A 57,671-nucleotide genomic window follows, 5' to 3' on the forward strand; every position below is an offset into this window, starting at 1 on the left:
CCCGCCGTCGTACTCGTGTCCAGGGCCTCGGCGTCGCTGCCGCCGACCAGCGCCTGCGCGTCGGGGATGTCGGCGAGTCCGGCGCGCAGCGTGCGGACGAGTTCGGCCGAGCGGTCCGAGGCGGGCGGCGCGTCGAGCACCACCGACCAGCGGGTCAGGCCGGTCGGCGCGGTGCCGGTCGGGGTCGCCCGCACCACGCCGGGGGTCCCGGTCAGCACCTCGCCGACGGCCGCGTCGGCCTCGGAGCGGGCCACCACCACGGTGGGGTCCGACGCTCCCGCGGGGAAATGCCGGGCGAGGGTGTCGAATCCATCGACGGATTCCGCGCGCACCCGGAACTGCTCGGTCTGCGAGAGGCCGACGTCGACGGTGAACAGCCCCGCCGCGCAGACCGCGAGCAGCGCCGTGGTCGCCGCCAGCACCGGCAGCGGCCGGTCGGCGACGCGGGTGGCGAGGGTGTGCCAGGCGCCCCGTTCGGCGAGATCGGTGCCGTCGGGTCGCGGGACGAAGGGCCAGAACACCCGCCGCCCGCACAGGGCCAGCGCGGGCGGCAGCCCGACGAGGACGAAGGCCAGCGCCACCAGCAGTCCGGCCGCGGCCAGCGCGCCCAGGCTGCGGGTGCTGGGCGCGGCGGCCAACAGCAGGACGAGCAGGGCGGTGACGACGGTCAGATTGCTGGCCAGGATGGCGGGTCCGGCGCGGCCGACGGCCTGCCGCAGCGCCGCGCGGTGGTCGGGCTCGCGGCGCAGTTCGTCGCGGTAGCGGGAGACCAGCAGCAGTGCGTAGTTGGTGCCCGCGCCGAACACCAGCACGCTGGTGATGCCGGAGGTGGAGCCGTCGAAGGTGAGCCCGGTCCAGCGGGCCAGGCCGGTGGCGACGCTGATCGCGACCCGGTCGGCGAGTCCGATCACCAGCAGCGGAACCAGCCACAGCACGGGGGAGCGGTAGGTGAGGATGAGCAGCACGGCGACCACGCTCGCGGTCACCGCCAGCAGCGTGGTGTTCGCGCCCGCGAAGGAGTCGGAGATGTCGGCGGCGAAGGCGGGGCCGCCGGTGACCTCGAGGACCAGGTCGTCGGGTAGTCCGGCGCGGGCGTCCTCGCGCAGCCGATCGACGCGGTCGGAGAGCTCCGTGCCGCTCAGGTCGGCGGGCACCGGGATCGAGGCGAGAACGGCCGCGCCGTCGGGGGCGGGGACGAGCGCATCGGCCGGGGGCGCGCCGGAGGCGGTCGCGCGGGCCACCGCGTCGGCCGCGGCGGCCCGATCGGACTCGGTCAGCGCGCCGCCGTCGGCGCGGGTCACCACGGCGATGGCGGCGGCGGTGTCCGCATCCGGGAACTGCTCCAGTGTCCGGTCCGCGCGGGCGGATTCCGAGCTCGCGGGCAGTGACCGCGGGGCGCTGCCCGCCGTGTCGTTCTCGCCGATACCCGCCATGAGCGCTCCGCCGACGGCGATGAGCAGTATCGGCAGCAGCCATGACCGGCGTGCCGTGACCAGTGTCGCGTAGCGATCCCAGATACCCACTCGACCAAATATCTCAGATTCTTAATTGTTAAGCAATCGAGAGAATGGCGTCGCGGTTTAGGCTGACCCCGTGAGTGAGAGCGATTCGACCGCCACCCCGCGCGGATCGGCCGCCGCGGACGACCGCGCGGCACTGGAGACGGAGATCGGCGCGGACCTGCGCGCCCTGACCGCCGTGTCCGAGCAGCTGGGCCATGCGTTCGCGCGATCGGAGAACTTGCGCCCCAACGACTTCCGGGCGCTGTTGCACGTCGCCACCGCCGAATTCGCCGATCGCCCGCTCACCCCCGGCCAGCTCGGCAAGCTCATGGGCATGTCCTCACCCGCGGTCACCTACCTGGTGGAGCGGCTGAGTGAATCCGGCTATCTGCGCCGCGCCGACGACCCGAGTGACCGTCGCCGAGTGATCCTGCACCACGACGACTCCGGCCGCGCGGCCGCCGAGAACTTCTTCCTCCCACTCGGCCAGCGCACCCGCGCGGCCATGGCCGAGTTCTCCGACGCCGACCTGCACGCCACCCACCGCGTGCTCACCGCCGTAATCCACGCTCTGCGTGCGCATTTCGACGCCGTGACCGATCCGGCGACCCGGACCTGACGGTCGGGACGCCGCCACCCCCGCAGCGAATGGGCGCGAAGGGTGTCCAGGTGTGACGAAGGTGTGACGGACCGCCGCGCGGGGACGCTCCGGCCGCGCCGACGCGGTTGAATCGAGGCAGCGAACGGCGAAATCGGAGGTTATGACATGGTGTCGGTACGCAGGCTCACTCGATCCCCCATCACCTGGACGGTGGTGGCGGTCCTGGTGGTCGCGCTCGGTATCGGGCTGGTGCTGTTCCAGCCCTGGCGGCTGTTCACCAACACCACGGTCGAGGAGGCGGCGCCCACGGTGAACGCTCCGGTCACGCCCGGTGCGACGCCCGCGCGGCCGCGCACGCTCTACACCGGCGAGTTCATCTCGCACGAGCACGCCACCAGCGGCACGCTGCGGGTGCTCGACCTCGGCAACGGTCAGCGCGTGCTGCGGCTGGAGGACCTCGATACCTCGGACGGGCCCGCGCTGTTCGTGTGGCTCAGTGACGCCCCGGTGCTGCCCGGGCGTGACGGGTGGGGCGTCTTCGACGACGGCGCGTTCGTGAGTCTGGGAAATCTGAAGGGCAACAAGGGGAGTCAGAACTACGAGATTCCCGCCGACGTCGACCTGTCGACGCTGCGGAGCGTGTCGATCTGGTGCGACCGGTTCAATGTGTCCTTCGGTGCGGCGGAGTTGCGCACCGCCTAGGCCCGGTGCAGCGCCGTGCGGAAGCGGGCGCGGTAGGCCGAGGGGGTGACGCCCAGGTGGCGCAGGAAGGCGCGGCGCAGTGATTCCTCACTGCCCAGGCCGCAGCGGTGGGCGGTGCGGGCGATGGATTCGCCCGATTCCAGCAGGGTCTGCGCCGCCTCCAGCCGAACCGCTTCCACGAAGGCGGCCGGGGTGGTGTCGAGATGTTCGCGGAACAGGCGGGTCAAATGCCGGACGCTGAGGGCGGCGCGGTCGGCCATGGCGGGCAGGGAATGGTCGGCCGCGGGATCGGCGAGGACGTCGTCGAGCAGGGCGCGCAGCGGATCGTGACGGGGGCGGGGCAGTCGCGCGGCCACCGAGAACTGGGATTGCCCGCCCGGCCGCTGTAGGAAGACCACCAGGTCCCGCGCCACATCCCGGGCCAGCACCGCACCCTCGTCGGCCTCCACCAGTGCCAGCGCCAGATCGATACCGGCGCTGACACCGGCCGAAGTGTAGACCGTGTCGTCGCGCACGTAGATGGCGTCCGGCTCCACCGTCACCCGCGGGTGTGCGCGAGCGAGCGTGGCGGCGTGCCGCCAGTGTGTGGTGGCGCGGCGGCCGTCGAGCACACCCGCCTGCGCGAGGGCGAAGGCGCCGGTGCACACCGACGCGATCCGGCGCGCACCGGCGGCGAAATCCGGTATGGCGGAAACCAGTTCGGGCGGTGCGGGAGCCTGCGGCAACCGTGCGGAGCCCGGAATCAGCACCGTGTGCGCGCCCCGGACATCGGCGTAGGAGGTGTGCGCCGTGAGACTCGTCCCCGCCGAGGTGATGACCGGACCGCCGTCCGGCGAACACAGCACGAGCTCGTATCCGCCGCCCAATGCCAGTGCGGTGCTGAAGACTTCCATCGGTGCGGTGGCGTCCAGCAGGCGGACGCCGTCGTACACCGCCACCGCGATCGTGCGGCTCACCCCCGCGAGCTTAATGGCCGAATCCGAGGGGTTCGCGGCCGGATGGCCATGGTGGCGGTGTGGGCGGACAGGCGAAGCTCGATCCATGACCACGATCGCCGATATCGCCATCCCCGACAGCGCCCTGGCCCGCGAGGCCACCGAACTCGTCCGCGACGCCGCCGCGCCGCTGATCTACGATCACTCCCGGCGGGTATTCCTGTTCGGCGCGCTCCAGGGCCGCCGCCGCGGCCTCGACTTCGACGCCGAACTGCTCTACATCGGCGCACTGTTCCACGATCTCGGTCTCACCGACCGCTACCGCACCGCCGACCAGCGGTTCGAGATCGACGGCGCGGACGAGGCGCGCAAGTTCCTGCACGCCCACGGGATCGCCGACCAGCGCGCCGATCTGGTGTGGACCGCCATCGCACTGCACACCACCCCGGAGATCCCGACCCGCATGGCACCCGAGATCGCGCTGGTGACAGCGGGAGTCGAACTGGATGTGCTCGGCATCGGCTATCACGACATCAGCGCCGAGCAGCGGGCCGCGGTGGTGGCCGCGCATCCGCGGCCCGATTTCAAACGGCGCATCCTGACCGCCTTCACCGACGGTATCGCGCACCGTCCGGCCACCACCTTCGGCAATGTGAAAGCCGATGTGCTGGAACGGTTCTCGCCGGGCTTCACGCGGACGAACTTCGTCGCGGTGATCGAGGGCTCGGCCTGGCCGGAGTGATCAGGCGGTGCGCGGGGCGACCCAGAGCGCCTCGGCGACCGCGCACGGCTGCCCGTCCGGGGTCGACAGCGCCACGCCGACAGTGTGTTTGCGGCCGTCCCGGTGCAGGGCCCAGGCGTAGGCGATGTATTCGGCGCCGGCGAGGACGGGCTGCGTCTGGGTGGCGGTCAGGGCCGCGGTGACCGCACCCTGGCCCATGCCCTGGAACACCCAGGCCGCGATGCCGCCGGGGCAGTCCAGGGTGGACCAGACCACTTCGGGCGGGAGCTCCCCGTGCTCGTCGGCCAGGCCCGGATCGGGCGTCCAGGCGGCGGCCATGACCCGGCGGTCGGGGGTGGCCCACGGGAACAGCCGCAGTCCGTGGCCGGGTTCGCACAGCACGCCGCAGCCGTAGCAGTCGGTGACCTGGCGATCGGGAGAGGACAGCGCCGCTTCGGTGGCGCGCTTGGCCTCCGACCAGGACGGCGCGTCCGGGGGAGCGAGGGTGAGCGCCGCGGGCGCGGCCTCGGCCAGCAGCAGGCCGTCGGCGCCGGTCAGCGCGGTGCGGTCGGGGTCGGCGGCGATGGTGACGGGCGCGCCGACCGGTACCGCCCGGCGGAAGTCGACCCGGACCGTATCGGCCCCGGCGTGCCGGGCGAGCATGCCCGCGACATAGCCGCCGAACGCCACCCGCGGGTAGCCGTGGATATGTTCCGGAATGGTGAGGGTCTGCGGCTGGGCCATGCTCTCGATCAACCTCTCCCGGCCCCGGCGGGCCGTCGAACGCTATCGACGATACCGACGGGCCGGTGGGGCGCGGAGTCAGGGCAGCGGTTGTGCGCCGCGCTGGGCCAGCATGATGGTCATGATGCCCGCCTCCTGGTTCTGGGCGGTCATCATCGCCCGCGCCGCCTCTTTCACCGGGCCCGAGGTGAGCAGTTCGTCGGCGGCCTTCGCCATGGTGACGCCGCCCAGATGATGGCGCAGCATCAGTTGCAGGAACAGGGTTTCGGCGTCGGCCCCGCGGGCGGCGGCGAGGGCGTCGAGTTCGCCCCACGTGGCCATACCGGGCATGAGTCCGTCGGAATTCGTGGCCGTGGTGGTGGGAGCGGCCGAATGATGATGGGCGGCAGTGGTGTCGCCATCGTGCATCCAAGCCATCGGCTCGCGTCCGCCGGGGGAAACGTCGGCCAGCCGCAGCCAGCCCAGCATGGTGCCGATCTCCACCCGCTGCGTGTCGGAGATCTGCTGCGCCAGTTGCCGAATCACCGGATCGGCGGCCGGATCCAGGCGCTGCACCATGAGCAGCGCCTGTTCGTGATGGGTCAGCATATCCCGGGTGAACCCGATCTCGACCGGATCCAGGACCGGGGGTGCGGTCCGGTTGTCGGGAATCAGGGTGGGGCGCAGCGCCATACCGATCGCCACCAGCAGCAGCGCCGCCGCCACGTAGGCGACGGCACGCAGCCGGTTCACGAGCCGACCACGGACTGCTGATCGGCGGGCGGGGTGTACACGCGCTCGTCGAGTTGCAACACCATGAACCCGTTGTCGTTGCAGCTGGTCCACAGCTGGCTGCCGTGCCACTCCGGCGGGGCGAAGCACCAGTCGGTGGACAGGTCGCCGAAGGCCAGCATGCCCGAGCGCTGCGACAGCGCCTGCCCGAGATCGAACTGCCCCTCCAGGATGGCGCGCGCCGCCGACGGGAACTCCATGGCGGGCACGCCGATCAGCGAGGCCAGCGCGTGCGGGGAGTTCCACAGCTCCAGATTGCGGCCGGTGCGGGCGGGTGGGTTGAAGTAGGCGATCTCGCGAATGGCGAACGGATCGCGCACATCGAAGACGCGGATGCCGGAGGACTCCCAGCCGCAGGCCAGCGCGGTGGGATTCGCGGGCCGGTCGGCGGCGCAGTAGTGGGCGTCGTAGGAGAACACCGAACCGCCCATCGACGACGCGATGAGGGAATCCTGATGCTGCGGCAGGTTGATCTCCAGCTTGATCTTGGCGGCCACCGTCGGCGCGGTCTCGTCGGCGATATCGATGAGTTTCACACCGCCGGAACCGCCTTCGTCCACCGTGAACAGGTACGGGCGTCCGTCGTAGGTGACCGGCACGCTGTGCTGGGTCGCCCAGCCGTCGGTCCAGAACACCCGGCCCAGATGCGGCACCTGCGGATTCGGGTCGCGGCGCTGCACGGCGCTGATGTCGAGCACGGTGAAACCGCCGAGCGCGGACAGGTACATGCGATTGCCGTCGGGGCTGATGCCGAACCCGTGCGCCTCGATACCGGTCAGGCCCTGCCAGATGACATGCGGGTTCGCGGGGTCGGTCAGGTCGATGGCGCTCACGAAGCCGGGCGCGATACCGGAGGCCCAGTAGGTGCGCCCGTCGGGGGAGAACCCGCCCTCGTGCGTGGTGATCGGCAGCGGCATGAGCAGATTCGTGCCCGGTCCCGGATTCAGCAGGCGCGGATGCGCGCAGTCGGAGATGTCGTAGACCGACAGGTACCCCGCACCCTCGCCGATCGGAACCCCGGTGCCCACCAACAGCTTCCGCTCCGCATTGACCTTGAGCGACTCCCACGTCCCGGCCAGCATGGCCGGTTCGGTGAGGGTGGCGGTCACCACCGGGTTGGTCGGATCGGAGACGTCGAGCACCTGCACGCCCTGCGACGGCCCGAGAATATTGCCGGGGAAGAACGACCCGGTGTACGAGCAGTGCTCGAAGGTGGCCGAGGTGATCCCCGCCCCCCGCCCGACGTATCCGCCGACGAAGGTCATATTGCACCGGTACCCCTGCGCGCTGCGTCCGCTGCTGCGATCGGCGGCCGGGACATCGCCCTGCAATCCGGGTTCCGGCATGGCCCCCGGCCCGCAGTCGGCACGTGGCACGGCGGTGCGCCCCACATCGAGGAACTCCCGCACCGCATTCTGAATATCGGATTGCAGATCCGCCGACGCACCCCCGATCGGCAGCACGGCCGCCGCCAGCAGCGCCGCCACCACCACGACGACAGGCTTGGACCGACGCACATTCGTCCACCGCGACATTGCGGTCACCCCGACCTTCTCCCGGACATCAGTGTCAGTGATTCGGGGCACACGCGAGCGCGGACTGTGGCCCCGGATACGGTCATAAGTTAATGGACAATCTGACCGACCGGTAGGGTTCTCCCGCGAATTGGCGGCTCCGGTCAGTCCACCGTCGCTGCGCGAAATCGCATCCGTGGTGGACCCGGGACCGGCTTACCCGGCTGTGACTACGCCGAAGAGGCCGACAGCAGGGCGTGGCAGCGGTTGAGCAGCCGGGAGCGCAGCAGCGCGGCACGTTCGGCGATGTCGGCTTGTGCGCGGACGTATTCTGCGCGGCCGGACGGGGTTTCGATGGGGATCGGGGTGTAGCCGTAGGTGGTGAGGTCGTAGGGGCTGGCCCGCATGTCGAGTTCGCGGGCGGCGCAGGCCAGGGCGAAGCAGTCGAAGAGTAGGTCGGAGTCGATGAGCGGGGCGAGTTTGAAGCCCCACTTGTAGAGGTCCATGTTGGCGTGCAGGCAGCCGGGTTGTTCGCGGGCGATCTGGTCGGCGCGGGTGAGGTGCTCGGCGTTGCGGGGGGCGGCGTCCGGGGTGAAGAAGCGGTAGGCGTCGAAGTGGGTGCAGCGCAGTTGCATGGATTCGACCACAGCGTCGGTGCCCGCGGTGCCGAGGCGCAGCGGGATCTGCTGGTGGCGGATGTCGTCGGTGCGGTACACCATGGCCCATTCGTGCAGACCGAAGCAGGACAGTTGGGCGGGGCGGGCGGCGGTCGCAGCCAGCAGGTCGGCGACGAAGGTGATGGTGTCGCGGCGCTTGGCGAGAAAGTCGGGGGCCGCGGTCCACGCGGCGCCGTCACCGTCCGGTGCGGATAGTGGAATCCCTTGGTAGCCACGGTAATCCGCGTACTCGGCGGCATCGGCGAGCGCCACCCCGTAGCCTGGATGCCACCGCTTCAACTGCGCCGGCTTGTGCCCGTAATAGGTGAACAGGAAGTCGATCACCGGATGGGTGGAACCGGCCGCCCGCTGCCGCAGATACGGCCCGATCAGCGCGTCCACCCGGTCCCGGTGGGCGGCGGCGCGGTCGCGCCACTCGGGTCGCGGCAGGATCCGCGGCCCGAGCACCCGTAGTTCACCGTCCGACATGCTCATTCCGCGAGCCGGTGGGTGGCGTCGCGGACGGTGCCCACGAATTCCTCCACCAGATCCTCCAGGGCCACGATGCCGACCGTGGTGCCGCGCCCGTCCACCACCCGGCCGAGGTGGGAGTTGGTGCGCCGCAACCGGGCCAGCGCCTCGAACAGGGTGGCCCCGCTGCTCACGCTGGGCAGCGGCCGGATATCGGTGCGCGGGATCGGGGTGTCGGGTCCGGCCTTGTCGTCGGCGACCAGGTCGAGGACATCCTTGACGTGCAGGTAGCCGACCAGGGAGCCGTCGGTGGCGCGCACCGGGTAGCGGGAGTAGCCGGTCTCGGCCACCGCGGATTCGATATCGCCGAGGGTGGTGCCGTCGCCGCGCAGCGGGGCGGACCGCACCTTGGCCAGCGGCACCATCACATCGGCGACCAGGCGGTCGCTGGAGCCGAGCGCCTGGGTGAGGCGGCGATGCTCCTCCTCGTCCAGCAGCCCCTCGGAGTGGGATTCGCCGAACATCTCCGCCAACTCCACCGAGGAGACGGTGGCGTCGAGTTCGTCCTTGGGTTCGATGCGCAGCGCCCGCAGCGTGAGATTCGCCGCCAGGTTGTAGAGCGCGATGAGCGGACGCGCCAGCCGCAGCCACATCAGATGCACCGGAACCAGCAGCAGCGCCATCCGTTCCGGCCCGGCCAGGGCGATGTTCTTCGGGATCATCTCGCCGAGCAGGATGTGCAGCACCACCACCACGGTGAGCGCCACGGCGAAGGCGATGGGGTGCAGCAGCTGATCGGGGACGCCGATCAGGTGGAAGGGCCGCTCCAGCAGATGCGCCACCGCGGGTTCACCGACCCGGCCCAGCAGGATGGAGCAGATGGTGATGCCCAGTTGCGCCGCCGCCAGCATCATGGACAGATTCTGCGCCGCCTCGATCACCGTGGTGGCGCTGCGTTTCCCCTGTGCCGCAAGGGCTTCCAGCCGGTCGCGGCGGGCGGAGATGAGCGCGAACTCGGCGCCGACGAAGAAGGCGTTGCCGAGCAGCAGGAAGACGGTGAGCAGTACCGCGAACCAATCACCCATGTCGCTGCTCCCAGTTCGCGAGGCCCTCGGCGTCGACCGGGCGCAGCAGCACGCGGTCGATGCGATGGCCGTCCATCCGCTCCACCTTGGCGATCCAGCCGCCGCGGGTGTGCGGTTCGAAGGCATTGTCGGAGTGGGGGAGCAGCACCTCGTCCCCGGCCGCCGGTATCCGGCCCAGCTGGGTCAGCACCAGCCCGCCCAGGGTCTCGTACTCGCCCTCGGGCGCGTGGTATCCGGTGGTGGCCGAGACCTCGTCGATGCGCAGCAGGCCCGAGCAGTTCCAGCCCGCGGCGGTGCGGCGCACGTCGAGTTCCTCCTCGTCGTGCTCGTCGCGCACATCGCCGAGGATCTCCTCGATGAGGTCCTCCATGGTGACGATGCCCGCGGTGCCGCCGTATTCGTCGACCACCAGGGTCACCTGCATACCGTCGGCGCGCACCCGCTCCAGCACTTCGTCGCCATCGAGGGAGGCGGGCACGATCGGCACCGGCTGCGCGATGGTCTTCAACCGGATGCTGCGCCGGGCCCGCACCGGGTGCAGGAACGCCTGTTTGATGTGCACGATGCCGAGTGTGTTGTCCAGATCGCCGTCGATGACGGGGAACCGCGAATAGCCGGTGCGGCCCGCGGCGGCGATGAGGTCGGCGATGGTGTCGTCCTGGTCCAGGGTTTCGATCTTCACGCGCGGGGTCATGAGCTCCTCGGCGGAGCGTTCACCGAAACGCAGCGACCGGTCCACCACCTGCGCGGTGCGCTGGTCGATCGCGCCGTGCAGGGCCGAGGTGCGCACCAGCGACCCCAGTTCCTGCGGTGAGCGCGCCGACCGCAGCTCCTCGGCCGGTTCGATGCCCATCCGGCGCACCGCCCAGTTCGCGGTGCCGTTCAGGAAGTTGATCATCCACCGGAAGACGGCCGAGAACGCCACCATGGGCCCGGCGGTGAAGCGCGCGGTCTCCAACGGTGCGGCGATGGCGATGTTCTTGGGCACCAGCTCGCCGTAGATCATGGACAGCGAGGTGGCCAGAATCAGCGCCAGCGCCAGCGAAATGCCGTGCGCGATACCCGAACTCAGGCCGATGGCGGTGAACAGCGGTTCCAGCAGCCGCGCCAGCACCGGCTCGGCGATATAGCCGGTGATCAGCGTGGTGATGGTGATGCCCAGCTGTGCGCCGGAGAGCTGGAACGACAGGGTGCGATGCGCCTGGCGCACCTGCCGGGCCGGGCGGTCGCCCTCGCGGGCGTGCGCCTCCACGGTGGAGCGTTCCAGGGCGGTGAGCGAGAACTCGGCGGCCACGAACAAGGCCGTCCCGGCGGTCAACGCCAGGAAGCCGAGCAGAGCGAGCAGGGTGAACACGGTGGACACGGTCAGCACCACCGAGCAGTCGGTGCTGGGAGAGCGATGGCGCCGGGTTTGTCACCCGGCTCGGTAGACGAGCCCTCCTGAGCGGCGCCCTCGGACGCGGGTGACAACTGGTTCCTTTCGCAGATCGAATACGGGGTGCGGGGCCGGTGCGGATATGCGAGATCGCCGCCGCGGCGACCCCGGCTGCCCTCATGCTACCGGCAGCACAGGTCGGTGAGCGCGTCGGACGCGCGAAACCGGGCGGTCCCGGAGTTCGTCTCCGGAACCACCCGGCTCAGGTGCGTGGGCGCGCTGTCACCAGCCGGACGGCAGCGGGCGGCCCTCGGCGAAACCGGCCGCCGACTGCACGCCCAGAATGGCGCGCTCGTGGAATTCCGCCAGGTTGCTCGCGCCCGCGTAGGTGCAGGAGCTGCGCACACCGGAGGTGATGTGGTCGAGCAGATCCTCCACGCCGGGACGCTCGGGATCCAGCCGCATGCGCGAGGAGGAGATGCCCTCCTCGAACAGCGCCTTGCGGGCGCGGTCGAAGGCGGAGTCCGCGGCGGTGCGGGCGGCGACGGCGCGCTTGGACGCCATGCCGAAGCTCTCCTTGTAGCGGTTGCCGTCGCGGTCGATGCGCAGATCGCCGGGCGATTCGTAGGTGCCCGCGAACCAGGAGCCGACCATCACGTTGGCCGCGCCGACCGCGAGCGCCAGGGCCACGTCGCGCGGGTGGCGGACACCGCCGTCGGCCCACACGTGCTTGCCGAATTCCTTGGCGGCGGCGGCGCATTCGGCCACGGCCGACAGCTGCGGGCGGCCCACGCCGGTCATCATGCGGGTGGTGCACATGGCGCCGGGGCCGACACCGACCTTGATGATGTCCGCGCCCGCCTCGATGAGGTCGCGGGTGCCCGCCGCGGAGACCACGTTGCCCGCCACGATCGGCACGCCCAGATCCAGTCCGGAGACCGAGCGCAGCGCCTCCAGCATCTTGCCCTGGTGGCCGTGCGCGGTATCCATGACCAGCACGTCGGCGCCGGCGTCGACCAGGGCCTTGGCCTTGGCCGGGATATCGCCGTTGATGCCGACCGCGGCGGCGATGCGCAGCTTGCCGTGCGCGTCGACCGCGGGCTGGTAGATGCCGGTGCGGACGGCGCCGGTGCGGGTCATCACGCCCGCCAGGCTGCCGTCGCCGTTGACCAGCACGGCGATGGTCGAGTGTTTGTGCTCGAGCAGATCGAAGATGTCGCGCGGCGAGGTGGCGGCGTCGGCGGTGACGAAATCGGTGTCGGCGACGGTGCGCAGCCGCGCGAAGCGGTCCACGTCGGCGCAGGAGCTCTCGGTGACCACACCGACCGGCTTGCCGTCCTCGACCACCACGACCGCGCCGTGTGCGCGCTTGTGGATGAGGCCGAGCGCGTCGGACACCGAATGCTCCGGGCTCAGCACCACCGGCGTGTCGGCGGTGAGCGAGCGGCTCTTCACGAAACCGATGGTCTCGGCGGCGGCCGGGATCGGCAGATCCTGCGGCAGCACCACCAGTCCGCCGCGGCGCGCCACGGTCTCGGCCATACGCTTGCCCGCGACGGCCGTCATATTGGCGACGACGACGGGAATGGTGGTGCCGGTCCCGTCGCTGGTGGACAGGTCGACATCGAATCGCGACGTCACATCCGTCCGGCTGGGGACGAGGAAGACATCGTCGTAGGTCAAGTCGTAGGGCGGGTTATGCCCGGGGAGGAACTGCACGGTTCTGTTCGCCTCATAGGTTTGACGTCGGGATTTGCGGTCGTGGCCATGCTACGGAGGCAGGTTTGGGGCACAAATCACGCTGGCGGTGCTTCAACCTGATGTCACACATGCAGCGGTCCAGTGTACCGGGTGATGGTCGGGTTTCCGGCTGTGCCATGTGACACGTCGCGGATCGCATCGGCGACGCCCGGGCCGCCACCCCGGTCGGTGTCGGAGCTCGGTGCGTGACGATTCGTGCGACCGCCGCCGTCGCGACACCCTGAGCGACCACCCGGGCGGGGCGGTGGTGTGGGGTGCGGAGGGCCGGTCGAGCGGGGTGCTGCCGGGCGTGGCGACGACGCACCCGGAACGGCGCGTCCGTCACCGCGGGTATGGCGCTCGCGACCGTGCCGTCAGCGGCTTCGGCGAGCGGACCCGGGCTTGCGCTTCTTGGTGTGGACGCGACTGCCCGAGCGCGAGGTGGGGCGGGGGCGGCGCGGCTCGCTGGGTGAAACCTGTTGGGGTGCGGTGGTTTCGGGCGCGGTGGGGGAGGCCGGGTCCGGGACCGGGACGCCGGACGGGCGGCGCGCGCCGATGAGTTCGGCCAGGCGGCGGTCACCGGGGCGGGCGTCGATATCGGTGACGGAAACGCCCGCCGCGGACACGATCGCGGCCCACGGCTCCTGGTCGGTGGGGGTGACGATGGTGACCACGGTGCCGGTCGCGCCCGCGCGGGCGGTGCGGCCCGCACGGTGCACGTAGTCCTTCGGGTCGGCGGGCGGGTCCACGTGCACGACGAGATCGATGCCGTCCACGTGGATGCCGCGCGCCGCCACATCGGTGGCGACGAGCACGGGCGCGGTGCCGGCGGCGAAGGCGGCCAGGGTGCGCGTGCGCTGGTTCTGCGCCTTGCCGCCGTGCAGCGCGGCGGCGGCGACGCCCGCCTCGCGCAGGCGCCGGGCGAGTTTGTCGACGCCGTACTGGGTGCGCACGAACAGCAGGGTGCGACCCGCGCGGGCGGCGATCTCGGCGACGACCGCGTACTTGTCGCCGCGGCGCACCCGCACGGCGTAATGGCCGACCGCGCGGTCGTGTTCGGCGACCGCCTCGCCACCGGGACGGTCGGACGGAACCCGGCTGCCGTCCGTCGCTCGCGGTGGTGGTCGGTCACGGTCGGCGGAACCGTGGGCCGCGCGGGGACCGGCGGTCGGAGAATCGGCTTCGTCGCCCGGGTGATTCGGCGTGTCGGACACAGTCCCCGCGCGCTCCGCACGTCCGGTGCCCGGGCGGTGGTGCGGGGAAGGGGCGCCGTGTTCGGTTTCCCCGGGCCGCCCGGAGACCGTGTGCCGCACGGGATCTCGCAGGTAGCGCGCGACCAGTCCGTCCACGGCCTGGTCCAGGGTGGCGGAGAACAGCAGTTTCTGCGCGTCCTCGGGGATCCGGTTGAGTACGGCCGTGAGTTGCGGGAGGAAGCCGAGTTCGGCCATGTGATCGGCCTCGTCCACGGTGATCGCGCGCACCTCGGACAGGTCCACCGCGCGGCGGCCGATCAGGTCGGTGAGGCGGCCGGGGGTGGCGATGAGCAGGTCGACGCCGCGAGCGAGGCGCTCCTCCTGGCGTTTGATCGGCAGGCCACCGACAGCGGAGGCGAGGCGGATGCCCTGCGACAGGGCGGGTTCGTCCAGCGCGGCTTCGATCTGCTGCGCCAATTCCCTTGTGGGCGCGAGGATCACACCGCGTGGACGGCCGGGACGGGCGGGTGCCCCGGACAGCCGAACCAACATCGGCACACCGAAGGCGAGCGTTTTGCCCGAACCCGTGGCGGCCCGGCCCAGCACATCGCGTCCCGCCAGCACATCCGGGATCACCGCACCCTGGATGGGGAACGGCCGCTCGATCCCGTCGCGGCGCAGCGCGTGCACGAGCACCGGCGGCAGACCCAGATCGGCGAAGGTCAGCGGCCGGGAGACGACCGCGTAACGCACGGTTTCCTCGGCCCGCGCGAAGCCCGGATTCCGATCACGGGCGGCGGTATCACTGGGCTGGGATACCGTCGGATCGGCCGTCCGGCTGTCCGCGTACGGGGTATCGGAGGCAGCGGATTCGCGGGCGGCGGTGTCGTCGGGTGTGGCGGTGTCGGTGGATGCGGCGGTGTCGTTGGATACGGCCGTGTCGGTGGACGCTGCGGTGTCGGGCGGCGTGAGGGCATCGGATCCGGCGGCATCGGATGCGGTGCCCTGGTGCGCGGCGGCCCGGCGGGCGGCGGGGTCAGGCACTGATCAGCAGCCTGTGCAGCTCGGTGAGCCACGGGATGGCGACCGCGAGGGTGGGCACCACCAGGATGGCGGCGGCGGCCAGGTACGCGGCGGCGGCCTCGCGCACGCTGCCGAGCGGTCCGGCGAGGCGCTGGATGCGGATCAGCGTGGTGGGTCCGCCGACGGCCATCGCACCTTGCGGGGCAACCGAATTCGAGCAGGCCACCAGTGCGCGCGCCAGCGGAGTCGCCCCGGTGACCTTCACGGCGGAGTCGTCGGCCAGCAGTTCGATGAGCAGCTTCACCGAATCGAGCGCGGATTTGGAGCGCACCACCCGCGGGAACGCCTCGTGCGCGGCGGTGAACGCCTCCAGCACGAGGTCGTGGCGGGCGCGCAGGTGCGAGCGCTCATGGCTGACGATGGCGGTGAGCTCCGCATCGGAGAGATTGGTCACGGTGCCCTGCGAGAGCACCACGCGCTGGCGGATGCCCGGCAGACAGTAGGCGATCGGCTCGGCGGCGGCCAGCACCCGGATATCCGCGGCCTTGCGCTGCACACTGGGCTGATCGAGCAGGTCGACCAGCATGCGATGGCGGGCGCGGCGGCGGCGGGTGTGGATGCCGACGCGGATCACCGACCAGACGAGCCGACCGCCGATCATGAGGGTCAGCGCGAAGACGGTGACATAGGCCAGCCACAGCGGCAACCCCAGCACATCGATCTCGGCGTAGGGGGAGGTGGTGGGCCGCCCGTCCGGGCCCGGCACCAGTAGTCGGCTGGCGATGGCCAGCCCGGAGCCGAAGGCACTGAGCACGGCGGCCAGCGCGATGGCCTGCCAGAGCACCAGTGCCGCGCGGGGATTGCGATACGGCCAGGTGGCTCTGCTGAGCAGCGCCGGAGCCGGTCCCGCCAGAAACAACGCGAGACCGGCGAAAACCGGCGCGGTTACATCCATTCCTCAGCTCACTACGTTGTGGGGGCTAGGCGCCGAGGCAGGTGCGGCGATCAGACTCCCGTATCGTCGGTCGGCTTCCCGCGTGCTGCCTCGTTCGCTTCGAGCTTAGCGAGTGCGTCCCGCAATGCGGCAGCCTCATCCTTGCCGACCTGTTCGACGAAGTGTACGAGAGCCGCGCGGCGGCTACCTACTTCGTCGGCCTGCTGCAATGCGTCCACCATGAGCGAGGCCACGAGTTCGTCGCGAGTATGCACGGGGGCGTAGCGGTGTGCGCGGTCGTCGCGCTGCTGCACCACCAGGCTCTTCTTCGCCAATCGCTGGAGCACCGTCATCACCGTGGTGTACGCGAGTTCGCGGCGCTGCGCGAGGGCCTCGTGGACTTGCCGCACCGTTTGTGGTTCATCGGCCGACCACAGTTGGTCCATGACCGCTTTCTCGAGTTCACCAAGACCTGCCATTCCCCAATTCTACGGAGTCAACGACGCGCACGCGTACTACAGGTTGTCGTAACCGGGTGATAGCCGGTGTGGTATTGGTCATACCGGCTCGCCCTGTGCCCCATGCGCACGACGGCACCGAACTACTGGCATTGCGGCTTCGAGCATTGCATTCTCTAACTAGGTAAGCCTAACCTATCTTTTCGATTCGGCCTGTTTGTTCACGGAGGAGGAGGTTCGCGTGCCCGAACCCATGACCGTATGCCCGCTGCGTGATTCCCAGCTCGTCTTCGAGCGGACCTGCGCTCGGCTGCGCGCCCTGCAACCGGAACACCCGCGCGTCTACGCCGTGGCGGCCATGGCCGATCAGGGCAAGCGGCGCTGGTGGCGCCTGACCGACGGTGTTCGCGAGGGCCGCATCGAACTCATGTACCGCCGCCACGCCGCCGAGATGACGAACGCCGATATCGCCGCCGAGGTCGTCGCCACCGCCCTCATCCATGCCGTGGTCGGCCGGGTGGTGGCCCTGCTGGTGGCCGAGGGTCGCGCCTGGGATCCGGGTCTGGAGAACCTCTGGATCCACACCGACAACGACGGCGGCATCGACTGGGCGGGCTTGGCGGACACCACGATTCGCGTCGTCGCGGGCGACGGCCTGGACGGTGAGCGCGGCGTGGTCACGCTGCCCTGCGACCGGGCGCTGTACGTCTGGCTCGCGCACCGCCTCGAACCCGCCCTCGACCTCGTTCAGCAGGCCATGGCGCGCTGCGCCGCTCTCCCCGCCCGCCGGTTCTGGACCCTGGTCGGCGAATCCATCGTCGGTGCGGCCACCTACGTCCCGGCCCTCGCGGGCACCTCCTCGACCATGGGGGCCCGCCGCGGCCAGCATCTGCTGGCCGCCCTCGAGGAACGCGGGCTGCCGGTCCGTAAAACCTGCTTCATCAGGTGACGCGCCCGCCGCTACCGAACCGACGCCTCAATCGGGCGCGGATCCGCCCTCCTACCTGCGGTGTCCCAACTCTGCAATACTATGACCCGTGAGCGAGCGTATGGAGCGGTTCCTTCGGTGGCGAGACGATATCGCGGGTGGTGACAGCGAGCGCGCCATCGCGGCGCGGATGGGTATCGGCAACAACCGGGTCGGACGCCATCTGCGCGAGAGCGATCCGCCGGTCGCCGAAACCGTGATCGACTTCGCCCGCGCCTACGGTGCGAACCCGGTGGACGGGCTCGTCGCGGCCGGACTGCTCACCCGCGACGAGGCCCTGCGCGCGGCGGCCAGTGAACCGCTGCGCACCGCGTCGGCTCTGCAACTACTCGAGGAACTGGCCCGACGGGAGAGGGAGCGTGTGCACGCCGAGTGTGAGACCGGGGATTCGCCGCCGAAACGCCGCCGTTGGCGGCGCGACCTCGGGGAAGGACTGCTCACATGAGCGCCGGTGTGGTCGCGTACCTCCTCGCCTGCGTCGTCGCCCTGGCCACCATCGCGCTGCGGCTCACCGTATGGCGCACCCGGCACGGGTCGCGGCCGTTCACGATCGCGCTGAGTCTGCTCCTGCCCGGCATCGTGCTGCGACACCCGCTGCTGCTCGAGCGGGACTGGCTGCCGCAGGACTCCTTCGCGGGCACCTACCTGACGAACTTCACCGATCTGGTCGGTGATCTGCTGATCGTCGCGGCCGGTGCATACCTGTTCACGGTGGTGGCGCGGGCATGGGGGCGGGAGGATCTGCGGCCGTGGATCGTCCGCGTCTTCACTGCCGGCGGCATGGTGATGGTGGTGCTGTGGGCCGTGTCCGACGCGCCGCGTACCCAGACGAAATATGTCGGCTACCTGGCGGGGCGGCGCAGGTGTACTCGTATGTGGCGGCCGGTCTGGTGCTGGTGGCGAATCTGGCGGTACTGCTGTCGGTGGTGGCGGCGCGCCTACCGCGCGGTATGCGGCTGTCGCTGATCCCGCTCGGACTGGCCGCGCTGCTCGGGGTGTCGGAGAGTCTGCTGCGCATCGGCAGCCATATCGCGCCCGGTGTTCTCGCCGCGCCGCGCGACATCGTGGGCTGGCAGCTGTCGGTGGCCATGATCGTGCTCTACGCGCTGTCCGGTCTGATCGGGCACATCGCGTACGGGCGGGTGGTCGGCGAATCCGAGCGTGCGGCGCGCTGAATCAGCCAAGCGTTGCAATAATCACACAGTGTGTTGCAAAAACGGGTTGCGTCGGGCGGGGTGGTGCCGGAGCATGAGTGGTCGACAGGAAGGGTCTGATACACCATGCGACGAATGCGATTCCCGGAGCTCGGGCTGCCCGGGGGCATCGAATGCGTCATCGCCGACGAGGAAACCGGTGAGCCGCGCGATCGCTACGACATCACCGGCCGCGGCACCGTGGACATCCCCGACAACGCGCTGTTGATCTTCACCGCCGACCGCTGCCGCCCCACCGATCTGGCCCGGGTGAGCCGCGACGCCTTCGCGACCATGCTGCTGACCGGCGTCGACGACGAACTGCTCGGCGTGGTCGCGACCATGACCGATATCTACCACCTGAGCCTGTGTGGGGAGTTCACCGACGCGGGAATGCGAGCGCTGGACTGGACCACGGACATGTTCGCCCTGGAGCTGGATTCGCCGCACATCGGTCCCGACCTCCGCCTGCCCGGTGCCTCCGTCTCCGTGATCGAGATTCGCGGTGACCGGATCGACGACGGTGTCTTCGACGCGGTCGCCGCGAAGAATCCCTTCACGGTCGATATCGCCGGTCCGGCGCTCACCGGTGCCCGGCTGGCCGCGCTGGCCGCGGCTCCGGAGCTGGAGGAGGTTCGAATTACCGGCCGCGCGCTGCGGGCAGAACACCTCGCCGGACTGGCCGAGACCGGTGTGACCGCACTGTATGTCAAGCCCGAGCGGATCGACGCGGACTGGATCGACGCGCTGCTCGGCGTACCCCAGCTGCGCTCGATCGAACTGGAGCAGTTCGATCCCGCACCGCTGTCGCCGCGGCATCTCGGCCGCCTGCTAACCGCGGGCCGCCAGGTCAACGGCGTTCGCGCCGGGGCCGCGGAACTGGCGGCGACGGCGGCGGAGCTGGCCGTCTCCGAGGATGTCGGCGGGGCGGAGGCGCCCGAGTCGTCCGGCCTCGCCGGTCTGCGGTCGATCACCGACGCGGCCGAGTTCGACGCCGTCCTCGCCGAGGGGGTGCCGGTGCTGGTGCAACTGACCGCGACTTGGTGCGGGCCGTGCAGGCACCTGAAACCCATCCTCGAACGGGTCGTGGCGGGATTCTCCGGGCGGGTCACCGGTGTGGTCGTCGATATCGACCGATCGCCGTGGGCCGAGCGTTTCGACTCGCGCAGCGTGCCCACGGTCATCGCCTTCGCCGGTGGCCGGGAGGTGCTGCGGTTCGTGGGTGTCCGCTCGGAACGGGACATCACGGCCCTGCTCGAGGCCGCCGTCGAGCTCGACCGTTCCTGATGTCGCCGCGGCCGATCGGCACGCGATATGTGTTGCGATAATCACCCAGCATGTCCCAAATTTGCATTGCCGACCGCGTTGCAATTTTGGAACAATAAATCCTGTGAGTGAAACGCAGAGAAGACGACAGCGCCAATCCGCCCTCCTGTCCGCCGTCGCGGTCACCGGCATGCTGGCCGGACACGGGCTCGTCGCGGGTGTGGCGGCCGCCGATCCGGCCTCGGGATCGTGTCCCGGCGCGGCCGCGGGCTGTGAACAGCGCGCCGACGGCACCGACCGTGGCAAGCCCGGGCAGGAGGCGAACGGGGGCGAGGCCCGTGGCGTCGACAAGGACGGCCCGGACCGGAACGGTTTCGACAAGGACGGCCGGGACCGAGACGGCTACGACAAGAACGGTCGGGACAAGGACGGTTACGACCGGGACGGCTACAACCGGCACGGTGTCGACCGCTACGGATACGACCGCAATGGATTCGATGGCAGGGGGCTCGATCGCCAGGGTTTCGACCGGCAGGGTTTCGACCGGCAGGGCTACGGCAGGGACGGCTACAACCGGGCCGGAGTGGATCGACACGGTAAGCCGCGGCCCGGCCCGCGCACCACTCCCCGCCCGGCGCCGCGCCCTGCCCCGCAGCCCGCGCCCGGTCCGACACAGCCGCCCGCGCAACCGCCGACACCGTTGCCGGAGTACGCGGAATCCTTCCTCCGCTCTCTGCCCGAACCGATCGGGCATGCGGTGCGCCCCCTGGTGGTCTGGGCCTTCCAGGTCCTCCCACTACCGCGGTAACCATCGGCCGTCGCCGACGGTCCGGGGCAGTGCCCGACCGTATGACGAAAGGACAGTGAACTCGGATGAACAACCAAGTGGCCGCGCCGAATTGGCGTCGTCGGGCCGTGATCGCCGCCGTCGTGGCCGCCGTCGTGCTGAGCCCGCTGGCGATGTTCTTCCTGCTCTTCGCCATCTGGTGACGATTCGCGTGGGTAATGCCGTGCCGATCGCGTCGCACCCGCGGCGCCTACCCGCACTGGACGTGCTCCGGGGAATCGCCATTCTCGGGACATTCGCCAGTAACATCTGGCTGTTCACCGCGGCCGCGATCGTCGCGGGTGGGAGCGGGTGTTCGGGGTGGTGGACGTCGTTTTGGCAGTGGCTGCCCAATGGAAAGTTTCTCGGCCTGCTGACCATCATGTTCGGTATCGGATTGGAGATCCAGCGGCAGACCGCCGTGCGCGCGGGCAAGCCCTGGCCGGGTAAGTACCCGATTCGTGCGGCGCTGCTGTTCGCCGACGGCGCGTTGAACTACATCTTCGTGGTCACCTTCGACGTGCTGCGCATCTACGCGGTGATCGGGCTGGTGATCGCCTACCTGCTACTGGCTCGGGAACGGGTGCGGTGGTGGTTGACCGTCGGCTTTCTGGCCGTCCACTGCGCGCTGCTGCCGATCGTCGCGTCGATGCGGGCCGCCGATGTGCGCATCCCACGCGAAGGCGAGATGACCGGTCTGCGGCCCGGCGACCCGGTCGGCGCGGGCTATTGGGAAACGGTCGCCGTGAGCTTCGAGAACTTCGGGCCGGGTTTCGGATTGCATTCGGAGTTCCCCTTGGTCCTGTTCCTGGGTCTCGGACTGTTCCTCCTCGGCGCGAACCTCTACCGGATGGGGATCTTCGGCCCGGAGCGTCGCGCGCTGCGCTACGCGATCATGCTGTTCGGGTTCGGCATCGCGCTGCCCATCGACTTCCTGATCGGCATCACCTCGATGGTTCCCCGCAGCTGGCCGTGTTCGGTCGCTACGGTTCGGCGGCCGGGGTGGCGCTGGCACTGCTCGCCCTGGTCGCGGAGTACTTCGTGCGAAGGGAGCGGCCGGGCCCGGTGGGGCGGCCACTCTCGTGCGTCGGTCGAATGGCGTTGAGCTGCTACCTGTTACAGAACATTCTCGGCGTCATCGCCAGCCGTACGGTGCTGACCCGTCCGGAGGTGGCGGTGCTGGATCCGCTGTTGCTCACCGGGGCGGCCTTCCTCGGCGTATCGGCGGTGCTGATCGCTTTCGCCTGTCTCTGGCTGCGGTTCTTCCCGCGCGGCCCGTTCGAGCTGCTCTGGACCTGGTCGTACCGCAAGCTCGCCCGCGAATGACACCGATGTCGACGAGAGGACTTGATTTGTTAGGTAAGCCTGACCTACACTCGTAACCGGCGTTAGGGTCGAGCGAGTGTCCTGAGGGCTGCAGTGACCCCCGACCTAACACCGCGGCGGGTTCTCGATGATGGTCGTCACCGGGAACCCGCCGCTTCGTCTGTATGCGGGTCACCTCCCGAGGAAGGGACGGCTCGGCGTCACGGTGGATCAGCTGCCCGATCGGGGGAGCGACTGGGACCCGCTGGCCGTCGCCACCGATACGGTGCTGCGCGGCAAGAAGGCTCGCCCGCGGCGGTCGCGCCCGTGATCGGCCCCCGGTGCCGCCCCGGCGGCGGCGAGGTGCCAGGGTGAGGGCATGACGCAGCAAGATTTCTCGTCGGTGCGGTCCATGGCGGATGTGACGCCCGAGTTGATGAACCGGTTCAGCGAGGGCACTTTCACCGATCTCATCGGGCTGAAGTTCACCGAGCTGACCGGGGATCGGGTGAGCGCGGAGTGGGTGGTGACGCCGCAGCAGTTCCAGCCCGCCGGGATCGTGAACGGCGGCGTGTACTGCACCGTCATCGAAACCCTCGCCAGTGTGGCCGCGAGCGTGTGGCTGGGGGAGAAGGGCACCGTGGTCGGGGTCAACAACAACACCGACTTCCTGCGGGCGGTGCGCGAGGGGACACTGCGCGGGGTCGCGACGCCGATCCATAGGGGACGGTCGCAGCAGCTGTGGGTCGTGGTGATCACCGACGAGCAGGAGCGGACGGTGGCGCGTGGGCAGGTGCGGTTGCAGAATCTCGCCGCGCGGGACTGACGAAACATCCGGGTAATACGGGGCGTGTCAGAATGACCGACGATCCGCCCACGACCTCGGTGAGGAGCCCGAATGCGACTGTCGCCGCATGAGCAGGAACGCCTGCTGCTGAGTTACGCGGCCGAGTTGGCCCGCAGGCGACAGGCGCGCGGACTCAAGCTCAACCACCCGGAGGCGGTCGCGCTCATCACCGACCATGTGCTCGAGGGCGCGCGGGACGGGCGCAGCGTGGCTGAACTCATGGCGTCCGGGCGCACCGTGCTCACCCGCGACGATGTCATGGCGGGAGTGCCGGAGATGATCCACGACGTGCAGGTGGAGGCCACCTTCCCGGATGGCACCAAGCTCGTCACCGTCCACCACCCGATCGGATGACGATGATTCCCGGCGAATACCACTGTGCCGAGGGCACGATCGAGATCAACCCGGGTGCCGACCGCATCGAGGTGGATGTGGTCAATACCGGTGACCGGCCGGTGCAGGTCGGATCGCATGTGCATTTCCCGCAGGCGAACTCGGCCCTGGAATTCGACCGCGCGGCCGCGCACGGCCGCCGCCTCGACATCCCCGCCGGAACCGCGGTGCGCTTCGAACCCGGCCTGGGCCAGCGGGTTTCGCTGGTGCCGCTGGGCGGGACCCGCGAGGTGCACGGAATCAGTCTCACCCCACCCGGAAAGCTGGATGCCTGATGACCGAACTGTCCCGCGCCCGCTACGCCGAACTGTTCGGACCCACCGTCGGCGACCGCATCCGCCTCGCCGATACCGACCTGTTCATCGAGATCACCGAGGACCGCAGCGGCGGACCGGGACTCGCCGGTGATGAGGCGGTCTTCGGCGGTGGCAAGGTGCTGCGCGAATCCATGGGCCAGGCCCGCGCCACCCGCGCCGAGGGCACCCCGGACACCGTCATCACCGGCGCGGTGATCGTCGACCACTGGGGAATCATCAAGGCCGATATCGGGATTCGCGACGGCCGCATCTGCGGCATCGGCAAGGCGGGCAATCCCGACACCATGAGCGGGGTGCATCCCGATCTGGTGGTGGGTCCGTCCACCGAGATCATCGCGGGCAACGGCCGCATCGTCACCGCGGGTGCCATCGACTGCCACGTGCACTTCATCTGCCCGCAGCTGCTGGACGAGGCCATGGCCAGCGGCATCACCACCCTGGTGGGCGGCGGCACCGGACCCGCCGAGGGCTCCAAGGCCACCACCGTCACCCCGGGCGCGTGGCATCTGGGCCGCATGCTGGAGGCCACCGACTCCTGGCCGGTGAACATCCTGCTGCTGGGCAAGGGCAATACCGTGCGCGCCGAGGCCATGTGGGAGCAATTGCGCGGCGGCGCGGGCGGTTTCAAACTGCACGAGGACTGGGGGACCACCCCGGCCGCCATCGATGCCTGCCTGACCGTGGCCGACGCCTCCGGTGTGCAGGTGGCGTTGCACTCGGACACCCTCAACGAGGCCGGATTCGTGGAGGACACCCTCGCCGCCATCGGCGGGCGGGCCATCCACTCGTATCACACCGAGGGAGCGGGCGGCGGGCACGCGCCCGACATCATCACGGTCGCCTCCTATCTCAATGTGCTGCCGTCCTCGACCAATCCGACCCGGCCGCACACGGTCAACACCCTCGGCGAACATCTCGACATGCTGATGGTGTGCCATCACCTGAGCCCGTCGATTCCGGAGGATCTGGCCTTCGCGGAGAGCCGGATTCGGCCCTCCACCATCGCCGCCGAGGACTTGCTGCACGATCTGGGCGCGATCTCCATGATCGGCAGCGACGCGCAGGCCATGGGCCGCATCGGCGAGGTGGTGATGCGCACCTGGCAGACCGCGCACGTCATGAAGAAGCGGCGCGGCGCGCTGCCCGGCGACGGGGTCGCCGACAACAACCGGGTGCGGCGCTATATCGCGAAGTACACCATCTGTCCGGCGGTCACGCACGGCCTCGATCACGAGATCGGTTCGGTGGAGGTGGGCAAGCTGGCCGATCTGGTGCTGTGGGAGCCCGCCTTCTTCGGTGTGCGCCCGCACGCCGTGCTCAAGGGCGGGGCCATCGCCTGGGCCGCCATGGGTGACGCGAATGCCTCCATTCCGACTCCGCAGCCGGTGTTGCCACGCCGGATGTTCGGCGCGTCGCCGACCGTGGCGGCGGGCACCTCGCTGCACTTCGTGTCGGAGGCCGCGATCGAGGACGGTCTCGCGGATCGGCTGCGGGTGAACCGCAGGCTGGTGCCGGTCGCGAACGTGCGGCGCCGCACCAAGGCGGATCTGCCCAACAACGACGCCATGCCGCGCATCGAGGTCGATCCGGACACGTTCACGGTGCGTATCGACGGCGAGGTGTGGGCGGAGGATCCGGCCGTCGAACTGCCGATGGCCCAGCGCTACTTCCTGTTCTAGCGTTCTCGGCGCGGCGCCGGACCGCGTTCCGGTGGCAGACTACGGATATGAGCGCAGACTGGACGGACGTCGATCGCTACCTCGTGGACACCCTGGTGGGAGACCGGGACGCGGATGTGCTGGCGGCCAATGCGGCCGCCGGTCTCCCACCCATCGACGTCTCGCCGCCGCAGGGTGCGTTCCTGCGCCTGACCGCGCTGTCCACGGGCGCGCGGCGGGTGCTGGAGATCGGGACGCTCGGCGGGTACAGCACGATTCAGCTGGCGCGGGCGGTCGGCAAGTCCGGGCAGGTGGTCACCTTCGAATACGATCCGGAGCATGCGCGGGTGGCGCGGGAGAATCTGGACCGCGCGGGCGTGGGGGACCGGGTCGACATCCGGGTCGGCGCGGCCCTCGACAACCTGCCCGTGCTGGCCGACGAGCGGCCCGAACCCTTCGATCTGGTGTTCATCGACGCCGACAAGGTCAACAACGCCAACTATGTGCGCTGGGCGCTGCGGCTGACCCGGCCGGGCGCGGTGATCATGGTCGACAATGTGGTGCGCGACGGCGGTGTGGCGGAGGCGGATTCGGCCGATCCCGCAATTCGCGCCAGTCGCGAGGTGATCGAATTCTGCGCCGCCGAACCGCGCCTGGACGCCACCGTGCTCCAGACCGTCGGCAGCAAGGGCTGGGACGGATTCATCTACGCGGTCGTGCTCGACGCCCAGGGCTGACGATTCACGGCGTGATATCGCCGTCCACGTAGACCCATTCCCCGTCGTCGCGGCGGAAACGGCTGTGCTCGTGCAGCGTTCCCGCCCGCCCGTGGGCGCGATAGTGCGCCCGGAATTCGACGGTGCCCGCGGTGTGGAACGGGCCGCCGCCGGTGCTGCCCACGATCTCCAGAGCCTCCCAGCGCATCCCGGGTTCGAATTCCACGGTGGCCGGGCGGGTTTCGGGAGCCCAGCTGCGCAGTAGATACGCCTCGTCGCCCACCGCGAAGGCGCTGAACCGCGATCGCATCAGCGCCTCCGCCGTCGCCGCCCGCCCCTCACCCCGGTGCAGCGGGCCGCAGCACTGCGCGTAGGGCGCGGACGAACCACACGGACATGCGGCGGGTCCGGCGGCGGACTTCCGACGTTTCGACATCCCCCTATTCTCCGTACCGCGCTGTCGGCCGCCGACCGGGGTGACGCGTGGTCGGCGATCCGTGCCCGGAGCGGCCTCACCGTCCTCGAGCGCGCAATCCGGATGGGGGTCCGGCCGCTCTCGGCGGCGGGGCGCTGCTACTGGTTCGGGCTCGGAACCGGCCGCCGAATCGGACGGCGGCTGATGGCCCGGCTCGTCGTGAGTGGCGGCCGGTGCCTCGGCGCGCGGGGTGCGTAGCGGCATGCCGTGCTCTCGTGCATTCGGTGCAAATGCGACACATCGTGCGGATCTCTCGGTGCCGGTTCGGATCGCGTGGGGCGACGCGACATGCCCGGCGGCCTTCGCGCGGCGGGTGCGTGCGGGGTGTGATTGGTCGGGTGGTGGCGGTGAGAACTCAGCGGTGGCCGGTGGCGAAGCCGTCGCAGAGCGCGGTGAGTCCGGCGTCGAGCATCAGCACCGGATCGAGCAGGTCGGTCGCGCCGGTGCCGTGCAATGCGGCCAGGCCCGGCGGTGTCTCCCAACGCGGGGTGCCGTCCAGCAGGGCGGCCAGGCCGGACTTCTGGTCCGGGTCGGTCTCCTTGCTCGCCAGCAGATTCGAGCTCACCTGCTGGAGTGCGACTCCGGCGATGTAGCTCCAGACCGACAGCGACATGCGGGTGGCCTCGCGGGTGTCGATGTCGAGTTCGCGAAAGCCCTCGACCAGCCAGGACAGGCAGGTGAGGCTGTGTGGTCCGAAGTTGTAGCGCGGTACGGCGAAGGTGAACAGCACCCATGGATGCTCCTGGTAGAGCCGCCAGTCCACCTCGGCGGCGATGCGCACCCGGTCCCGCCACGTCCAGTCCTGCCCGGTCGGGTCGGGATACGGATTGCGCCGCGCCACCTCGTCGGTCATATCCGAGAGCAGCACATCCTTGTTGGGGATGTGCCGGTACAGCGACATCGCGCCCGCTCCCAGGTGATCGGCGATGCGCCGCATCGAGAGCGCCTCCAGCCCGGACTTGTCGGCCAGCGTGATGGCGGTATCGACAATGGCGGCTCGCGTCAGCTTGGCCTCGGTCATGGGATAACTCGCTTTCCTTTCCCCTACCGGCGTGCGTACACTGTACCCCGGCTCTCGCGTACGCCGTACGCATGCACTCCGTGAACGACTCCACGCAGCAAGCACCGAAGGATAGGGAATGACCGGGACTCTCGCGCACTCGAACACGCCGCGACGCACGTCCGCGCCCCCGCGAGCCTGGCTCGGGTTGGGCGTGCTCATCCTGCCGGTGCTGCTGGTGTCGATGGATATGTCGGTGCTGTACCTGGCCATGCCGACGCTCACCGCGCATATGGACCCCTCGGCGACCGAACAGCTGTGGATCCTCGACATCTACGGCTTCATGATCGCGGGCCTGCTCATCACCATGGGCAATCTCGGCGACCGCATCGGGCGGCGCAATATCCTCCTGGTCGGCGCGGCCATCTTCGGCATCGCCTCGGCCGTGGCCGCCTTCGCGCCGAGCGCCGAGGTGCTCATCGCGGCGCGGGCGCTCATGGGTATCGGCGGCGCCACCCTGCTGCCGTCCAGCCTGGCGCTGATCTCCAGCCTGTTCACCAGCGCCCGGGATCGCGCCACCGCCATCGGCGTGTGGACGGCGTTCTTCGCGGGCGGTTCGGCGGTGGGGCCGATCATCGGCGGCGTGCTGCTGCACCACTTCTGGTGGGGTTCGGTCTTCCTGATCAATGCGCCGGTGGTGCTGGTGCTGCTCGTCTTCGGACCCATCCTGCTGCCGGAACACCGCTCGGCCGGGCGCGGACCGCTGGATCTGCCCAGCGTCGCGCTGTCCATCGGCGGCATTCTGCCGCTGATCTACGCGGTCAAGCATATGGCCGCCGAGGGTGTCGACGCCGAGGCGGTGATCGCGGGCGCGGTCGGGCTCGTGGTGCTGACCGTGTTCATCCGACGCCAGCGCACCCTGGCCGAACCACTGCTGGATCTCGGACTGTTCCGGCGCGGACTGTTCGCGGTCGCCGTCGGCTCCAGCACCGTCGGCATGCTGGCACTGGCCGGTATGAGCTATCTGACCAGCATGTACCTGCAGTCGGTCACCGGGCGCGACGCTCTGCAGGCGGCGCTGCTGGGCATCCCGATGGCGGTGGTGGTGTTCACCACCTCCATGACCGGCGGACAGATCGGCCGCTGGCTGGGCGTGCGCACCACCTTCGTACTGAGTTCGAGCGCGGCGGCGCTGGGCAATCTCATGCTCTTCGGCGTCGGGGTGGACGGCGGCGTCGGCTGGTACATCGCGGGCACCGTGGTGGCCGGTCTGGGCCTGGGCACCATGTTCACGCTGGTGTCGGAGGTGGCGGTGTCGTCGGTGCCGCCGGAGCGGGCCGGATCGGCGGTCGGCATCTCGGAGACCAGCTTCGAACTCGGCAACGGTCTGGGGTTGGCGCTGCTGGGTTCACTGGCGGCCCTGGTGTTCCGCAACGGCGGCGATTTCGCTCCCACGCTGGGGGAGACCATCACCCGCGCCGGTGACGACGCCGCACTCGTCCATGCGGCGCGTGAGGCGTTCGTCGACGGCATGCACGTCGCTACCACCACGGGTGCGGTGCTGCTCATCGCCATGGCGCTGGTCGCCGCCTTCGCCAAGACCCGCGACGTGGAACTGTCCGAGCCCGGGACCGCCGCGCACTGATCAGCGGCCGAAGGCGGCCCGGATGCCTCGGCGAGCCGGTTCAGCGGCCGAACACAGCCGGCATGGTCTCGGCGAGCCAGCGCCGCGCCGGTCGCACGGTGGTGCGGTCGATCCAGGCGGCCGGCCGCACCACCAGCAGTCGCCAGGTGGCGGCCAGCCCCGCGCCGATCGGCCGCAGCGTCGTGCGGTGGACGAAGCGGTACGGGTCCACGATCAGCACGCGCACGAGCGATGCCGTCGCGCGCCAGGCATAGCCGAGCACGGTGCGCACTCCTCGCCACAGCGGGGCGAGGATCCAGCGCCACAGTCCCATGGCGGGGGCGATGATCAGATACCGCACGGCGTAGGTGACCACTACCGCGACCGCCACGCCGATCGGCCGGAGTACGAAGCGCCACAGCGCGTTCCAGATCGGGTCCAGGATCATGCGCAGTATCCAGTTTCCGGCCGGAGCCAGGCCACGCCACCACAGGAAGGCCAGCGCACGCCCGACGGGCCGCAGCAGGAAGTCGCGCACCACGGTGGCGATCGGCCGCAGTATCCGGTCTCGGAGGAATCGGCCCACCGGGATCACGACAACGGTGAGTAACCGGTCGACAGCCACGTCGATCGCTCGGGCGAGCAGCTTCAGCCCCTCCCATACCAGTCGGAAAGGGAGCAGCACCACGATCGCGATACCGCGCGCGATCCGCTGTGCGGGCGAGACCGAGTGGGTCCGCCGGGCGTCCATCCGACCGCCAGTCATGTTCTTCTCCTGTCCCCGGGGCGCGCGACACAGCGTATTCGGCGGCAACGGCAGCGAACCAGCGCGTACCGCAATACATTCGATGTCGTGAACGAGACCGCGCCCACCGGCAATGGCCGCCCGCTCTCGGAACGGGTGGCGACCCGCCTGCTGTACCCGACCTCGCGCCCACGCGAGAAATCGCTGCGCGAGGCCGTCGCGGGCCGCATTGTGCTGATCACCGGGGCCTCGCACGGCATCGGCAAGGCGAGTGCGCGAAAACTGGCGGCGGCCGGGGCGACCGTGCTGCTGGTGGCGCGCACCGCGGCGGATCTGGAGCGGGTGGCCGACGATATCCGCGCGGCGGGCGGGACGGCGTTCACCTACCCCACCGATCTCACCGATATGGACGCGGTGCAGCGGCTGGGGGTGGGACTGCTCGCCGAGCACGGGCATATCGACGTGGTGATCAACAATGCGGGCAAGTCCATTCGCCGCCCGATCCACAAGTCCTACGACCGGTTCCACGATTTCACCCGGACCATGGACATCAACTATCTGGGGCCGGTGCGGCTGCTGCTCACCCTGCTGCCGGATATGCGGGAGCGCCGCAGCGGCCATATCGTCAATATCTCCACCTGGGGACTGCGGGTGCCGCCCGCCCCGCAGTGGTCGGCCTACTACGCCTCCAAGGCCGCGTTCGACAGCTGGTTGCGTTCGGTCGCAACGGAAGTCGCCGCCGACAAGGTCACCACGACCACCATCTACATGCCGCTCGTGCACACCCGGATGAGCGCCCCGACCGACTTCTCCGGCGTGCCCGGCCTCACCGCCGACGAGGCCGCCGACCTGGTCTGCCACGCCGTCACGGCCCGGCCGTACGAGATCACGCCCTGGTGGTCCGGCCCCGTGCAGGCGTGGAGCGATCTCGCGCGCGGGCCCGCGCACCGGTTCATGGCCCGAAGCTTCCGCCGCCGGTGACGGCCGGGCAGCGTTGGTCGGGCCGGGATGGGCGGGCCGGACCTGCCCGGTGGTTGGCCTAGGATCGGGCCATGCGTACTCCGGAGCGGCGGTCATGAGCCTCGCGATACTGCTGAACCTGGCGGACTCGCGGTTGCCGATCGGCGGGCACGTGCACTCCGGCGGGGTGGAGGAGGCCGTGAGTTCCGGCATGGTGCGCGATGTGCGGTCGGTGGAGCTGTACCTGCGCCGCCGGATTCGCACCTCCGGGCTGGTGGCGGCGTCGCTGGCCGCCGCCGTGTGCGCCGGAACCCTGGAACCCGCCCGCGCCGAGGCCGAGGCCGATGCGCGCACCCCCTCTCCGGCGGCCCGCGCCGCTTCCCGGGCGCAGGGGCGGGGACTGCTGCGCTTGGCGAAACAGGTGTGGCCGCAGGCCGATTGGCGTGGGCTCGGCACCCGGCCGCATCTGTCCACCGTCTTCGGTGTCGTCGCCCGGGTGTGTGGGGCGGGGCCGGAGGAGATCGCCGGTGTGGTCGTCTACACCACCATGACCGGGGCCGCGACCGCCGCGCAGCGGCTGCTGGCCCTGGACCCGGCGGCGGTGGCGGCCTGCACGGTGCGGCTCGCCGAGGTGTGCGACCGCACCGCCCGCGAGGCCGTCGACACCCTGGCCGCGCTGTCCGATCCGCTCCAGGATGTGCTGGCCGAGCGCCACCTGGAACGCGATATGCCGCTGTTCGCTTCCTGAGCCGGGTAACACCGGGTTTACACGCGTCGGTAAGGATGGGGTCCATGCCACCTCATTTCATCGACGGAGAACCGCACGATCACGGCCACGACCGCCCCCGGCGGGAGCGCACGGCCGGGGAGCCGGTGCGGATCGGGATCGGCGGACCGGTGGGGTCGGGGAAGACGGCGCTGGTGGCGGCCCTGTGCCGCCAGTTGCGCGAGGAGCTGTCGCTGGCCGTGCTGACCAACGACATCTACACCACCGAGGACGCGGACTTCCTGCGGCGGCACGCGGTGCTGCCGGACGAGCGGATCACCGCGGTGCAGACGGGCGGTTGCCCGCACACCGCCATCCGCGACGACATCACCGCCAACCTGGACGCCATCGACGATCTCATCGAGGCCAATCCGCCGCTGGATCTGATCCTGGTGGAGTCGGGCGGCGACAACCTGACCGCCACCTTCTCCTCCGGACTCATCGACGCGCAGATCTTCGTGGTCGACGTGGCCGGTGGCGACAAGGTGCCGCGCAAGGGCGGACCCGGCGTGACCTACTCCGATCTGCTGGTCATCAACAAGACCGACCTCGCGCCCATGGTCGGCGCGGACCTGTCGGTCATGGACCGCGATTCCACGAAGGTCCGCGATGGCCGCCCGTTCGTGTTCACCTCACTCACCGAGGACCCGGCCGCCACCCCGGTCCTGAACTGGGTGCGCGAACAGCTCCGCCTGGCCGCGGAACAGGATGCGGCAGCCGGTGCCTCCCACGCACACTGACGCTCCGCGGGTGAGCGACGCGCCCTCCCGGCTCGCCGCTCACACCCGGTTCGACTCGGCGTGCCCGCCGGTGAATGCGCTGGCACCGGCGATGCGGCGCTACCCGCCGACCGTGGTGGGAGGCGGTATCGGCCGGGTCTGCGCGCTCGACGGTTTCGGATCCGCGGTGCACCTCGCATGCCCGCATACCGTGAGCTGTGCCGCCGCACGCCCATCGGTGGGCGCGTTCGGCGGCACAGAGGCGGCCCGGCGGCGGTATGCGCCGACGACGGTGGCGACGGACGGTACCGGCCGTCGCGTTCTCGCACCCGACCTCGGGAACATGTCGCGCATCGGATGCGCGCCCAGCGCGGGTGGTACCGGAGCGTGGTCGTCGGTGTCCGCGAGCCGGGGCGGCGTGGGCCGGGGGGTGTCCGCCGGGCAGGGCGGTATGCCCGCGCGGGTGTCGACCGAGCGGGATCGCCCGTACGGGCGGATCGTTGCCGGGCGGGTGTGCCGTGCGGACTGAGCTGCGGATCGTCGCGGTCGCCGGGATGTTGCCGACGATCGAGGCGGTAGGGGGATTGGCCGGGCGGCGGACCGGAGTGGATACCGTGCATCTGATCGGTACGGCCGCCACACCGCTGGGCGGGGACGAACTCGATATCGCCATCGTGGTAGGGGCGGGCGCGCGGTTGGCGGTGCGATCGGTGGCGGCGACCATCGCGCTGCCCGGACGGGGGACACGGAAGTCGGTGGCGCGCTGGCACTTCGAGGTCGGGGCCGGGGGTGAACTGGACTTCGATCCGGAGCCCACGGTGGTGGCCGGTGGGGCCGAGCATGTGACGACGACGACCGTGCGGTTGGCGGAGGGCGCGCGGCTGCGGTTGCGCGAGCGGGTGCGGATCGGCCGGACCGGGGAGGATCACGGCTACTGGAGCGGTGAGCTGCACGCGGATATCGGCGATCTCCCGCTGCTGCGGCACCGCTTGGACCTCGGCGCGGACGCGGTGACCGACGACACGCTGTCGGGCCCGCGAGCGCTGGAGAGTGTGCTCAGCTACCCGGACGACCGGACGGTGAACACCACCGGTCTCGACGCCGCGCTGCTACCCCTGGCCGCGGGCGGAACTCTCTACACCCGAACGGGTTCCACGCTCGCCACTGCACCTCCGCCGGGCGCCACCGAGTGGACGGCGAGTCGGGCGGCGACCGCGATCATGTGACCTCGCTACGTGGTGACCGGGCGTGTGCGCGGCGGTCCGGTCAGGGGCGCATGGCTCCGAAGTAGACGTCGATGGAGAGCAGGGCGAACAACCAGTCGGCGCTGACGCGCAGGGGTTGGGTTCGGAACATGGTCGCTCCCTTCGGGATCGCATGCTTGGGGCGAGTACGGGTATCCCGGGTGCGACGGGAACCGGACCTCACCCCCGGTTCCCGCCGCATCCGGCACTGCTGGGCGGCTGTATCAGTCGCCGACGACGCGCGGTGGGGCGTTGAAGGAGTTCACCGCTCCGACCACCGCACCGGCCGCCGCACCGACCGCCGCGGCGGGCACGGTGATGACCGCGGCGCCCGCGGCCGCACCGAGCACCGGTCCGGCGACCAGCCCGACGGGGACGAAGGCCAGGCCGGTGACCAGGCCGACCGCACCGCCGACGGCGGCGGAGGTGAGTGCGAACGGGGCCGCGGTGGCGGCTCCGGCGAGCGCGCCCACGGCGGCCGTGCCGATCGTCTGACCGGCGATCCGGTCGGACCGGCTGCGCTCCATGCCGATGGAGTCGAGGAAGGTGGCGAGATTGGCCTCGACCTGCGCGGCATTGTCGTTGATCTGGATCGCCTGTTCCTTGTCGATCCAGTTCGGCGCGTCGACCACCACGTCGCCGAACCGGAACTTGCCGGGCGGCGGGGCGATCGGCGGCACCGGTGCCACCGGAACGGGCGGATGCAGCACGCCGACGGGAGCCAGGTAGCTCTTGTCGGGAGCCGGTCGCGACCACTGGATCGAGCTGTGGGTCTCGTCGGGGATGTTCAGACCCTCGTACGGCGCGACATTGGGCGCCTCGGCCGGCGGCCACTGCTGCGGCGCGTCGTCGTGATGCGCCACCGGGGCGGGCTCGACCGGCGCGGCATTGGCCTGGCCGGAACCGACGATCGCGAGGACTAGCGGAACCGCACCCGCCGCCACCACATTGCCGACTCGATTGCGATGCGGGTTGAGGGCTCTGTGCTTGCCTGCGGCCATAGACGACCTTTCATCGGGGAACAATCGACGCCCCACATTCGGACCCGGCGGTCACCTGGATTGGTCGCGGAATCGGACGACTTCGAGATCGATTGCGTTGCTGAAAGATTGCCCGATCGCGGAATCGGATGATGGCGAAGGCCGAACCCCTGCTACGGGATTCGACCTCCGGACAAATCGGCCTTACTGCGCCGTTGCCGGCTCCGTCGGTGCCGCGGCCGGAACCTCGGTCGCGGGAGCCAGATAGCCATTGGCCGCGCCGACGGCCGCGCCGACCGCCGCACCCGCCGCGGCCGCGGGGACCGCGACCAGGGTGACGCCCGCGGTCGCGCCCACGGCCGGACCCACCACCCAGCCCGCCGGAGCGAACGGCGTGCCGACCATGGCCCCGATGAAACCGCCCATGACGAGGGCGGCGGCCTCGGCCGGGGCCGCCACGCCCACTCCCACGGCCGCGCCGACGGCGGCGGTGCCGATGGTCTGCGCGGCGATGCGATCGGACCGGCTCGGCTCGAACCCGGCCGAGTCCAGGGTGCGGGCCAGCTCCGCCTCGGCGGTGGCCGACAGCGTATTGACCTGGTCGGCCTGTTCGGGTGACAGCCACCCGGGCACGTCGACCTGCGTATCGCCGAACCGCAGCTTCCCCTCGGGCGCGGCGATGGGCGCGACCGCCGGCGCACTGGCCGGATCGGGCATCCGCAGCTGCTCCGGGTCGACGGCCGCGAGCGATCCGCCGGGGATGTCGCGCACGCCGACGGGGGAGTTGCGGCTCACCCGGGTGGTGGGCGCGTCGGCGACCGGCTGGGTGCCGTCCGACATCGCTTCCGTGGCTTCGGTTCCCGCGGCCGGGGTGGATGTCGACGCGGTGGCCGCGGCGGTGGTGTCGAGCCAGCCGCGCACGCCGTCGGCGAGTTCCGGCGGGATCGGCACCGTCAGCGGACCCAGCGGGGAGTGCAGCACCATATCGGTCTGCGGAATCTCCTCGGTGGCCGTGGCGGGCGGGACGGACATGTCCTCCGGATGTACCGGTTCGGCCGAGGCCGTGCCCGCGAGTGCGACGCTGAACGGAAGCGCCCCGACGACGGCGAGTGAACTCAGCCGCCGCCGGGGCGAAAGACGATCAACCTGTTGGCGTTTGCCCATGAATGACCTTTCTCACGAATGTTCACGGCTTTCGAACATTCGGATCCGGTCCAGGTGCCGGATTGGTCCGGGCGTACCCCCGGTCGACGTTAGGGGTTACCCCACTCTGCGGTCGCTCGACGGCGTGGTCGGTTCGTTCGCTACGGATTTGCCGTTACCCGTGGACGTTTCACCGTCGAAGGGCCGGACCGCATCGCGCGCGTCCACATCCCCGGCGTTGACCGCCTCCAGGGCCAGCCGCGCGAACACCCACTGCTCGGTGGCGGCCATCTGGCCGCGGTGACGGCCGAGGAAGGAGACGAACCATTCGAAGACGGTGACGAACCGGCTGCGGAAGCCGACCAGGTACCACAGGTGCAGGCCCAGCCAGGCCAGCCAGGCGATGAAGCCGCCGAATTCCAGCTTGCCCACCTGGCATACCGCGCTGAAGCGCGAGATGGTGGCCATGGAGCCCTTGTCGAAGTACTTGAACGGCTTGCGCTGCTCGGGCGTTTCGCCCTCGAGCCCGGCCTTGATGGCCTTGGCCGCGTAGGTGCCGCCCTGGATCGCGCCCTGCGCCTGGCCGGGCACGCCCGGCACGGCCATGAGGTCGCCGACCACGAAGACGTTCGGGTGCCCCTTGACGGTGAGGTCCGGTTCCACGATCACGCGGCCCGCCCGGTCCACCTCGGTGCCGTCGGAGCGTTCGGCGAGCTGGCGGCCCAGCGCGCTGGCCTGCACACCGGCCGACCAGACCTTGCAGGCGGATTCGATGCGGCGCTCGGTGCCGTCGGCGTCCTTGATGGTGACGCCGCGCGCGTCCACATCGGTGACCATGGCGTTGAGCTGGATTTCCACGCCCATCCGGGCGAGCCGCCGGTGCGCCTTGCCGCCGAGGTTGGGGCCCATGGGCTTGAGCACCGCGTCGGCGCCCTCGACCAGGATCACCCGGGCGTCGCGGGGATCGATATTGCGGAAGGTGCCCTCGAGGGTGCGGTCGGCGAGTTCGGCGATCTGCCCGGCCAATTCGACGCCGGTGGGTCCCGCGCCGACCACGACGAAGGTCATGAACCGGTCGCGCATCTCCTGGGTGGGCGCGAGTTCGGCCTCCTCGAAGCTACCCAGGATGCGGGCGCGCAGTTCGAGGGCGTCGTCGATGGTCTTCATACCGGGCGCGTAGGTGGCGAAGTGGTCGTTGCCGAAATACGACTGCTGCGCGCCGGTGGCCACGATGAGGCTGTCGAACGGGGTCTGATGGTCCTGGTTGAGCAGCCGTGAGGTGACGATGTTGTTCTCGAGGTCGATATCGTGCACGTCGCCCATGATGACCTGCACGTTCTTCTGCTTGCGCAGCACCATGCGGGTGGCGGGGGCGATCTCGCCGACCGAGAGGATGCCGGTGGCCACCTGGTACAGCAGCGGCTGGAACAGGTGGGTGGAGGTCTTGGAGATGAGGGTGATGTCGACGTCGGCGTTCTTCAGGTGCTTGCAGGCGAACAAGCCACCGAACCCGGACCCGATCACCGCCACGCGGTGGCGCTTCACTACAGAATCGGTGCTCATCTAGTCCTGCTCCCTGGAGAAGACGGTATTGCTACGACACATCACGCCCAACGGTAGTACGGCGTGAGCTGAGTCGACCAATCAGGACGCATCGGGAAAACGACCGACATCGCTACTGCCTCGAAAATACAATATGGGCAGTCGCTCAGGGAGGAATGCCATGGTCGCTGTGGCCGGTCGTGTCAGCGCCGAGGCGGAGAACCTGTCCCTGCTCGAGATTCCCGATACCGCGGTGGTCGATCGGCTGCTGCGCCGCCTGCCCGAGCGAGCGCGGGAGCTCGCCGCACCGCCCCCGGGCAGCGGGCTGCGGGCGGTGCGCGGCGATGCCGGGCTGCCGTATCTGGGGCGGAGTCTGCAGTACCTGCGCTGGGGTCCGGCCGAGATGATGGGTCGCTATCGCAAGTACGGACCGGTCTCGTTCAACAATGCGCTGGGCGCACGCCGGGTTCTGGTGGCCGGACCCGAGGCCATCGACGAGGTGCTGGGCCGACGCCGCCAGGACTTCGGTTCCGGCTGGGACTGGTTCATCGGCCCGTTCTTCCATCGCGGACTGTTGCTGCTCTCCTTCGACGAGCACATGTTCCATCGCCGCATCATGCAGCAGGCGTTCACCCGCGACCGGTTGCAGGAGCATCTGACCGAACTGACCGCGGTCGTGGACGCCGCCGTCGCCCGCTGGGCGCCGGCCGGGGAACGGCGGCTGCCGCTGTACCCGGCCTTCAAGGAGCTCACCCTGCGCATCGCCACCGATGTGTTCATGGCGGTCGATTCCGGCGCCGAACGCGAACGGCTGGGCCGGGCGTTCTTGCGCTGCACTCACGCGGCCCTGGCCCTGCTGCGTTTCCCGGTGCCGGGCGGCAACTGGTATGCGGGGCTGCGCGGTCGAAAGGTGCTGGAGGAGTACTTCACCCGCATGATCCCCGCCAAGCGGCGCGCACCGGGACCGGACTTCTTCTCCGCGCTGTGCCGGGCCCGCACCGAGGACGGCGCGGTGTTCAGTGACGCGGACGTGGTGAACCACATGATCTTCCTGATCATGGCGGCCCACGACACCACCACGACCACCGTCACGGCGACCGCCTACTACCTGGGTCGGCATCCGGAGTGGCAGCGCCGGGTGCGTGCCGAAGCCCTGGCCCTGCACGCCGAACTCGACGGCGCCCCGCCCACCATCGCCGATCTGGACCGGCTGCGAGACCTCGATCTGGTGATCCGTGAGAGTCTGCGACTGCTGCCGCCGGTGCCCGGCCTGGTGCGGCGCGCCGCCCGCGACACCGAGATCGCCGGGCATTTCGTCCCGGCCGGCACCCAGGTGGACATCGCCCACGGTGTGAATCACCTGCTGCCCGAGTTCTGGACGCGCCCCGAACTTTTCGATCCGGAGCGGTTCGCCGAACACCGGCGGGAGGATCGCGCGCACCGGCTGGCCTGGCTGCCCTTCGGCGCGGGTGCGCACAAGTGCATCGGCATGCACTTCGGGGTCATGGAGGTGAAGACCATCATCGCGGCGCTGGCCCGCGACTACGAGTGGACGGTCCCCGGCGACTACCTCATGCCGTGGGGTTTCTCCACCATCCCGTTCCCGCGCGACGATGCGCCGACGCTGCTGCGCCGCCGCTCCGGTCCGGGTGCGGACTGAGGGAGCGGCGGCGCGGGGGTCGGATCAGCCGCGGCCCTTGAACAGGATCTCCGCGACGCGGGTGGTGGTCTCCGCGCCCTCGGCGTACCCGCCCGCACCGCCGAGCGAGTTCATGATCGCCAGGGTGTAGCGCTCGCCCGGTCCGGCGAAGCCGACCGAGTTGACCACCCAGCCGCCCTGCTCCTGCGACCAGCCGTTCTTCAGGCCGGGGCGCATGGCCGCGCCCGCACCCCACACCCCCCAGTGCTGGTTGGTGTCCACCCGGCGCATGCGGTCGACGAGATAGTTTCGGTCGTCGGGATGCATACCGGTCAGCACGCTGTCCATCAGCCGGTCGAGATCGGATGGGGTGCACTGCTGGAAGCCCCAGTCGGGGAAGAGCTTGGTCTGCGCCATGGAGCTGGTGGGCGGCATCGGCACCAGCCCGCCCATGCCGTTGGCGCGGAAGGCGTTCTGGAAGGCCATGCGGTCCACGCCCGCGTACTTGTTCCAGAGGATGTCGGCGGCGGTGTCGTTGGAGGTTGCCAGCATGGATTCCAGCAGGCCGCGGTCACCGGCGTCGAGAGCGATCGCGCCGACCCGGGCGCGGTTGAGCAGATCCTCGGCCATCGCCAGCTTGATGGTGGAGGCCGTCCAGAACATGGTCTCGGCGTTGGCGTTTCGGTAGATGCCGCCGGTAACCCGGTCGCGCACCACGTATCCGACCAGTCCCGGGCGGCCCTGGAGGTAGTCGTCCACCCGGGCGATGCGGCTGGACATATCGCAGTCGAAGCCGGCCATGCACTGCGCGGCGGCCGTCGGTAAGGACGGTCCCATCCCATCCGGCAGCAGTGCGGGCGCGGTGGGGATCAGGGCGGCGGCGGTGAGGACGGCGGCGGAGGCGGCCACACGGTTGCGCCGAGGCTTCGGAGAACGCACGGTGGACCACAATAGACAGTGAAGTGTCCGCTCTGCACGTCTTGCGGACAATTCGTGCGGGAGCTGGCGAAATACGTCTGCCCGCAGTGGCTTTCGCATGCCCGCCGCGATCAGCGGAACGCGGCCTCGAGCTCCTCGACGCTGCGGCCGTTGAGGCGGTAGCAGTGTTCGAACGCCTCGGAGTGGCGCTCGCGCGGCCAGGTGTGCAGGACGATGCCGCGGCCGTAGTGGCGCGAGTTGATCAACTCCCAGCGGTCGCCGACGCGACGAACCGTGAACCCGCTTCTGGGCACCAGGGGAATCACCGTGGCGGACATCGACGCGAACCAGCCTTTCCGTACCTACTGCGCTACTGCCTACCTCCCCGAAAAGCCCTCCCCGCAAAGCACTGTCGCACACCGATTGCCGATTCCCGTGTGACGCGCCCGAGCAAATCCGCGGCGTGTGGCGCGTGTCACCGTAAGGCGCGCGGCACCCGGTGTTTGCATCCGGTTCGCCGACTGTATAAACACAGCTCGTGCACATTCACCGGGCCGAGCGAGCGGACACGCTCGTCGACGCGCTCGCCCAGCTGCTGGCCAGACCCCTTGACGACCCCTTCGCCGCCGAGGTCGTCGCGGTACCGGCCAAGGGGATCGAGCGCTGGGTGATCCAGCGGCTGGCCACGGTGCTCGGCAGTGCGACCGGCGGTGACGGCATCGCCGCGAATATCGAATTCCCGGATCCGGCGAGCCTGGTGGGCGCGGTGCTGGCGGAGGCGACCGGGCTGACCCCCGATACCGACCCGTGGGCTCCCGAACGACTGGTGTGGACGCTGCTGCCGGTACTGGACGCGGTGCTGGCGGAACCGTGGTGCGGTGTGCTGTCGCGGCATCTCGGCCGGGGCGATGCCGCCGGACACAAGGTGGGGAGGCGCTACGCGACCGCCGCGCGGATCGCGGACCTGTTCGACGGCTACGGCACCCAGCGCCCCGGCATGATCGCCGCGTGGGCGGACGGGCTCGATACCGACGGCACCGGACGCGAGCTGCCGGAGGATCTGCGCTGGCAGCCGCGCCTGTGGCGGACGCTGCGGGAAGCCGTGGGAGTGCCGAGCCCGGCCGAGCGATTGGCCGACGCGTGCGCACACCTGCGGGCGGAACCCGGGGTGGTGTCGCTGCCCCGGCGGATCTCACTGTTCGGCGTGACGCGACTGACCACCGACCAGCTCGAGGTGCTGTCGGCGCTGTCCGCGGGGCGGGAGGTGCACCTGTGGCTGGTGCACCCGAGCCCGACACTGTGGACGGAACTGGCGTCGAACGGTGCGGACGCGCAGGCTGATTCAGCAGTCCGGTCGGGTTCCAATGCGGCGGGTGATACCTCCGCATCGGTGCGCGCGGTCTCCGATCGGGAGCCGGTGGACCGAGCGGACGGATCGTCACCTTCGAGCGAGATGCCGGATTCCCTTGTGCGGGTGCGGCATCCGCTGCTCGCCGCCCTCGGCCGCGACGTGCGCGAATTGCAGCAGCGCCTGCGCGCCTACGACCACATCGACACCTACCACCCGCCCGCCGCGATATCGCCGGGGACAACCGCAGCCGAGCCGGGCCGGGCTGGTCCGCCCGGCGCGCAGGCGGGGGAGGTCGCGTCGGACACGTCGGACCTCGGGCGCACCCTGCTGTCCACGCTGCAGGCCGCGATCCGGGAGGATCGGTGGCCGGTGGCGGTCGAACCCGAGCTGGCCGGGGACGGGACCGTCGGCGTGCACGCCTGTCACGGTCCGGCGCGGCAGGTGGAGGTGCTGCGGGACTGTCTGCTGCACATCTTCGCCGCGGATCACACGCTGCAACCGCGCGATGTGGTGGTCATGTGCCCGGACGTGGAAAGCTATGCGCCGCTGGTGCGGGCGGCCTTCGGGCAGTGGTCCCACGACACCGCCGAAGCCGGGCATCCCGGGCACGCACTGCGGGTGCGGTTGGCCGATCGGGCGCAGCGGGCGGTGAATCCGCTGCTCGGCGTGATCGGGACACTGTTGGAACTGGCCGACGGCCGGGTCACCGTCACCGAGGTGCTGGATCTCGCCGCGGCCGAACCGGTGCGGTTGCGCTGCGGATTCGACGACGACGATCTGGAACGACTGCGGGAGTGGGCCGCCGAGACCGGGGCGCGCTGGGGTATCGGGCAGCGGCAGCGGCAGGCGTTCGGACTCGGCGATTTCGCGCAGAACACGCTCAATGCCGCCGTGGACCGCATTCTGCTCGGCGTGGCCGCGGGCGAATCCGGCGCCGACTGGCTGGATCTGGCGCTGCCGCTCGACGATGTCGACTCGGGTGACATCGATCTGGCGGGGCGCTTCGCGGAATTCGTGGACCGGCTCGCGGTCTGCCTGCGCGACCTGCGCGGCCCCACCCTGGCCGAACCGGCCGGAACCGCGCGCCCGGCCGGGGAGTGGGCCGCGGTGCTCGGCCGCGCGCTCGATCTGCTGACCGACGTGACCCGCGCTCAGGCGTGGACGGGCGTGCAGGCGCGGCGCGAACTGGCCGCCGCCCTCGAACACGCCGGGGATGTGCCGTTGCGCCTGCCCGATATCGCGGCGCTGCTGGCGACCCGGCTGGCGGGACGGGCCTCGCGCGCCAACTTCCGCACCGGCGAGCTGACCGTGTGCACCATGGTGCCCATGCGGTCGGTGCCGCACCGGGTGGTGGTGCTGCTCGGACTCGACGACGAGGTCTTCCCGCGCGCGGGCGGCATCGACGGCGACGATGTGCTGGCCCGGCACCGCTGCCCCGGTGACCGCGACCCGCGCAGCGAGGACCGGCAGCTGCTGCTGGACGCCATCATGGCGGCGGGGGAGCGACTTGTGCTGCTGCACACCGGATCCGATCCGGTCACCGGGGCGCACCGGCCGCCCGCCATCCCGCTCGCCGAGGTGCTCGACACCGTGCGCGCCCATGTCGGCGGTGCGGCCATGGCGCGGATCGTGCGGCGGCATCCACTGCAACCCTTCGACGCCGCCAACTTCCGCGCCGACGATCCGTTCAGCTTCGATCCGGTGGCCCTCGCGGGTGCGGTGGCCGCGCGGCAGCCGCAGCAGTCGCGGCCGGTATTCCTCGCCGCCCCGCTGCCCGCCGCGTCGCCGGGCGATGTGGAGCTCACCGATCTGGTGGCCTTCGCCGAACACCCGGTGCGCGCCTTCCTGTGGCAGCGGCTCGGCATCCGCGTGCCGGAGGAGGAAGAGGAGATCGACGACCGGCTGCCGATCGCCCTGGACGGACTCACCAAATGGTCCATGGGCGAACGCATGCTGGCCGCGCGGCTCAACGGCGTGGAGGCCGATATGCTGCGCGCGGCCGAATGGCGGCGCGGCACCCTGCCGCCCGCGCGCATGGGCGCGGCGGTGCTCGACGATATCGAGGGCACCGTGGACCAGTTGGTGCGGGTGGCTCGCCCCATGCACGAGATCCCGGGCCGCACCATCGACGTGGCGGTGGACCTCGGTGACGGCCGCCGCCTCACCGGCACCGTCGCCGACGTGCACGACGACGCGCTGCTGCGCGCCACCTACTCGCGGCTCGCCCCCAAACACCGGCTCGCCGCCTGGGTGCGGCTGCTGGCCCTGGCCGCCAGCGGTTCGCATCAGAGCTGGCGCGCCCTCACCCTGGGCCGCGGCCAGTTCCGCAATCCGGTCTGGCAGTCCACCCTCACCGCCCCCGACGCCGCCACCGCCCGCGCCATCCTGCGCCAACTCGTGCACCTGCGCGACGCCGGACTCACCGAACCCCTGCCCATCGCCCCGTCCGCGACCGCCGTCTACGCCGACCGCCGCTGCAAGGGCGCGACCGTGGACGACGCCACCCTCTCCGCGGAACAGGACTTCGACAGCGCGTACGGTGAACGCACCGACCGCTACCTCCGCCAGGTGTGGGGTCCGGCCCTGCGTTTCCCGGACCTGACCCGAGCCCCGGCCGAACACGGCGGCGACGAGCCGACACGCTTCGGCGAACTGGCCCGAATGCTGTGGAACCCGTTGCTCGCCAACGAGAATCAGGGGAGACCATGACGACGACCGCGAAGCACGGATGAGCGACGAACTCTTCTCCCTCACCGACACGGCGGCGGACCCGCCCACCCCGACCCGCCGTCGCTCCCGCCCGCCCCGCGACCCGGAGCCCGCGAATACCGATACCGCCGTGGATGTGCTGGCCCTACCGCTCGACGACCTGCCCAGGGGCGCCGGGGCCGAGCGCGCGGCCGGTGCGGCCGACAGCGCCGGACCGGCGCGCGCCGCGCTGTCCGACCCCGAGTCGGACCGGCACGATACCGTCCCCGAATCGGGTTCGGTCGCCGCCGAAACCTCGCCCGGCGGGCGCACCGAGCACGCCGTGGACCGCCACGGTTCGGGCGCGGTTGCGCCGGGCGACCAGCCCGACCAACCCGCGCGGACCGAGCAAGGGGCGAACCGCCGTTCGCGGCGCTCCGGCCACCGGGGACCGGGCGATGCGGTCCTCCCGGCCGAGAACGGTTCGTCCCGAGCGTCGGTCGATCCCGATACCGAAGATGCGTATCCGGACCGGTCGGCCGCGCCGCAGGGTCGGCCGCGCCCGGTCGCGGACATCGGGCGAGACACACCGAACGTGGGAGCAGCGGGCGCGAACAGCTCCGCTCGGTCCGATCCGAGTGGGGCCGGAGGCGGCGAAATACCGGCCGCCACGGTAGATTCCGGCCCGGAGATCGTTGCCGAGGATACGGGGAGCCGTTCCCGGCGCGAGCCGGTTGCGCCCTCCGCCGCGCCGCAGCGGCGCACCGGCGGGCCACGTGAGCGTGACGCCGCGCCGGAGAGCCGGTCGGCCGTGCCGCCGATGCTCACTCCGCAGCGGGGACCCAGGTACGACACGACGGGGGAGGGCGGGACGCCGGACCGCGCGCCGGGGCCGCAGGGGCGGGCCGAGTCGCGGTTCGATCTGCGGGGGCCGCTGCCCGCCGGGACCATGGTGCTGGAGGCCAGTGCGGGGACCGGGAAGACGTACGCCATCGTGGGGTTGGCGGTGCGGTATGTGGCCGAGGCGGGGGTGGATATCTCGCAGCTGCTGCTGGTGACGTTCAGTCGGGCGGCCACCCAGGAACTGCGGGAGCGGACGCGGAACCGGTTCGTGGAGGTGGCGACCGGGCTGGCCGATCCGGAGGCGGCCCGGGAGTCCCGGGATGAGCTGGTTTCCCTGCTGGCGCAGGCGGATTCGGCGGAGGTGGCGTTGCGGCGGGAGCGGCTGCTGGCGGCGCTGTCGGATTTCGACGCCGGGTCGATCGCCACCACGCACAGCTTCTGCCAACGCATGCTGGACGAGCTGGGGCTGGCGGGGGAGCGGGATCCGGGGGCCCGGTTGGTGGAGAGCATCGAGGATGTCGTCGCCACCGTGGCCGACGATCTGTACGTGAGCCGGTACGCGCGCGACGGCGCGCCGTTCAGCCCGTCGGAGGCGCACGAGCTGGCGGTGTCCGCGGTGGGGGATCGGCAGTCGATGCTGGTGCCGCAGGCCGAGTACGACGGTGACCCGGCGGCCGAGCGGGTGGCCTTCGCCGAGGCTGTGCGCACGGAAGTGGCCCGCCGCAAACAACTTTCGGGCATCCGTGACTTCGACGACCTGCTGGTGCTGCTGCACCGGGTGCTGGCCGACACCGAGCACGGCGAGCGCGCCTGCCGCCGCATCCGGGACCGGTTCCAGGTGGCGCTGGTGGACGAATTCCAGGACACCGACCCGCTGCAGTGGGACATCCTGCGCCGCGCCTTCCACGGCCACGCCACCCTCGTGTTGGTCGGCGACCCCAAACAGGCCATCTACGCCTTCCGGGGCGCGGAGGTGCTCAGCTACCTGACCGCCGTCTCCGTCGCCGACAACCGCCGTGAACTCACCGTCAACTGGCGCAGCGACGCCGGACTGCTCCAGGCCCTCGCGCACGTGCAGAGCGGAGCGGCCCTGGGTCATCAGGAGATTCGCGTCCACCCGGTCGCCGCCACCCGCCCGTGGACCCGGCTGTCCGGCCCGGCCGAAGCCATCACCCCGCTGCGGCTGCGCTGTTTCCCGCGCAGCGGTGCCGGACCGCTCAACAAGTCGGGCTTCCCCACCGTGGGCCGCCAGCGCGAACGCGTCGCCACCGATGTGGCCGCCGATATCGTGCGCCTGCTCGAATCCGGGGTCACCATCACCACGTCCGCGGGCGAGCGCCCGGTGGACGCGGGCGATATCGCCGTGCTGGTGCGCACCCACACCCAGCTGAACCTGGTGCGCGCCGCCCTGGAGAAGGCCGGGGTGCCCTCCGTACTCACCGGCGGGGCCAGCGTGTTCGGCACCGAATCGGCCATGGACTGGCTGTGGGTGCTGCGTGCCCTGGAGCAGCCGCACCGCGCCGACCGTGTCCGGCTGGCCGCGGGTACCGCCCTGTTCGGCCTGTCCGCCGTCGAGATCGACAGCGGCGGAGCCGATCTCGTCGGCCAGCTGAGCGCCCAGCTGCGCGATTCCGCCCGCCTGTTCACCCGCGCCGGATTCGCCGCCGTCTTCGAAAGGCTCTCCGCCGAACGGGAACTCGCACCGCGCCTGCTCGCTCTCGACGGCGGGGAACGCCAGCTCACCGACCTGCGGCAGCTCGCCCAGCTGCTGGACGAGGCGGCGCTGCGCGAATCCCTCGGCCTCACCGCACTGGCCCGCTGGCTCGCCGACCGGGTGCGCGATCCGGCCTCGGGCGCGGTCACCGGCCGCAGTCGCCGCCTGGACCGCGACGCCCGTTCGGTGCAGATCGCCACCGTGCACGCCAGCAAGGGCCTCGAATTCCCGGTCGTCTACCTGCCTTTCGCGTGGGACTCGATGATGCTGCCCAAGAACGCGGCCCTGCTGTTCCACGACGAGCGGGACCGCCGCGTGCTCGATGTCGGCGGCCCCGACGCTCCCGGCCACGCTCAGCGCAAGCGGTGCGCCGAGGCCGAGGCGGCGGGGGAGGAGCTGCGGCTGCTGTACGTGGCGCTCACCCGCGCCGGCGCGCAGGTGGTGGCCTGGTGGGCGCCCAGCTACAACACCGCCACCGGCCCGCTGCACCGCATGCTGTTCGGCCGCGAACCCGGCGGCGACGAGGTCGCCGACAAGGTGGCGGTGCCCGCCGATCACGTTGCCCTGGACCGCATCACCACCTGGGCCGCCGCCGCCGGAGACGGCGTGATCACGGTGGAACCGGTGGACCGGGCGCGGGCGGCCCGACTGGTGGCCGCCACTACCGACGGCGCGGTCGGTGAGCTCGCCGCCGCGCGCTTCGACCGGGTACTCGACCACGACTGGCGGCGCACGTCCTATTCGGCGCTCACCGCCGGAGCCCACGACCACGCACCCACCACCGACACCCCGGACGGGCGCGGCATCGCCGACGAACCCGACGCGCCGAGCGTGCTCGCCGACGCCGCGGTCCCCGCGACGGCCGCGCCCTCGCTCATGAACGATCTGCCCTACGGTGCCGAATTCGGTACCCTCGTGCACGAGGTGCTGGAGTACGTCGACACCGACGCCCCCGACCTCGCCGCCGAGATCCGCGACCGCACCGCGCACGCCGTGGCCGAGCAGATGTTCGATGCCGACCCCGAGGTGCTGTCGCGGGCACTGCTGGCGGTCATGCGCACCCCGATCGGCTTCGGCTGCCTCGCCGACATCCCCACCCGCGACCGGCTCAGCGAACTCGACTTCGAACTGCCCCTCGCCGGGGGCGACACCCCGGCCCGCGAGCGGGTGACGGTGCCCCATATCGCCACCCTGCTGCGCCGCCATCTCCCGCCCGGCGATCCGCTGGCCGACTATGCCGATCAGCTCGCCGATCTGGACGACACCCCGCTGCGCGGCTACCTCACCGGAAGTATCGACGCCGTGCTGCGCATTCCGGGCCCGCGCTTCGTGGTGGTCGACTACAAGACCAACCGCCTCGGCACCGGCGGCCTCACCGTCGCCCACTACACCCACGAACAGATGGCCGCCGAGATGATGCGCTCCCACTACCCGCTCCAGGCGATCCTGTATTCGGTTGCCCTGCACCGCTATCTGCGCTGGCGGCTGCCCGACTACGCCCCGGAGCGCCACCTCGGCGGCATCCGCTACCTGTTCGTGCGCGGCATGATCGGCCCCGACACCCCGGACGGTGCGGGCGTTTTCGACTGGGAGCCGCCCGCCGCGCTGGTGGTCGAGCTGTCCGCCCTGCTGGCGGGCGAGACGGGCGGAGGACGGGCATGACGGTCGGGCAGGGGCGAAGGGTGGTGACCGGGCGATGACGTCGATCGCGGTGGCGCAGCGCGGCACCGGGCCGCTGCGCACCTTCAACGAGGCGGGTGTGCTGTCCGCCGCCGATGTGCACGTCGCCGTGCGGCTGGGGCGGCTGGGCCGGGAGGATTCACCCCTCGTCCTGTTCGCGACCGCGCTGGCGGTGCGCGCCGTGCGCTCCGGATCGGTCTGTCTGGAGCTGCGGCGCATGCACGAGATCGGCGTGGACGCCGAGGGGACCGAGGAGTCGGCCATCGACCCCGCCACCCTGCCCTGGCCCGATGTGGACGCCGTCATCGCGGCGCTGCGGGTGAGCCCGCTGGTGTGCGGCAGCCCGGCCGGACCGCTCACCCCGCTGCGCCTGGTCGACACACCCGCCGGACCGCTGCTCTACCTGAGCCGCTACTACCAGCAGGAACAGACCATCCGCCGGGTGCTCACCGAACGCGCCGCCACCCATCCCATGGTGGACGCGGAACTGGTTCGGCGCGAACTGGATCGGCTCTTCCCCGATCAGACCGGGCCGGGGGAGCCGCCCGACCGGCAGCGGCTGGCCGCGGCGCTGGCCGCCACCCAGTGGACCACCGTGGTCGCCGGTGGCCCCGGCACCGGCAAGACCCACACCATCGCGCGGGTGCTGGCGCTGCTGGTGGCGCATCAGCAGGCCGCCCCGGGCGCGCCTGCGCTGCGCATCGCCCTGGCCGCGCCGACCGGCAAGGCCGCCGCCCGCCTCCAGGAGTCGGTGCGGGAGCAGGCCGGGGATATCGGCCTGCCGGAACTCACCGCCGCCACCCTGCACCGCCTGCTGGGTTGGCAGCGCGGCGGCGCGTCCCGCTTCCGGCACAACGAATTCAACCGCCTGCCCTACGACGTGATCGTGGTGGACGAGACCTCCATGGTGTCGCTGACCATGATGAGCCACCTGCTGCCCGCCGTCCGCGCGGACGCCCGCCTCGTCCTGGTCGGCGATCCGGACCAGCTGGCCTCGGTGGACGCGGGCGCGGTGCTGGCCGACCTGGTCGCCGGACCCGTACCGGGACAGGCGAATCCGGCGCTGGACCGGATCCTCGGCACGGACTTGTCCGCCACCGCCGCCCATCCGGACGCGCTGTCCGGGCGGGAACGGGAACGCCTGCGCGGCGGCATCGTCCGGCTCACCCGGGGCCGCCGCTTCGGCGGCCGCATCGCCGAACTGGCGGTGGCCGTGCGCGCGGGTGACGCCGACGCCGCCCTCGCGCTGCTGGCCGACGGCGGCCACGAACTGTCCCTGCACGCCCCCGAGGACGTCACCGAGGTGCGCGAGGACGTGCTGCGCGCCTCCGGCGACGCCACCGACGCGGCCCTGCTCGGCGATGCTGCCGCCGCGCTCACGGCCCTGGAATCGCATCGCCTGCTGTGCGCGCACCGGCAGGGCCCCTACGGCGTGGAGCGCTGGGACCGGCTCGCCGCCAGCTGGGTCACCGCCGCCGGTATCGCCTCCGATCCCGGTGCGGGACAGTGGTATCCGGGCCAGCCGCTGCTGGTCACCGCCAACGACCACGAGGCCCGCATCTACAACGGCGACACCGGCGTGATCGTGCGCGCGCCCGACGGCACCCTGCGCGCCGCCCTGCAGCGCGGCACCGAACCGTATCTGGTGCACCCCACCCAGTTCCCGGGCGTCACCACCGTGTACGCCATGACCATCCACCGTAGCCAGGGCAGCCAGTACGACACCGTCTCGGTGGTGCTGCCCGGACCCGAATCCACGCTGCTCACCAGGGAATTGCTGTACACGGCCATCACCCGCGCGCGCAAGCGGGTCCGGATCATCGGCACCGAGGAGTCCATTCGCTCCGGCATCGACCGCCGGGTACTGCGCGCGAGCGGACTGCGCGTGAACTAGACCGCTGATTCGTCCGTTTGGAGCAGACTGGGGGATATGGGAATGCCTGCCGAATTCGAGGGAACCAGCGAGACGATCATCGCCGCCGACGGCACGCCGATCGCCTTTCACACCACCGGGCACGGCCCGGGGGTGATCGTGATTCCGGGGGCGCTGTCGGTGGCCGCGGGTTTCGCCCGCTTCGCCCGTACCCTGGGGGAGCGATTCACGGTCCACATCATGGAGCGGCGCGGCCGCGGCGACAGCGGGCCGCAGGGGGAGGACTACAGCATCGACACCGAACTCGAGGATCTGCGCGCACTGCGCGACAAGACCGGCGCGACCCTGCTGGTCGGGCACAGCTACGGCGGGCTCATCGCCCTGGAGGCGGCGCGGGACCCGGAGATCCGGAAGGTCGCGGTGTACGAACCCGGTGTCTCCGTCAACGGTTCGATGCCCTCGAACTGGATTCCGTCCTATGAGAAGTATCTGCGGCAGGACAAGCCCTGGAAGGCGTTCGTGCAGTACCTGCGTGCGGTCGGCCCGGAGGGCATCCGCCGCGTGCCGAAGTGGATGCTGGAGCGCGCCATGCCGTTGGCCATGAAAGCGCCTGAGCGCGACATCATCTCGAGTCTGCTGTGGGAAAATCTGCGCGAGCACCGCGAGGTCATCCGTCTGGACGACACCTATCCGCACTATCGCGACATCACGGCGGAGGTGCTGCTCATGGACGGCGACCGCGACCGGCTCGCCCGCGACGACGCCGACCGCGACCGGATCGCCGAGGTCATCCCGCACTGCGTCCGCTACACCTTCCGGGGCCTCGACCACTTCGGCATCGACAAGAACGATCCGGCCCTGGTGGCCGCCACCGTCGCCGAATTCCTCGATACGCCTGAGTGATTCGGCGACGGATCGCGAACTAGACCGCCGGTTCGGCAGCGGGCGCGGGCTGCCGGGCCGGTGCGCGCAGGATGAGCGCGGCGGCTACGGCCCCGATCGCGAGCAGTGCCGCCGCCAGCCGCAGCGCGGTGGTGTACCCGTCGGCGAGCACGTCGGGCGCGCCGCTGTCGCCGATGACGGTCGCGGCCGTGGTGGCCAGCACCGCCAGCCCCAGTGAGCCGCCGAGTTGCCGTGCGCTGTTGAGGATTCCGGAGGCCAGCCCCGACTGCTCGGCGGGCACGCCGCTGACGGCCGCGACTCCCATCGCCACCGTGGCCGCGCCCACCCCGATGCTCGCCACCATCGACGGACCCAGCACCGCGACCAGGAAATGCGATGTGGGAGTGGTGAATCCGAACCACAGCAGACCCGCTGCCCCCAGCAGCCCGCCGATCAGCAGCACCGGGCGCGGACCGTATTTCGGCGCGGTGAGCATGGCGACCCGCAGGCCGATGCCCACGCCGAGGCAGAACGGCACGAAGGCCAGCCCGGTCGCCACCGGCGAGTAGCCCAGCACCCGCTGCATGAGCAGGGAGACGAAGTAGAAGCTCGCGAACTGCGCCGAGGCCAGCATGAACCCGAAGACGGTGGCCCCGACGAGGGAGCGGCGGCGCAGGAAGCCCAGCGGCACCAGGGGATCGGCGGTGCGCGCCTCCACCAGTGCGAAGGCGACCAGGGCGAGCGCTCCGGCCGCCGCCCAGCCGAGGGTGCGCGCCGAGGTCCAGCCGTGCTCCTCGGTCGAGATCACCGCCACCACCAGCGCGGTCACGCCCGCGGTGACCAGTGCCGCGCCCGGCAGGTCCAGACCTGCGCGCCGCGTCACGTCCCGGTGGGCGACGGCGCGCAGCACCGCGGCCGCGGCCAGCACCGCGAAGAGCACGTTCACCCACATGACCGCCCGCCAGCCGACGTACTCGGTGAGCAACCCGCTCAGCACCACACCGGCGGCGCCGCCCGCCGCGCCCGCGCCGCCCCAGACCGCCATGGCCTTGGAACGCGCCGGGCCCTCGGCGAATTCGGAGGTGACCAGGGCCAGTGACATCGGCGCGAGCACCGCCGCGGCCACGCCCTGGACGGCGCGGGCGGTGCGCAGTTCCCACGCGTGCTGGGCGAGCCCGCCCCAGGCGCTGGCGAGTGCGAAGACCGCCAGGCTACCCAGCAGCAGGGTGCGGCGGCTCACCAGGTCGGCCAGCCGCCCGCCCAACAGCATGAGGCCCGCGAAGGTGAGCAGGTAGGCGTTGATCACCCAACTCAGCCCGGAGCCGCTGAAGTGCAGGTCGGCGTCGATATCCGGGAGCGCCACATTGACGATCGACAGATCGAGGGACACCAGGAACATGACGGTGAAGACGACGGCGAGCGTCCAGCCCGCCCGGCCGTCGGGGCGATCGGTCACGGCAACCTCCATAATTAAATAACGCGTGTGTTTAATACGGTTAGCACAGCCTAACTCCGGTGTCGAGAGGGTGATTTCGCAGAATGGGAGCCATGGCCGACAGTGCGACCACACCCCGGCGGCGCGGCCGACCCGTGCGCGTGAGCAGGGCAGACATCATCGCCGCGACCACGCGGCTGCTGGCCGCGGGAGGTAAGGACGCGTTCAGCATGCGCAAACTCGCCGATGAACTCGGCGTCAGCACCGCCGCCGTCTACCACCACTTCCCGGCGCAGGCGCAGCTGTTCATCGCCGTGCTCAGCGCCCGCGCCGAGGAACTGCCCGCGCCTCGACTGCCGCAGGATCCGCGCGAACGCCTGGTCGCGCTCATCGCCTATCTCATCGACATACTCCAGGAGCTGCCGTGGGTGGCCGAGCTGCTGGTGGGCGGGGAGTCCTTCGGCCGCGCCGCGCTCTGGATCCTGGACGAGTTCATCCGCAGTGCACGGGCATTGGGCGCCAGCCCGCAGTACGCCGCCTACATGTACTCCGCACTGTGGCGCTTCGTGCTCGGTGAGCTGCTCATGCGGCGCGCCGACGCCGAGCGCGTGGCCGCGCCGGCGGACGCCCGGCCGCCCCGATGGACCGAGTTCGTGACCCCGGAGGATCTGGCCGAATTCCCGGAGGTGCGCGACATCCTGCCGCAGTGGAGCGCGGTGCGGGAACTGCTGCCCGGCGATACGGCGATCCGGAGGTTCGTGGACGGCCTGCTCAGTGGCATCGATACCCTGGAGTCGGGTGCGCAGGGCACCGACCGGCACTGATGCCGGTTCGGCGGAAGCAGCGAGGACGGGAACGATGAGCGATGCGCCGGAGCACGTCGATGTGCTCATTGTGGGAGCTGGACTGTCCGGAATCGGCGCCGCCTACCATCTGCAACGGGCCTTCCCGACGCGGAGCTACCTCATCCTGGAGGCGCGCGCGGCCAGCGGCGGCACCTGGGACCTGTTCCGCTACCCGGGCATTCGCTCCGATTCGGATATGTTCACCCTCGGCTACCGCTTCCGGCCCTGGTTGGGCGACAAGGCCATCGCCGACGGCGACTCGATTCTGGCCTACGTCCGCGAGACCGCCGCGGAGAACGGCATCGACCGGCGTATCCGCTACCGCCACCGGGTGATTCGCGCCGAATGGTCCTCGGTGGACGACCGGTGGACGGTCACCGCCGACCACGACGGCGAAACCCGCACCGTGACCGCGAATTTCCTGTTCTGCTGCTCCGGCTACTACCGCTACGACGAGGGCTACACCCCGGAATTCGCGGGCACCGAGCGCTTCCCCGGACCGATCGTGCACCCGCAGCACTGGCCCGAGGATCTCGAGGTCGCCGACAAGCGGGTGCTCATCATCGGGTCCGGCGCGACCGCCGTCACCCTCGGTCCGGCGCTGGCCCGACGGGGCGCGCACGTCACCCTGCTGCAGCGGTCGCCGTCCTACATCCTGTCGCTGCCCGAGCGTGACCCGACGGTCGCGCGGCTGCGGCGCTTCCTGCCCGCCCGCACCGCCTACGGGCTGGCCCGCGCCAAGAACGTCCTCTTCAGCACCGCCATCTACCAACTGTGCCAACGGTATCCGCAGCGCATGCGGGCCTGGATCCGTGGCCTGCAGGAGAAGTGGCTGCCCGCGGGCTACGACATCGACACCCACTTCACCCCGCGCTACAACCCGTGGGATCAGCGGCTGTGCCTGGCGCCCAATGGCGATTTCTTCCGCGCCATCCGCAAGGGGCAGCTGACCATGGTGACCGACACCGTCGACACCTTCACCGAGTCCGGGCTCCGGCTCGGGTCGGGCGCGGACCTCGACGCCGATGTCATCATCACCGCGACGGGGTTGAACCTGCTGGTCTTCGGCGGTATGGAGCTGGTGGTGGACGGGCGGCCGATATCCCTGCCCGACACCATGGCCTACAAGGCCATGATGCTGTCCGGCATCCCCAACTTCGCCTACGTGCTGGGCTACACCAACGCCTCCTGGACCCTGAAGGCCGATCTGGTGTGCGAGTACGTGGTTCGGCTGCTGAAGCATATGGACGCGCACGGCTACGCCAAGGCCACCCCGGTCCGCGATCCAGCCGTCGGCACTTCGCCCTTTTTGAACTTCGAGCCCGGCTATGTGCTGCGCGCCCTGGAGTACCTGCCCAAACAGGGCGACCGCGCACCGTGGAAGCTGACCATGAACTATCTGCGCGATCTGCCGAAACTGCGCTACGGCCGGATCACCGACGACGCCATGGTCTTCGAGCGCGCGCCCCGTGACGCACCGGCGCGCGCCGCGGGCTAGGCCGGATCGAAGATGCCGGGGACGGTGAGGGCGTACTCGACGTCCTCGCGGCGTCCCAGCGTCACCAGTACCCCGCGGATCATGGTGAGCCGCGCCTCCGCGATGGCCTCCGGAGTCGGTTCACCGTGCGGGGCGGTGGCCGAGATCCGGTACACCACGAATTCGCAGATCTGCAGCGCCGTATCGAGATTCAGGTCGCTGGGGGCGGGGCGGCCGATCTCGGCGAATTTGGCGCGCACCAGCGCGCGGATGTCGTTCAGCGCGCTCTCGCGATAGGACGAGACCGGTGATCCGGGATCGTGTAGTTCGGCGAACAGCGGGGCCAGCATGGTGCCGTGGCCGTCGGCCCAGTACAGGTACGCCTCGATCATATTGATGCCCAGCTGCACCGGCTCCGCGCTGCGCTCCAGCGCCGCGCGCACGCCGCCGACCAGATCGTCGTTGGAGATGGTGAGCAGCGCGTGCAGCGGTTCGGTGGCATTGGCGAAGTAGCGGTAGAAGGTGGGCCGCGCCAATCCGGCCTTCTCGATGATGCGGGCGACATTGAGTCCGCGCGAACCGTGTTCGGCGAACACCTCGGAGGTGGCCAGCACGATACGGGCGCGCACCTGATCGGCCTGCTCGGCTGTTTGCGGCGGCCGTCCCCGTCGAGGAGCGGCCGTGGCGGACTGGGTCATTTCACAAACCCCCGCGGAGCGCTTGACATGAGGTGCGTCACGTCTATTAATCTAACATCAGTGTTCGCGTAACACTGGTGTTCAGCAAATAGCGGGTGCGCCCGCGATCCACCCACCGAGAGGGCGACCAATGACGACTGCCCCGCAGCTCGCCGCCGCCGATGCGCTTCCCTTCGACCTCGTGCAGCGCCTGCTGACCCATGCGCGCGCGGGCGGCCGGCCGTCCGTGGAGGTCTTCGCACCCGCCACCGGCGCCAAGATCGTCGATCTGCCGCAGTCCGCCACCGCCGATATCGACGCCGCCTTCGCCACCGCCCGCGAGGCGCAGCGGGAATGGGCGCGCACCCCGATCGCCGACCGCGTGGCCGTGCTGCGCCGCATCCACGACCTGGTGCTCGCCGAACAGGACGTGATCCTCGATATCGTGCAGACCGAGACCGGCAAGTCCCGGGTGCACGCCTTCGACGAGGTCAGCGATGTGGCCGTGAACGCGCGCTACTACGCCGCCGAGGCCAAGAAGCTGCTCGCCCGCCGCACCCCGCGCGGCGTCATGCCGCTGCTCACCCAGGTGGAGGTGCTGAACCGGCCCAAGGGCGTGGTCGCGGTCATCTCGCCGTGGAACTACCCGCTCGCCCTGGCCGCCTCCGACGCCCTGCCCGCCCTGGTCGCCGGCAATGCCGTCATCGCGCGGCCGGACAATCAGACCGCGCTCACCGCACTGTGGGCCATCGATATCGCCGAGCGCGCCGGACTGCCCAAGGGGTTGTGGCAGGCGGTGCTGGGCCGCGGTCGCGAGATCGGCGGCCAGGTGATCGAGCGCGCCGACTATGTCGACTACACCGGATCCAGCGCCACCGGCCGCACCATCGCCCAGCAGGCGGGGGAGCGGCTCATCGGTTACTCCCTGGAGCTGGGCGGCAAGAATCCGCTGCTGGTGCTGGACGACGCGGATGTCTCCGCCGCCGCCAAGATCGCGGTGCGGGCCTGCTTCGCCTCGGCCGGACAGCTGTGTGAATCCATCGAGCGCATCTACGTGCACGACAGCGTCTACGACCGTTTCGTCACCGAATTCGCCGAGAACACCCGCACACTCACCCTCGGCAAGGAGCGCGACTTCTCCTACGAGGTCGGTTCGCTCACCTTCCAGCGCCAGATCGACACCGTCGCAGCGCATGTCGACGACGCGGTGGCCAAGGGCGCGACCGTGCGCGCGGGCGGGCGGGCGCGTCCGGATCTGGGTCCGTACTTCTACGAGCCCACCATCCTCGAAGGGGTGCGCGAGGGGATGACCGTCTACCGCGAGGAGACCTTCGGGCCGGTCGTCTCCGTCTACCGCGTCAGTAGTGACGACGAGGCGGTGCATCAGGCGAACGACACCGCCTACGGGCTCAATGCCAGTGTGTGGAGCCGGGATACCGATCGCGGACGTGCCGTGGCGGCGCGCATCCACGCCGGATCGGTGAATGTTAACGAGGGCTTCATCGCGGCCTGGGGATCGGTGGCCGCGCCCTCGGGCGGACTGGGCATCTCCGGGACCGGGCGGCGGCACGGACCGGAAGGTCTGCTGAAATACGTCGACACCCAGACCATCGCTGTGCAGCGCGTCCTGCCCATCGCACCGCTGCCCGGTATGTCGGAGAAGCTCTGGGCCAAGACCATGACGCTGTTCCTCACCACCATGAAGACATTGCGGCAGAAGTGATCTGCCACTCGAGACAGGGGTACACACGGGTATGAAGGACGTAGCGGGCAAGAAGGTCCTGATCACCGGGGCCGCGATGGGACTGGGTAAGTCGTTCGCGGTCCGTGCGGTCCGGGAGCGCGCCGCCGACGTGGTGCTGTGGGACATCAACGAGGAGACGCTCAAGGAGACCGTCGCCGAACTGAGCGCCCTCGGCAGCAGCCGCATCCACCACTACGTGGTCGACGTCTCCGATCAGCAGGCCATCCGGGATGCGGGCACGTCGGTGCGCACCGAGGTCGGCGATATCGACGTGCTGGTCAACAACGCGGGCATCGTGCGCGGCAACGGCTACTTCTGGGAGACCGAGAACCGCGGCGACATCGACAAGACCATGGCGATCAATTCGCTCGCGCCCATGTACGTCACCCTCGAGTTCCTACCCGCCATGGTGGCGAACAAAGGCACTGAAGCGCGGGTCATGACCATCGCCTCGTCGGCCGGACTGGTCTCGAATCCGCGCATGAGCGTGTACGCGGCCTCCAAATGGGCGGCGCTGGGCTGGTCGGATTCGGTGCGACTCGAACTGGAGCAGTCCGGCAACGAGCACGTGAAGGTCACCACCGTCTGCCCGACCTACATCAATACCGGCATGTTCGACGGGGCCAAGGGTTTCTGGTTCACCCCCATCCTCGAGCAGGAGAAGGTGGTCGACACCTCCTGGACGGAGATGAAGAAGGGCTCGGCGCTGGTGGTCATGCCGTGGACCTCGCGATTGAACCGTGCCATCACCGGCCTGCTCCCGCTGAAGGTGC

General features: G+C 70.5%; 53 protein-coding genes (1 of these 53 running past the window's edge). 31 read left to right on the forward strand and 22 right to left on the reverse strand.

Annotated elements, in window-relative coordinates; all coding sequences use genetic code 11:
* On the reverse strand, window positions 1-1,523 hold a 1,523-nt coding region (locus ON31_RS13040), incomplete at its 3' end, for an MMPL family transporter (RefSeq protein ID WP_051037177.1).
* Between the two features lie 70 nt (window positions 1,524-1,593).
* On the opposite strand from ON31_RS13040, the gene ON31_RS13045 reads away from it, so the two are divergent.
* Window positions 1,594-2,121, forward strand: a complete 528-nt coding sequence (locus ON31_RS13045; RefSeq protein WP_039813402.1) for a MarR family winged helix-turn-helix transcriptional regulator — start codon at window positions 1,594-1,596, stop codon at window positions 2,119-2,121.
* A 147-nt stretch (window positions 2,122-2,268) separates the two neighbouring features.
* Entirely contained in the window at window positions 2,269-2,805 is a 537-nt protein-coding gene (locus ON31_RS13050) for a DM13 domain-containing protein (RefSeq protein WP_039813404.1), read from the forward strand.
* Here the strand turns inward: ON31_RS13050 and ON31_RS13055 are convergent.
* Window positions 2,802-3,761: a GlxA family transcriptional regulator gene (locus tag ON31_RS13055; RefSeq protein WP_039813407.1), complete on the reverse strand. Its 960-nt coding sequence runs from the start codon at window positions 3,759-3,761 to the stop codon at window positions 2,802-2,804. The two genes, ON31_RS13050 and ON31_RS13055, sit on opposite strands and share 4 nt — an antisense overlap.
* A gap of 85 nt (window positions 3,762-3,846) precedes the next feature.
* Here ON31_RS13055 and ON31_RS13060 point away from each other — a divergent pair, with 85 nt between their 5' ends.
* Window positions 3,847-4,482 (forward strand): HD domain-containing protein, encoded by a 636-nt coding sequence (locus tag ON31_RS13060; protein WP_039813410.1) that lies wholly within the window; start codon window positions 3,847-3,849, stop codon window positions 4,480-4,482.
* Here the strand turns inward: ON31_RS13060 and ON31_RS13065 are convergent, their stop codons facing one another.
* The 10 genes from ON31_RS13065 to ON31_RS13110 all read right to left on the reverse strand — a co-directional run bounded on the left by ON31_RS13065 (window position 4,483) and on the right by ON31_RS13110 (window position 16,446).
* Window positions 4,483-5,205: a PaaI family thioesterase gene (locus ON31_RS13065; protein ID WP_039813481.1), complete on the reverse strand. Its 723-nt coding sequence runs from the start codon at window positions 5,203-5,205 to the stop codon at window positions 4,483-4,485. It lies immediately after the preceding gene.
* 78 nt (window positions 5,206-5,283) lie between these two features.
* Window positions 5,284-5,877: a DUF305 domain-containing protein gene (locus ON31_RS13070; RefSeq protein ID WP_081592418.1), complete on the reverse strand. Its 594-nt coding sequence runs from the start codon at window positions 5,875-5,877 to the stop codon at window positions 5,284-5,286.
* Between the two features lie 56 nt (window positions 5,878-5,933).
* A complete protein-coding gene (locus ON31_RS13075) occupies window positions 5,934-7,511 on the reverse strand; it encodes an LVIVD repeat-containing protein (protein WP_039813415.1) in 1,578 nt (525 codons plus the stop codon).
* A 209-nt stretch (window positions 7,512-7,720) separates the two neighbouring features.
* The gene (locus tag ON31_RS13080) at window positions 7,721-8,641 is read right to left on the reverse strand and encodes a 3-methyladenine DNA glycosylase (RefSeq protein WP_255222083.1); all 921 of its coding nucleotides are present in this window, start codon (window positions 8,639-8,641) and stop codon (window positions 7,721-7,723) included.
* Window positions 8,638-9,702, reverse strand: coding sequence for a hemolysin family protein (locus tag ON31_RS13085; RefSeq protein ID WP_039813417.1), 1,065 nt, complete (start codon window positions 9,700-9,702; stop codon window positions 8,638-8,640). The genes ON31_RS13080 and ON31_RS13085 overlap by 4 nt, the downstream gene beginning before the upstream one ends.
* Window positions 9,695-11,065 carry a hemolysin family protein gene (locus tag ON31_RS13090; RefSeq protein WP_039813487.1) on the reverse strand — a complete coding sequence of 457 codons (1,371 nt, stop codon included), beginning with the start codon at window positions 11,063-11,065 and terminating at the stop codon, window positions 9,695-9,697. The genes ON31_RS13085 and ON31_RS13090 overlap by 8 nt, the downstream gene beginning before the upstream one ends.
* 294 nt (window positions 11,066-11,359) lie before the next feature.
* Window positions 11,360-12,796: a GuaB1 family IMP dehydrogenase-related protein gene (locus ON31_RS13095; RefSeq protein ID WP_039813420.1), complete on the reverse strand. Its 1,437-nt coding sequence runs from the start codon at window positions 12,794-12,796 to the stop codon at window positions 11,360-11,362.
* Window positions 12,797-13,191: 395 nt separating this feature from the next.
* The gene (locus ON31_RS37880) at window positions 13,192-15,054 is read right to left on the reverse strand and encodes a DEAD/DEAH box helicase (RefSeq protein WP_063821487.1); all 1,863 of its coding nucleotides are present in this window, start codon (window positions 15,052-15,054) and stop codon (window positions 13,192-13,194) included.
* A complete protein-coding gene (locus ON31_RS13105) occupies window positions 15,047-15,988 on the reverse strand; it encodes a M56 family metallopeptidase (protein ID WP_039813423.1) in 942 nt (313 codons plus the stop codon). Before ON31_RS13105 ends, ON31_RS37880 begins: the two co-directional genes overlap by 8 nt.
* 50 nt (window positions 15,989-16,038) lie before the next feature.
* Window positions 16,039-16,446 (reverse strand): BlaI/MecI/CopY family transcriptional regulator, encoded by a 408-nt coding sequence (locus tag ON31_RS13110; protein WP_029930603.1) that lies wholly within the window; start codon window positions 16,444-16,446, stop codon window positions 16,039-16,041.
* A 220-nt stretch (window positions 16,447-16,666) separates the two neighbouring features.
* On the opposite strand from ON31_RS13110, the gene ON31_RS13115 reads away from it, so the two are divergent.
* The 13 genes from ON31_RS13115 (at window position 16,667) to ON31_RS13175 (ending at window position 25,955) form a co-directional block, all read left to right on the forward strand.
* Entirely contained in the window at window positions 16,667-17,374 is a 708-nt protein-coding gene (locus tag ON31_RS13115; protein WP_039813493.1) for a hypothetical protein, read from the forward strand.
* A gap of 88 nt (window positions 17,375-17,462) precedes the next feature.
* The gene (locus ON31_RS34615) at window positions 17,463-17,858 is read left to right on the forward strand and encodes a hypothetical protein (RefSeq protein WP_147287234.1); all 396 of its coding nucleotides are present in this window, start codon (window positions 17,463-17,465) and stop codon (window positions 17,856-17,858) included.
* Window positions 17,855-18,379, forward strand: coding sequence for a hypothetical protein (locus tag ON31_RS13125; RefSeq protein WP_039813428.1), 525 nt, complete (start codon window positions 17,855-17,857; stop codon window positions 18,377-18,379). Before ON31_RS34615 ends, ON31_RS13125 begins: the two co-directional genes overlap by 4 nt.
* A complete protein-coding gene (locus ON31_RS13130) occupies window positions 18,364-18,588 on the forward strand; it encodes a hypothetical protein (protein ID WP_039813431.1) in 225 nt (74 codons plus the stop codon). Before ON31_RS13125 ends, ON31_RS13130 begins: the two co-directional genes overlap by 16 nt.
* A 114-nt stretch (window positions 18,589-18,702) precedes the next feature.
* A complete protein-coding gene (locus ON31_RS37460) occupies window positions 18,703-19,893 on the forward strand; it encodes a thioredoxin family protein (RefSeq protein WP_218007318.1) in 1,191 nt (396 codons plus the stop codon).
* A 103-nt stretch (window positions 19,894-19,996) separates the two neighbouring features.
* On the forward strand, window positions 19,997-20,680 hold the full coding sequence (locus tag ON31_RS34620) for a hypothetical protein (protein ID WP_147287235.1): 684 nt from the start codon (window positions 19,997-19,999) through the stop codon (window positions 20,678-20,680).
* A gap of 202 nt (window positions 20,681-20,882) precedes the next feature.
* Complete coding sequence (locus ON31_RS13145; RefSeq protein WP_051037180.1) at window positions 20,883-21,803, forward strand: DUF418 domain-containing protein; 921 nt, start codon at window positions 20,883-20,885, stop codon at window positions 21,801-21,803.
* On the forward strand, window positions 21,740-22,024 hold the full coding sequence (locus ON31_RS37545) for a DUF418 domain-containing protein (RefSeq protein ID WP_500048750.1): 285 nt from the start codon (window positions 21,740-21,742) through the stop codon (window positions 22,022-22,024). Before ON31_RS13145 ends, ON31_RS37545 begins: the two co-directional genes overlap by 64 nt.
* A gap of 358 nt (window positions 22,025-22,382) precedes the next feature.
* Complete coding sequence (locus ON31_RS13155) at window positions 22,383-22,829, forward strand: PaaI family thioesterase (RefSeq protein ID WP_085996414.1); 447 nt, start codon at window positions 22,383-22,385, stop codon at window positions 22,827-22,829.
* 72 nt (window positions 22,830-22,901) lie between these two features.
* Complete coding sequence (locus ON31_RS13160; RefSeq protein WP_029930591.1) at window positions 22,902-23,204, forward strand: urease subunit gamma; 303 nt, start codon at window positions 22,902-22,904, stop codon at window positions 23,202-23,204.
* A 2-nt stretch (window positions 23,205-23,206) separates the two neighbouring features.
* Complete coding sequence (locus ON31_RS13165; RefSeq protein WP_039813437.1) at window positions 23,207-23,518, forward strand: urease subunit beta; 312 nt, start codon at window positions 23,207-23,209, stop codon at window positions 23,516-23,518.
* Window positions 23,518-25,239 carry an urease subunit alpha gene (locus tag ON31_RS13170; RefSeq protein WP_039813439.1) on the forward strand — a complete coding sequence of 574 codons (1,722 nt, stop codon included), beginning with the start codon at window positions 23,518-23,520 and terminating at the stop codon, window positions 25,237-25,239. Before ON31_RS13165 ends, ON31_RS13170 begins: the two co-directional genes overlap by 1 nt.
* Before the next feature lie 47 nt (window positions 25,240-25,286).
* Window positions 25,287-25,955, forward strand: coding sequence for an O-methyltransferase (locus ON31_RS13175; protein WP_039813441.1), 669 nt, complete (start codon window positions 25,287-25,289; stop codon window positions 25,953-25,955).
* 4 nt (window positions 25,956-25,959) lie between these two features.
* Here ON31_RS13175 and ON31_RS13180 read toward each other — a convergent pair whose 3' ends face one another.
* A complete protein-coding gene (locus ON31_RS13180) occupies window positions 25,960-26,370 on the reverse strand; it encodes a YchJ family protein (protein WP_039813444.1) in 411 nt (136 codons plus the stop codon).
* Between the two features lie 394 nt (window positions 26,371-26,764).
* The gene (locus tag ON31_RS13185; RefSeq protein WP_039813447.1) at window positions 26,765-27,430 is read right to left on the reverse strand and encodes a TetR/AcrR family transcriptional regulator; all 666 of its coding nucleotides are present in this window, start codon (window positions 27,428-27,430) and stop codon (window positions 26,765-26,767) included.
* A gap of 118 nt (window positions 27,431-27,548) precedes the next feature.
* Here ON31_RS13185 and ON31_RS13190 point away from each other — a divergent pair, with 118 nt between their 5' ends.
* The gene (locus tag ON31_RS13190) at window positions 27,549-29,054 is read left to right on the forward strand and encodes an MFS transporter (RefSeq protein WP_039813450.1); all 1,506 of its coding nucleotides are present in this window, start codon (window positions 27,549-27,551) and stop codon (window positions 29,052-29,054) included.
* A gap of 40 nt (window positions 29,055-29,094) precedes the next feature.
* Here ON31_RS13190 and ON31_RS13195 read toward each other — a convergent pair whose 3' ends face one another.
* Entirely contained in the window at window positions 29,095-29,799 is a 705-nt protein-coding gene (locus ON31_RS13195; protein ID WP_147287236.1) for a hypothetical protein, read from the reverse strand.
* An 87-nt stretch (window positions 29,800-29,886) separates the two neighbouring features.
* Here ON31_RS13195 and ON31_RS13200 point away from each other — a divergent pair, with 87 nt between their 5' ends.
* The 5 genes from ON31_RS13200 to ON31_RS13220 all read left to right on the forward strand — a co-directional run bounded on the left by ON31_RS13200 (window position 29,887) and on the right by ON31_RS13220 (window position 33,449).
* Window positions 29,887-30,759 carry an SDR family NAD(P)-dependent oxidoreductase gene (locus ON31_RS13200; RefSeq protein ID WP_255222084.1) on the forward strand — a complete coding sequence of 291 codons (873 nt, stop codon included), beginning with the start codon at window positions 29,887-29,889 and terminating at the stop codon, window positions 30,757-30,759.
* Between the two features lie 94 nt (window positions 30,760-30,853).
* Complete coding sequence (locus tag ON31_RS13205) at window positions 30,854-31,486, forward strand: urease accessory protein UreF (RefSeq protein WP_039813455.1); 633 nt, start codon at window positions 30,854-30,856, stop codon at window positions 31,484-31,486.
* A gap of 44 nt (window positions 31,487-31,530) precedes the next feature.
* Window positions 31,531-32,244 carry an urease accessory protein UreG gene (gene ureG, locus ON31_RS13210; protein WP_039813457.1) on the forward strand — a complete coding sequence of 238 codons (714 nt, stop codon included), beginning with the start codon at window positions 31,531-31,533 and terminating at the stop codon, window positions 32,242-32,244.
* 10 nt (window positions 32,245-32,254) lie between these two features.
* Complete coding sequence (locus ON31_RS13215; RefSeq protein WP_147287237.1) at window positions 32,255-32,752, forward strand: hypothetical protein; 498 nt, start codon at window positions 32,255-32,257, stop codon at window positions 32,750-32,752.
* Window positions 32,742-33,449: an urease accessory protein UreD gene (locus tag ON31_RS13220; protein WP_039813462.1), complete on the forward strand. Its 708-nt coding sequence runs from the start codon at window positions 32,742-32,744 to the stop codon at window positions 33,447-33,449. Before ON31_RS13215 ends, ON31_RS13220 begins: the two co-directional genes overlap by 11 nt.
* A 242-nt stretch (window positions 33,450-33,691) precedes the next feature.
* Here ON31_RS13220 and ON31_RS13225 read toward each other — a convergent pair whose 3' ends face one another.
* From ON31_RS13225 to ON31_RS13235, 3 genes are all read right to left on the reverse strand, one after another.
* The gene (locus tag ON31_RS13225) at window positions 33,692-34,468 is read right to left on the reverse strand and encodes a hypothetical protein (protein ID WP_063821488.1); all 777 of its coding nucleotides are present in this window, start codon (window positions 34,466-34,468) and stop codon (window positions 33,692-33,694) included.
* A 183-nt stretch (window positions 34,469-34,651) separates the two neighbouring features.
* On the reverse strand, window positions 34,652-35,611 hold the full coding sequence (locus ON31_RS34630) for a hypothetical protein (RefSeq protein WP_051037182.1): 960 nt from the start codon (window positions 35,609-35,611) through the stop codon (window positions 34,652-34,654).
* 96 nt (window positions 35,612-35,707) lie between these two features.
* The gene (locus ON31_RS13235) at window positions 35,708-37,153 is read right to left on the reverse strand and encodes an NAD(P)/FAD-dependent oxidoreductase (protein ID WP_051037183.1); all 1,446 of its coding nucleotides are present in this window, start codon (window positions 37,151-37,153) and stop codon (window positions 35,708-35,710) included.
* Window positions 37,154-37,313: 160 nt separating this feature from the next.
* Between ON31_RS13235 and ON31_RS13240 the strand changes: the two genes are divergently transcribed.
* Entirely contained in the window at window positions 37,314-38,792 is a 1,479-nt protein-coding gene (locus tag ON31_RS13240) for a cytochrome P450 (protein WP_051037184.1), read from the forward strand.
* 24 nt (window positions 38,793-38,816) lie between these two features.
* Here ON31_RS13240 and ON31_RS13245 read toward each other — a convergent pair whose 3' ends face one another.
* Together ON31_RS13245 and ON31_RS13250 are read right to left on the reverse strand one after the other, a co-directional pair.
* Window positions 38,817-39,608 (reverse strand): serine hydrolase, encoded by a 792-nt coding sequence (locus tag ON31_RS13245; protein ID WP_051037192.1) that lies wholly within the window; start codon window positions 39,606-39,608, stop codon window positions 38,817-38,819.
* A 212-nt stretch (window positions 39,609-39,820) separates the two neighbouring features.
* Window positions 39,821-40,027, reverse strand: a complete 207-nt coding sequence (locus tag ON31_RS13250; protein ID WP_029930573.1) for a hypothetical protein — start codon at window positions 40,025-40,027, stop codon at window positions 39,821-39,823.
* A gap of 200 nt (window positions 40,028-40,227) precedes the next feature.
* Between ON31_RS13250 and recC the strand changes: the two genes are divergently transcribed.
* The 4 genes from recC to ON31_RS13270 all read left to right on the forward strand — a co-directional run bounded on the left by recC (window position 40,228) and on the right by ON31_RS13270 (window position 50,741).
* A complete protein-coding gene (gene recC / locus ON31_RS13255) occupies window positions 40,228-43,749 on the forward strand; it encodes an exodeoxyribonuclease V subunit gamma (protein WP_039813466.1) in 3,522 nt (1,173 codons plus the stop codon).
* Between the two features lie 928 nt (window positions 43,750-44,677).
* Window positions 44,678-47,947 carry a UvrD-helicase domain-containing protein gene (locus tag ON31_RS13260; RefSeq protein ID WP_051037193.1) on the forward strand — a complete coding sequence of 1,090 codons (3,270 nt, stop codon included), beginning with the start codon at window positions 44,678-44,680 and terminating at the stop codon, window positions 47,945-47,947.
* Window positions 47,948-47,981: 34 nt separating this feature from the next.
* Window positions 47,982-49,859 carry an exodeoxyribonuclease V subunit alpha gene (recD, locus tag ON31_RS13265; RefSeq protein WP_039813468.1) on the forward strand — a complete coding sequence of 626 codons (1,878 nt, stop codon included), beginning with the start codon at window positions 47,982-47,984 and terminating at the stop codon, window positions 49,857-49,859.
* A gap of 36 nt (window positions 49,860-49,895) precedes the next feature.
* On the forward strand, window positions 49,896-50,741 hold the full coding sequence (locus tag ON31_RS13270) for an alpha/beta fold hydrolase (RefSeq protein WP_085996415.1): 846 nt from the start codon (window positions 49,896-49,898) through the stop codon (window positions 50,739-50,741).
* Window positions 50,742-50,760: 19 nt separating this feature from the next.
* Here the strand turns inward: ON31_RS13270 and ON31_RS13275 are convergent, their stop codons facing one another.
* Window positions 50,761-52,176 carry an MFS transporter gene (locus ON31_RS13275; RefSeq protein WP_255222085.1) on the reverse strand — a complete coding sequence of 472 codons (1,416 nt, stop codon included), beginning with the start codon at window positions 52,174-52,176 and terminating at the stop codon, window positions 50,761-50,763.
* Window positions 52,177-52,268: 92 nt separating this feature from the next.
* Here ON31_RS13275 and ON31_RS13280 point away from each other — a divergent pair, with 92 nt between their 5' ends.
* Window positions 52,269-52,979 (forward strand): TetR/AcrR family transcriptional regulator, encoded by a 711-nt coding sequence (locus ON31_RS13280; RefSeq protein WP_051037186.1) that lies wholly within the window; start codon window positions 52,269-52,271, stop codon window positions 52,977-52,979.
* Window positions 52,980-53,013: 34 nt separating this feature from the next.
* Window positions 53,014-54,498 carry a flavin-containing monooxygenase gene (locus ON31_RS13285; RefSeq protein ID WP_051037187.1) on the forward strand — a complete coding sequence of 495 codons (1,485 nt, stop codon included), beginning with the start codon at window positions 53,014-53,016 and terminating at the stop codon, window positions 54,496-54,498.
* Here ON31_RS13285 and ON31_RS13290 read toward each other — a convergent pair.
* Window positions 54,495-55,175, reverse strand: a complete 681-nt coding sequence (locus ON31_RS13290) for a TetR/AcrR family transcriptional regulator (RefSeq protein ID WP_029930565.1) — start codon at window positions 55,173-55,175, stop codon at window positions 54,495-54,497. The two genes, ON31_RS13285 and ON31_RS13290, sit on opposite strands and share 4 nt — an antisense overlap.
* A 130-nt stretch (window positions 55,176-55,305) precedes the next feature.
* Here ON31_RS13290 and ON31_RS13295 point away from each other — a divergent pair, with 130 nt between their 5' ends.
* A complete protein-coding gene (locus tag ON31_RS13295; protein WP_039813470.1) occupies window positions 55,306-56,877 on the forward strand; it encodes a succinic semialdehyde dehydrogenase in 1,572 nt (523 codons plus the stop codon).
* A 31-nt stretch (window positions 56,878-56,908) separates the two neighbouring features.
* Window positions 56,909-57,671 carry the 5' portion of an SDR family NAD(P)-dependent oxidoreductase gene (locus ON31_RS13300; protein WP_039813472.1) on the forward strand. The gene runs 65 nt beyond the window's last position, so the window shows 763 of its 828 coding nt (coding positions 1-763); the start codon lies at window positions 56,909-56,911; its stop codon lies off the right edge, out of view.

Origin of the sequence: Nocardia otitidiscaviarum NBRC 14405 (genome assembly GCF_000308635.1) — a bacterium.
GTDB classification, from domain to species: domain Bacteria; phylum Actinomycetota; class Actinomycetes; order Mycobacteriales; family Mycobacteriaceae; genus Nocardia; species Nocardia otitidiscaviarum.

Coding starts and splice junctions, on each gene's coding strand:
- ON31_RS13050 (WP_039813404.1), top strand. CDS start 2,269: ATGGTGTCGGTACGCAGGCTCACTCGATCCCCCATCACCTGGACGGTG.
- ON31_RS13060 (WP_039813410.1), top strand. CDS start 3,847: ATGACCACGATCGCCGATATCGCCATCCCCGACAGCGCCCTGGCCCGC.
- ON31_RS13065 (WP_039813481.1), bottom strand. CDS start 5,205: ATGGCCCAGCCGCAGACCCTCACCATTCCGGAACATATCCACGGCTAC.
- ON31_RS13070 (WP_081592418.1), bottom strand. CDS start 5,877: ATGGCGCTGCGCCCCACCCTGATTCCCGACAACCGGACCGCACCCCCG.
- ON31_RS13075 (WP_039813415.1), bottom strand. CDS start 7,511: ATGTCGCGGTGGACGAATGTGCGTCGGTCCAAGCCTGTCGTCGTGGTG.
- ON31_RS13080 (WP_255222083.1), bottom strand. CDS start 8,641: ATGAGCATGTCGGACGGTGAACTACGGGTGCTCGGGCCGCGGATCCTG.
- ON31_RS13085 (WP_039813417.1), bottom strand. CDS start 9,702: ATGGGTGATTGGTTCGCGGTACTGCTCACCGTCTTCCTGCTGCTCGGC.
- ON31_RS13105 (WP_039813423.1), bottom strand. CDS start 15,988: ATGGATGTAACCGCGCCGGTTTTCGCCGGTCTCGCGTTGTTTCTGGCG.
- ON31_RS13110 (WP_029930603.1), bottom strand. CDS start 16,446: ATGGCAGGTCTTGGTGAACTCGAGAAAGCGGTCATGGACCAACTGTGG.
- ON31_RS13125 (WP_039813428.1), top strand. CDS start 17,855: ATGAGCGCCGGTGTGGTCGCGTACCTCCTCGCCTGCGTCGTCGCCCTG.
- ON31_RS13130 (WP_039813431.1), top strand. CDS start 18,364: ATGCGGCTGTCGCTGATCCCGCTCGGACTGGCCGCGCTGCTCGGGGTG.
- ON31_RS37460 (WP_218007318.1), top strand. CDS start 18,703: ATGCGATTCCCGGAGCTCGGGCTGCCCGGGGGCATCGAATGCGTCATC.
- ON31_RS13155 (WP_085996414.1), top strand. CDS start 22,383: ATGACGCAGCAAGATTTCTCGTCGGTGCGGTCCATGGCGGATGTGACG.
- ON31_RS13160 (WP_029930591.1), top strand. CDS start 22,902: ATGCGACTGTCGCCGCATGAGCAGGAACGCCTGCTGCTGAGTTACGCG.
- ON31_RS13165 (WP_039813437.1), top strand. CDS start 23,207: ATGATTCCCGGCGAATACCACTGTGCCGAGGGCACGATCGAGATCAAC.
- ON31_RS13170 (WP_039813439.1), top strand. CDS start 23,518: ATGACCGAACTGTCCCGCGCCCGCTACGCCGAACTGTTCGGACCCACC.
- ON31_RS13175 (WP_039813441.1), top strand. CDS start 25,287: ATGAGCGCAGACTGGACGGACGTCGATCGCTACCTCGTGGACACCCTG.
- ON31_RS13180 (WP_039813444.1), bottom strand. CDS start 26,370: ATGTCGAAACGTCGGAAGTCCGCCGCCGGACCCGCCGCATGTCCGTGT.
- ON31_RS13185 (WP_039813447.1), bottom strand. CDS start 27,430: ATGACCGAGGCCAAGCTGACGCGAGCCGCCATTGTCGATACCGCCATC.
- ON31_RS13190 (WP_039813450.1), top strand. CDS start 27,549: ATGACCGGGACTCTCGCGCACTCGAACACGCCGCGACGCACGTCCGCG.
- ON31_RS13195 (WP_147287236.1), bottom strand. CDS start 29,799: ATGACTGGCGGTCGGATGGACGCCCGGCGGACCCACTCGGTCTCGCCC.
- ON31_RS13205 (WP_039813455.1), top strand. CDS start 30,854: ATGAGCCTCGCGATACTGCTGAACCTGGCGGACTCGCGGTTGCCGATC.
- ureG (WP_039813457.1), top strand. CDS start 31,531: ATGCCACCTCATTTCATCGACGGAGAACCGCACGATCACGGCCACGAC.
- ON31_RS13225 (WP_063821488.1), bottom strand. CDS start 34,468: ATGGCCGCAGGCAAGCACAGAGCCCTCAACCCGCATCGCAATCGAGTC.
- ON31_RS34630 (WP_051037182.1), bottom strand. CDS start 35,611: ATGGGCAAACGCCAACAGGTTGATCGTCTTTCGCCCCGGCGGCGGCTG.
- ON31_RS13235 (WP_051037183.1), bottom strand. CDS start 37,153: ATGAGCACCGATTCTGTAGTGAAGCGCCACCGCGTGGCGGTGATCGGG.
- ON31_RS13240 (WP_051037184.1), top strand. CDS start 37,314: ATGGTCGCTGTGGCCGGTCGTGTCAGCGCCGAGGCGGAGAACCTGTCC.
- ON31_RS13245 (WP_051037192.1), bottom strand. CDS start 39,608: ATGGGACCGTCCTTACCGACGGCCGCCGCGCAGTGCATGGCCGGCTTC.
- ON31_RS13250 (WP_029930573.1), bottom strand. CDS start 40,027: ATGTCCGCCACGGTGATTCCCCTGGTGCCCAGAAGCGGGTTCACGGTT.
- ON31_RS13260 (WP_051037193.1), top strand. CDS start 44,678: ATGGTGCTGGAGGCCAGTGCGGGGACCGGGAAGACGTACGCCATCGTG.
- recD (WP_039813468.1), top strand. CDS start 47,982: ATGACGTCGATCGCGGTGGCGCAGCGCGGCACCGGGCCGCTGCGCACC.
- ON31_RS13270 (WP_085996415.1), top strand. CDS start 49,896: ATGGGAATGCCTGCCGAATTCGAGGGAACCAGCGAGACGATCATCGCC.
- ON31_RS13280 (WP_051037186.1), top strand. CDS start 52,269: ATGGCCGACAGTGCGACCACACCCCGGCGGCGCGGCCGACCCGTGCGC.
- ON31_RS13285 (WP_051037187.1), top strand. CDS start 53,014: ATGAGCGATGCGCCGGAGCACGTCGATGTGCTCATTGTGGGAGCTGGA.
- ON31_RS13290 (WP_029930565.1), bottom strand. CDS start 55,175: ATGACCCAGTCCGCCACGGCCGCTCCTCGACGGGGACGGCCGCCGCAA.
- ON31_RS13295 (WP_039813470.1), top strand. CDS start 55,306: ATGACGACTGCCCCGCAGCTCGCCGCCGCCGATGCGCTTCCCTTCGAC.